The 55,869-nt window shown below is 67.8% G+C and carries 56 protein-coding genes and 1 tRNA gene (2 of these 57 running past the window's edge); 27 read left to right on the top strand and 30 right to left on the bottom strand.

The window, feature by feature from the left end; translation table 11 throughout:
• The 5 genes in view from MRBLMI13_RS05495 to tkt are tightly spaced (at most 22 nt apart) and all read right to left on the bottom strand, a layout consistent with a single transcriptional unit that may run on beyond the window.
• On the bottom strand, positions 1–811 hold the 5' portion of the coding sequence (locus MRBLMI13_RS05495) for a glucose-6-phosphate dehydrogenase assembly protein OpcA (RefSeq protein WP_079112947.1). 125 nt of this gene lie to the left of the window's left edge; only the first 811 of its 936 coding nucleotides appear in the window; the start codon lies at positions 809–811; the stop codon falls past the left edge of the window.
• Positions 808–2,358, bottom strand: coding sequence for a glucose-6-phosphate dehydrogenase (zwf, locus tag MRBLMI13_RS05490; protein WP_042537594.1), 1,551 nt, complete (start codon positions 2,356–2,358; stop codon positions 808–810). Before zwf ends, MRBLMI13_RS05495 begins: the two co-directional genes overlap by 4 nt.
• Positions 2,359–2,380: 22 nt before the next feature.
• Complete coding sequence (locus tag MRBLMI13_RS05485) at positions 2,381–3,988, bottom strand: glucose-6-phosphate isomerase (RefSeq protein ID WP_367819891.1); 1,608 nt, start codon at positions 3,986–3,988, stop codon at positions 2,381–2,383.
• The gene (gene tal, locus MRBLMI13_RS05480; RefSeq protein ID WP_367819893.1) at positions 3,985–5,097 is read right to left on the bottom strand and encodes a transaldolase; all 1,113 of its coding nucleotides are present in this window, start codon (positions 5,095–5,097) and stop codon (positions 3,985–3,987) included. The genes MRBLMI13_RS05485 and tal overlap by 4 nt, the downstream gene beginning before the upstream one ends.
• Complete coding sequence (gene tkt / locus MRBLMI13_RS05475) at positions 5,094–7,190, bottom strand: transketolase (protein WP_042537773.1); 2,097 nt, start codon at positions 7,188–7,190, stop codon at positions 5,094–5,096. Before tkt ends, tal begins: the two co-directional genes overlap by 4 nt.
• Before the next feature lie 360 nt (positions 7,191–7,550).
• On the opposite strand from tkt, the gene MRBLMI13_RS05470 reads away from it, so the two are divergent.
• On the top strand, positions 7,551–8,465 hold the full coding sequence (locus tag MRBLMI13_RS05470; protein ID WP_414685949.1) for a heme o synthase: 915 nt from the start codon (positions 7,551–7,553) through the stop codon (positions 8,463–8,465).
• Here the strand turns inward: MRBLMI13_RS05470 and MRBLMI13_RS05465 are convergent.
• Positions 8,411–8,851: a hypothetical protein gene (locus tag MRBLMI13_RS05465; RefSeq protein ID WP_367819896.1), complete on the bottom strand. Its 441-nt coding sequence runs from the start codon at positions 8,849–8,851 to the stop codon at positions 8,411–8,413. The genes MRBLMI13_RS05470 and MRBLMI13_RS05465 overlap by 55 nt on opposite strands.
• Before the next feature lie 100 nt (positions 8,852–8,951).
• Positions 8,952–10,055 (bottom strand): COX15/CtaA family protein, encoded by a 1,104-nt coding sequence (locus MRBLMI13_RS05460; protein ID WP_367819898.1) that lies wholly within the window; start codon positions 10,053–10,055, stop codon positions 8,952–8,954.
• 232 nt (positions 10,056–10,287) lie between these two features.
• Here MRBLMI13_RS05460 and sufB point away from each other — a divergent pair, with 232 nt between their 5' ends.
• Genes sufB through MRBLMI13_RS05425 form a run of 7 tightly spaced genes read left to right on the top strand, consistent with a single transcriptional unit; the run spans position 10,288 to position 16,873 of the window.
• The gene (gene sufB, locus MRBLMI13_RS05455) at positions 10,288–11,706 is read left to right on the top strand and encodes a Fe-S cluster assembly protein SufB (RefSeq protein WP_042537589.1); all 1,419 of its coding nucleotides are present in this window, start codon (positions 10,288–10,290) and stop codon (positions 11,704–11,706) included.
• Entirely contained in the window at positions 11,707–12,912 is a 1,206-nt protein-coding gene (gene sufD / locus MRBLMI13_RS05450) for a Fe-S cluster assembly protein SufD (protein WP_079112945.1), read from the top strand.
• The gene (locus MRBLMI13_RS05445) at positions 12,909–13,235 is read left to right on the top strand and encodes a non-heme iron oxygenase ferredoxin subunit (protein WP_042537584.1); all 327 of its coding nucleotides are present in this window, start codon (positions 12,909–12,911) and stop codon (positions 13,233–13,235) included. The genes sufD and MRBLMI13_RS05445 overlap by 4 nt, the downstream gene beginning before the upstream one ends.
• Positions 13,236–14,006, top strand: a complete 771-nt coding sequence (sufC, locus tag MRBLMI13_RS05440) for a Fe-S cluster assembly ATPase SufC (protein WP_042537582.1) — start codon at positions 13,236–13,238, stop codon at positions 14,004–14,006.
• A gap of 10 nt (positions 14,007–14,016) precedes the next feature.
• Positions 14,017–14,346, top strand: a complete 330-nt coding sequence (locus MRBLMI13_RS05435; protein WP_042537580.1) for a metal-sulfur cluster assembly factor — start codon at positions 14,017–14,019, stop codon at positions 14,344–14,346.
• A gap of 2 nt (positions 14,347–14,348) precedes the next feature.
• Positions 14,349–15,503 carry a MalY/PatB family protein gene (locus MRBLMI13_RS05430; protein WP_367819902.1) on the top strand — a complete coding sequence of 385 codons (1,155 nt, stop codon included), beginning with the start codon at positions 14,349–14,351 and terminating at the stop codon, positions 15,501–15,503.
• Positions 15,500–16,873 (top strand): MFS transporter, encoded by a 1,374-nt coding sequence (locus tag MRBLMI13_RS05425; protein WP_367819904.1) that lies wholly within the window; start codon positions 15,500–15,502, stop codon positions 16,871–16,873. The genes MRBLMI13_RS05430 and MRBLMI13_RS05425 overlap by 4 nt, the downstream gene beginning before the upstream one ends.
• Here the strand turns inward: MRBLMI13_RS05425 and MRBLMI13_RS05420 are convergent.
• Positions 16,836–17,435, bottom strand: a complete 600-nt coding sequence (locus MRBLMI13_RS05420) for a TetR family transcriptional regulator (RefSeq protein WP_367819906.1) — start codon at positions 17,433–17,435, stop codon at positions 16,836–16,838. The two genes, MRBLMI13_RS05425 and MRBLMI13_RS05420, sit on opposite strands and share 38 nt — an antisense overlap.
• 56 nt (positions 17,436–17,491) lie before the next feature.
• Between MRBLMI13_RS05420 and MRBLMI13_RS05415 the strand changes: the two genes are divergently transcribed.
• Genes MRBLMI13_RS05415 through MRBLMI13_RS05405 form a run of 3 tightly spaced genes read left to right on the top strand, consistent with a single transcriptional unit; the run spans position 17,492 to position 19,351 of the window.
• On the top strand, positions 17,492–18,079 hold the full coding sequence (locus tag MRBLMI13_RS05415; protein ID WP_367819908.1) for a biotin transporter BioY: 588 nt from the start codon (positions 17,492–17,494) through the stop codon (positions 18,077–18,079).
• A complete protein-coding gene (locus MRBLMI13_RS05410) occupies positions 18,069–18,761 on the top strand; it encodes an energy-coupling factor ABC transporter ATP-binding protein (RefSeq protein ID WP_311878704.1) in 693 nt (230 codons plus the stop codon). Before MRBLMI13_RS05415 ends, MRBLMI13_RS05410 begins: the two co-directional genes overlap by 11 nt.
• Positions 18,758–19,351 (top strand): energy-coupling factor transporter transmembrane component T family protein, encoded by a 594-nt coding sequence (locus tag MRBLMI13_RS05405; protein WP_367819911.1) that lies wholly within the window; start codon positions 18,758–18,760, stop codon positions 19,349–19,351. The genes MRBLMI13_RS05410 and MRBLMI13_RS05405 overlap by 4 nt, the downstream gene beginning before the upstream one ends.
• Here MRBLMI13_RS05405 and MRBLMI13_RS05400 read toward each other — a convergent pair.
• The 4 genes from MRBLMI13_RS05400 to MRBLMI13_RS05385 all read right to left on the bottom strand — a co-directional run bounded on the left by MRBLMI13_RS05400 (position 19,298) and on the right by MRBLMI13_RS05385 (position 23,274).
• A complete protein-coding gene (locus MRBLMI13_RS05400) occupies positions 19,298–20,614 on the bottom strand; it encodes an acyltransferase family protein (protein WP_367819913.1) in 1,317 nt (438 codons plus the stop codon). The two genes, MRBLMI13_RS05405 and MRBLMI13_RS05400, sit on opposite strands and share 54 nt — an antisense overlap.
• Positions 20,615–20,723: 109 nt before the next feature.
• Entirely contained in the window at positions 20,724–21,395 is a 672-nt protein-coding gene (locus tag MRBLMI13_RS05395) for a response regulator transcription factor (RefSeq protein ID WP_309689113.1), read from the bottom strand.
• The gene (locus MRBLMI13_RS05390) at positions 21,392–22,648 is read right to left on the bottom strand and encodes a sensor histidine kinase (RefSeq protein ID WP_367819915.1); all 1,257 of its coding nucleotides are present in this window, start codon (positions 22,646–22,648) and stop codon (positions 21,392–21,394) included. Before MRBLMI13_RS05390 ends, MRBLMI13_RS05395 begins: the two co-directional genes overlap by 4 nt.
• A 5-nt stretch (positions 22,649–22,653) precedes the next feature.
• Positions 22,654–23,274, bottom strand: a complete 621-nt coding sequence (locus tag MRBLMI13_RS05385; RefSeq protein ID WP_042537564.1) for a DedA family protein — start codon at positions 23,272–23,274, stop codon at positions 22,654–22,656.
• Positions 23,275–23,301: 27 nt separating this feature from the next.
• Here MRBLMI13_RS05385 and MRBLMI13_RS05380 point away from each other — a divergent pair, with 27 nt between their 5' ends.
• The 5 genes from MRBLMI13_RS05380 to MRBLMI13_RS05360 all read left to right on the top strand — a co-directional run bounded on the left by MRBLMI13_RS05380 (position 23,302) and on the right by MRBLMI13_RS05360 (position 27,212).
• Complete coding sequence (locus tag MRBLMI13_RS05380; protein ID WP_367819917.1) at positions 23,302–23,688, top strand: CHY zinc finger protein; 387 nt, start codon at positions 23,302–23,304, stop codon at positions 23,686–23,688.
• 75 nt (positions 23,689–23,763) lie between these two features.
• Positions 23,764–25,362, top strand: a complete 1,599-nt coding sequence (locus MRBLMI13_RS05375) for an ABC-F family ATP-binding cassette domain-containing protein (RefSeq protein WP_042537558.1) — start codon at positions 23,764–23,766, stop codon at positions 25,360–25,362.
• A gap of 30 nt (positions 25,363–25,392) precedes the next feature.
• Positions 25,393–26,010: a pyridoxamine 5'-phosphate oxidase family protein gene (locus MRBLMI13_RS05370; RefSeq protein ID WP_367819919.1), complete on the top strand. Its 618-nt coding sequence runs from the start codon at positions 25,393–25,395 to the stop codon at positions 26,008–26,010.
• On the top strand, positions 26,007–26,441 hold the full coding sequence (locus tag MRBLMI13_RS05365) for a cupin domain-containing protein (RefSeq protein ID WP_367819921.1): 435 nt from the start codon (positions 26,007–26,009) through the stop codon (positions 26,439–26,441). The genes MRBLMI13_RS05370 and MRBLMI13_RS05365 overlap by 4 nt, the downstream gene beginning before the upstream one ends.
• Positions 26,442–26,444: 3 nt before the next feature.
• The gene (locus tag MRBLMI13_RS05360) at positions 26,445–27,212 is read left to right on the top strand and encodes a hypothetical protein (protein ID WP_367819923.1); all 768 of its coding nucleotides are present in this window, start codon (positions 26,445–26,447) and stop codon (positions 27,210–27,212) included.
• Positions 27,213–27,218: 6 nt separating this feature from the next.
• Here MRBLMI13_RS05360 and MRBLMI13_RS05355 read toward each other — a convergent pair whose 3' ends face one another.
• Genes MRBLMI13_RS05355 through MRBLMI13_RS05340 form a run of 4 tightly spaced genes read right to left on the bottom strand, consistent with a single transcriptional unit; the run spans position 27,219 to position 29,279 of the window.
• The gene (locus MRBLMI13_RS05355; protein ID WP_367819925.1) at positions 27,219–28,019 is read right to left on the bottom strand and encodes an SURF1 family protein; all 801 of its coding nucleotides are present in this window, start codon (positions 28,017–28,019) and stop codon (positions 27,219–27,221) included.
• An 8-nt stretch (positions 28,020–28,027) separates the two neighbouring features.
• Positions 28,028–28,222 (bottom strand): hypothetical protein, encoded by a 195-nt coding sequence (locus MRBLMI13_RS05350; protein ID WP_042537550.1) that lies wholly within the window; start codon positions 28,220–28,222, stop codon positions 28,028–28,030.
• The gene (locus tag MRBLMI13_RS05345) at positions 28,219–28,575 is read right to left on the bottom strand and encodes a DUF3099 domain-containing protein (protein WP_367819927.1); all 357 of its coding nucleotides are present in this window, start codon (positions 28,573–28,575) and stop codon (positions 28,219–28,221) included. Before MRBLMI13_RS05345 ends, MRBLMI13_RS05350 begins: the two co-directional genes overlap by 4 nt.
• 50 nt (positions 28,576–28,625) lie before the next feature.
• The gene (locus MRBLMI13_RS05340; RefSeq protein WP_367819929.1) at positions 28,626–29,279 is read right to left on the bottom strand and encodes a DUF4190 domain-containing protein; all 654 of its coding nucleotides are present in this window, start codon (positions 29,277–29,279) and stop codon (positions 28,626–28,628) included.
• A gap of 103 nt (positions 29,280–29,382) precedes the next feature.
• Here MRBLMI13_RS05340 and MRBLMI13_RS05335 point away from each other — a divergent pair, with 103 nt between their 5' ends.
• On the top strand, positions 29,383–30,090 hold the full coding sequence (locus tag MRBLMI13_RS05335) for a beta-ketoacyl-ACP reductase (RefSeq protein WP_042537549.1): 708 nt from the start codon (positions 29,383–29,385) through the stop codon (positions 30,088–30,090).
• A 21-nt stretch (positions 30,091–30,111) separates the two neighbouring features.
• Here the strand turns inward: MRBLMI13_RS05335 and MRBLMI13_RS05330 are convergent, their stop codons facing one another.
• The 3 genes from MRBLMI13_RS05330 to glgC all read right to left on the bottom strand — a co-directional run bounded on the left by MRBLMI13_RS05330 (position 30,112) and on the right by glgC (position 32,782).
• Complete coding sequence (locus tag MRBLMI13_RS05330; protein ID WP_367819931.1) at positions 30,112–30,810, bottom strand: alpha/beta fold hydrolase; 699 nt, start codon at positions 30,808–30,810, stop codon at positions 30,112–30,114.
• A gap of 33 nt (positions 30,811–30,843) precedes the next feature.
• On the bottom strand, positions 30,844–31,479 hold the full coding sequence (serB, locus tag MRBLMI13_RS05325; protein WP_367819933.1) for a phosphoserine phosphatase SerB: 636 nt from the start codon (positions 31,477–31,479) through the stop codon (positions 30,844–30,846).
• Between the two features lie 61 nt (positions 31,480–31,540).
• Positions 31,541–32,782 carry a glucose-1-phosphate adenylyltransferase gene (gene glgC / locus MRBLMI13_RS05320; protein ID WP_042537543.1) on the bottom strand — a complete coding sequence of 414 codons (1,242 nt, stop codon included), beginning with the start codon at positions 32,780–32,782 and terminating at the stop codon, positions 31,541–31,543.
• A 69-nt stretch (positions 32,783–32,851) separates the two neighbouring features.
• Here glgC and glgA point away from each other — a divergent pair, with 69 nt between their 5' ends.
• The 3 genes from glgA (at position 32,852) to MRBLMI13_RS05305 (ending at position 35,188) form a co-directional block, all read left to right on the top strand.
• Complete coding sequence (gene glgA / locus MRBLMI13_RS05315) at positions 32,852–34,036, top strand: glycogen synthase (protein ID WP_042537541.1); 1,185 nt, start codon at positions 32,852–32,854, stop codon at positions 34,034–34,036.
• 17 nt (positions 34,037–34,053) lie between these two features.
• Positions 34,054–34,839 (top strand): ABC transporter ATP-binding protein, encoded by a 786-nt coding sequence (locus MRBLMI13_RS05310; RefSeq protein ID WP_367819936.1) that lies wholly within the window; start codon positions 34,054–34,056, stop codon positions 34,837–34,839.
• A 91-nt stretch (positions 34,840–34,930) separates the two neighbouring features.
• Complete coding sequence (locus MRBLMI13_RS05305; protein WP_042537536.1) at positions 34,931–35,188, top strand: type B 50S ribosomal protein L31; 258 nt, start codon at positions 34,931–34,933, stop codon at positions 35,186–35,188.
• A 75-nt stretch (positions 35,189–35,263) separates the two neighbouring features.
• Here MRBLMI13_RS05305 and MRBLMI13_RS05300 read toward each other — a convergent pair whose 3' ends face one another.
• From MRBLMI13_RS05300 to MRBLMI13_RS05290, 3 genes are all read right to left on the bottom strand, one after another.
• Positions 35,264–35,545, bottom strand: a complete 282-nt coding sequence (locus tag MRBLMI13_RS05300; RefSeq protein ID WP_042537534.1) for a hypothetical protein — start codon at positions 35,543–35,545, stop codon at positions 35,264–35,266.
• A gap of 65 nt (positions 35,546–35,610) precedes the next feature.
• Positions 35,611–36,858 (bottom strand): alpha/beta fold hydrolase, encoded by a 1,248-nt coding sequence (locus tag MRBLMI13_RS05295; RefSeq protein WP_367819939.1) that lies wholly within the window; start codon positions 36,856–36,858, stop codon positions 35,611–35,613.
• A gap of 1 nt (position 36,859) precedes the next feature.
• Complete coding sequence (locus MRBLMI13_RS05290; protein WP_367819941.1) at positions 36,860–38,863, bottom strand: DUF262 domain-containing protein; 2,004 nt, start codon at positions 38,861–38,863, stop codon at positions 36,860–36,862.
• Between the two features lie 176 nt (positions 38,864–39,039).
• Here MRBLMI13_RS05290 and MRBLMI13_RS05285 point away from each other — a divergent pair, with 176 nt between their 5' ends.
• Positions 39,040–39,813 (top strand): hypothetical protein, encoded by a 774-nt coding sequence (locus tag MRBLMI13_RS05285; protein ID WP_042537528.1) that lies wholly within the window; start codon positions 39,040–39,042, stop codon positions 39,811–39,813.
• Between the two features lie 190 nt (positions 39,814–40,003).
• Positions 40,004–40,507 (top strand): DUF3145 domain-containing protein, encoded by a 504-nt coding sequence (locus MRBLMI13_RS05280; RefSeq protein ID WP_367819943.1) that lies wholly within the window; start codon positions 40,004–40,006, stop codon positions 40,505–40,507.
• 136 nt (positions 40,508–40,643) lie between these two features.
• Here the strand turns inward: MRBLMI13_RS05280 and MRBLMI13_RS05275 are convergent, their stop codons facing one another.
• Positions 40,644–42,047, bottom strand: coding sequence for a PLP-dependent aminotransferase family protein (locus MRBLMI13_RS05275; protein ID WP_367819945.1), 1,404 nt, complete (start codon positions 42,045–42,047; stop codon positions 40,644–40,646).
• A gap of 95 nt (positions 42,048–42,142) precedes the next feature.
• On the opposite strand from MRBLMI13_RS05275, the gene MRBLMI13_RS05270 reads away from it, so the two are divergent.
• On the top strand, positions 42,143–42,808 hold the full coding sequence (locus MRBLMI13_RS05270) for a YczE/YyaS/YitT family protein (RefSeq protein ID WP_367819947.1): 666 nt from the start codon (positions 42,143–42,145) through the stop codon (positions 42,806–42,808).
• Between the two features lie 62 nt (positions 42,809–42,870).
• Here MRBLMI13_RS05270 and MRBLMI13_RS05265 read toward each other — a convergent pair whose 3' ends face one another.
• From MRBLMI13_RS05265 to aceE, 6 genes are all read right to left on the bottom strand, one after another.
• Entirely contained in the window at positions 42,871–44,109 is a 1,239-nt protein-coding gene (locus MRBLMI13_RS05265; protein ID WP_079112924.1) for a beta-ketoacyl-[acyl-carrier-protein] synthase family protein, read from the bottom strand.
• 90 nt (positions 44,110–44,199) lie between these two features.
• Positions 44,200–44,448, bottom strand: coding sequence for an acyl carrier protein (locus tag MRBLMI13_RS05260; protein ID WP_017202249.1), 249 nt, complete (start codon positions 44,446–44,448; stop codon positions 44,200–44,202).
• A gap of 69 nt (positions 44,449–44,517) precedes the next feature.
• A complete protein-coding gene (locus MRBLMI13_RS05255; RefSeq protein ID WP_042537516.1) occupies positions 44,518–45,519 on the bottom strand; it encodes a beta-ketoacyl-ACP synthase III in 1,002 nt (333 codons plus the stop codon).
• Positions 45,516–46,436, bottom strand: coding sequence for an ACP S-malonyltransferase (locus MRBLMI13_RS05250; RefSeq protein ID WP_042537514.1), 921 nt, complete (start codon positions 46,434–46,436; stop codon positions 45,516–45,518). The genes MRBLMI13_RS05255 and MRBLMI13_RS05250 overlap by 4 nt, the downstream gene beginning before the upstream one ends.
• Positions 46,437–46,540: 104 nt before the next feature.
• Positions 46,541–47,746 (bottom strand): PucR family transcriptional regulator, encoded by a 1,206-nt coding sequence (locus tag MRBLMI13_RS05245; protein WP_056377454.1) that lies wholly within the window; start codon positions 47,744–47,746, stop codon positions 46,541–46,543.
• Between the two features lie 31 nt (positions 47,747–47,777).
• Complete coding sequence (aceE, locus tag MRBLMI13_RS05240) at positions 47,778–50,504, bottom strand: pyruvate dehydrogenase (acetyl-transferring), homodimeric type (protein WP_309689029.1); 2,727 nt, start codon at positions 50,502–50,504, stop codon at positions 47,778–47,780.
• A gap of 153 nt (positions 50,505–50,657) precedes the next feature.
• Here aceE and MRBLMI13_RS05235 point away from each other — a divergent pair.
• Positions 50,658–50,730, top strand: a tRNA-Val gene (locus MRBLMI13_RS05235).
• 191 nt (positions 50,731–50,921) lie between these two features.
• Entirely contained in the window at positions 50,922–51,356 is a 435-nt protein-coding gene (locus MRBLMI13_RS05230) for a hypothetical protein (protein WP_367819952.1), read from the top strand.
• 57 nt (positions 51,357–51,413) lie between these two features.
• Here MRBLMI13_RS05230 and MRBLMI13_RS05225 read toward each other — a convergent pair whose 3' ends face one another.
• Positions 51,414–52,250 (bottom strand): alpha/beta fold hydrolase, encoded by an 837-nt coding sequence (locus tag MRBLMI13_RS05225; RefSeq protein ID WP_042537505.1) that lies wholly within the window; start codon positions 52,248–52,250, stop codon positions 51,414–51,416.
• 194 nt (positions 52,251–52,444) lie between these two features.
• On the opposite strand from MRBLMI13_RS05225, the gene MRBLMI13_RS05220 reads away from it, so the two are divergent.
• Together MRBLMI13_RS05220 and MRBLMI13_RS05215 are read left to right on the top strand one after the other, a co-directional pair.
• The gene (locus MRBLMI13_RS05220) at positions 52,445–53,698 is read left to right on the top strand and encodes an MFS transporter (protein WP_367819954.1); all 1,254 of its coding nucleotides are present in this window, start codon (positions 52,445–52,447) and stop codon (positions 53,696–53,698) included.
• Between the two features lie 62 nt (positions 53,699–53,760).
• On the top strand, positions 53,761–55,869 hold the 5' portion of the coding sequence (locus MRBLMI13_RS05215; protein WP_367819956.1) for a helix-turn-helix domain-containing protein. The gene runs 180 nt beyond the window's last position; the window shows 2,109 of its 2,289 coding nt (coding positions 1–2,109); it begins with the start codon at positions 53,761–53,763; its stop codon lies off the right edge, out of view.

The following is a 55,869-nucleotide window of genomic DNA, read 5'->3' as shown; positions in this document are numbered from 1 at the left end:
GGTGCAGATCGTGGTCGGGCTGATCAGGCTGCGTCAGCACCGCCACGCCGGGCGTCGGGCGCTCGAGCAGGATGTCTCCGGACGAGCGGTGCAGCCGCACCGACTTGATGCCCTCCTGCCAGTGCTCCGGGTCTTCGTACGACCACTTGACCGGCACGTCGAGGGCCATCTGCAGCCATGCTGCCAGCAGCGCGGTCGACGGCGAGGCGGATCCGCCACGCACCTCGACTGCGGTCACCTCTTGGAACGGTGGCTGATCGAGCACGGCTGCGAGCTGCTCGCGCCAGTGCGTCAGACGCGTCCAGGCGAGGTCGGTGTCTCCCGGAGCATGCGTCTCGCCGAGCTGCGCGAGGCGTTCGCGCACGTCGGGTGCCGTCGCGGCATCCGTGATGCGTCGCTGCGCGATCTTGCCGAGCGGCGACGCGGCGGGCGACGTCGGCGCCTCTTCGGGCCACCAGGCGACGACAGGGGCGTCGGGCAGGAGCAGTCCCGTGACGAGGCTCTCCTCGTTGCTCGCGGCGTCTCCGTAGGCATGGAGGACGACCACCTCGGATGCTCCGGCGTCGCCGCCGACGCGGATCTGCGCATCGAGTCGCGATTCGCCGTCGCCCGTGGTGAGCACGATGACGCGCATGGGGTGCTCGCGCGAGGCGTCGTTGGCCGCGTCGATCGCGGCTTCAGCCACGCCGTTGCGGGCCGAGATGATCAGCGTGAGCACACGGCCGAGCGCGACGGCGCCGCCTTCTTCGCGCACCTTGACGAGCTGCTTGGCGACCTGGCTGACGGTCGTGTCGGGAAGGTCGATGATCATGGGCGTCTCCAGACTCGTCCGTCACGGGCAAGGAGGTCGTCGGCGGATGCCGGACCCCATGAACCGGGTGCGTACTGGTCGACCGGGCCGCCCTCGGCTGCCCAGTACTCCTCCACGGGGTCGAGGATCTTCCAGGAGAGCTCGACCTCCTCGTGGCGCGGGAACAGCGGCGGATCGCCCAGGAGGACGTCGAGGATCAGCCGTTCGTATGCCTCGGGGCTCGCCTCGGTGAACGCGTGGCCGTAGCCGAAGTCCATCGTGACGTCGCGGACGTTGGTTCCGTTGCCCGGCACCTTCGAGCCGAAGCGGATCGTGACGCCCTCATCGGGCTGCACGCGGATCACGAGCGCGTTCTGGCCGAGCTCCGACGTGTTCGAGCGGCCGAACAGATGCTCCGGAGCCTTCTTGAACACGACGGCGACCTCGGTGACACGTCGACCGAGACGCTTGCCCGTCCGGAGGTAGAACGGGACACCGGACCAGCGACGGGTGTCGATCTCGAGCTTGATCGCGGCATATGTCTCGGTGGCGGATTCCGGGTTCATCCCGTCCTCGTCGAGGAAGCCCGTGACCTGCTCGCCACCCTGCCAGCCGCCCGCGTACTGACCGCGGGCCGTGGCGAGTGCGAGGTCCTCGGGAACGTGCACCGCGGCGAGCACCTTCTCCTTCTCAGCACGCAGGTGCTCGGCGGACAGACTGATCGGCTCTTCCATCGCGGTGAGCGCCAGCAGCTGCAGCAGGTGGTTCTGGATGACGTCGCGCGCGGCGCCGACTCCGTCGTAGTAGCCCGCACGGCCGCCGACACCGATGTCCTCGGCCATCGTGATCTGCACGTGGTCGACGTAGTTGCGGTTCCAGATCGGCTCGTAGAGCTCGTTCGCGAAGCGCAGCGCCAGGATGTTCTGGACCGTCTCCTTGCCGAGGTAGTGGTCGATGCGGAAGATCGAGTCGGCCGAGAACGCCACTTCGAGGGCGGCGTTGAGCTCGCGCGCCGACTCGAGGTCGTGGCCGAACGGCTTCTCGATCACCACACGGCGCCAGCGCTCGTCGTCATCGTCGTTCGCCCCGACGAGGCCCGAGTCCTTGAGCTGCTTCGCGACGAGAGGGAAGTCCTTCGGCGGGATCGACAGGTAGAACGCGTGGTTGCCCATCGTGCCGCGTTCGACGTCGAGCTGGTCGACGGTCTCACGGAGCTTGCGGAAGGACTCGGGGTTGTCGAACTCGCCCGAGACGAACCGGATGCCCTGGAGCAGCTGCGCCCACGTCTCCTCGCGGAACGGCGTGCGCGCGTGCTGCTTCACGGCGTCGTAGACGACCTGGGCGAAGTCCTGGTCCTCCCAGTCGCGTCGGGCGAAGCCGACGAGAGCGAACCCGGGTGGCAGGAGCCCGCGGTTGGCGAGGTCGTAGACGGCGGGCATGAGCTTCTTGCGTGACAGATCTCCGGTCACACCGAAGATCACGAGAGCGCTGGGCCCTGCGATCCGGTTGAGACGGCGATCATCGGGGTCACGCAGCGGGTTGTGCCCGCGCGAGATGGGAACAGACATCAGTGGGGGATTCTCCTGGCTGTTACTTCTGTGCGGCTTCGAAGAGGGTGAGGACGTCGGCCGACGAATCGGCGATCGTCAGGGAGACGACCGGACGGCCGTGCTCGGCCAGGACGCCGGCATCGCCGGCCGCCTGTGCCTCGATGAGCTGGCCGAACGTGAACGGTCGCTCGGGGATCTCGAGATCGACGTCGGTGCGCTCCAGGATCTGCAGGAACACGCCCTGCGCCGGTCCGCCCTTGTGATACTGGCCGGTGGAGTGCAGGAACCGGGGTCCCCAACCGAAAGTCGTCGGCCGACCGGAGTCCGCGGCGACGAGCTCGCGGAGCCCCTGCAGCTGCGGGACGTCGAGCCGGTTGATGTATGCCTGGATCGACACGTATCCGTCTTCCGGCAGTGCCGCCCACAGCGCGTCGAGCACGCCCTCGACGGTTCCGGACGCCGCGAGAGCGGGGTCGGATACGCGAACCTCGACGCCGTTCTCGACGAATGCGGGAGCGGTCGGCGCGGGACGGGCGTCGAGCAGCCCGCGAGCCGCCACCTTGGCGGACTCGACGTCGGGCTGGTCGAAGGGATTGATGCCGAGCAGGTAGCCCGCGATCGCCGTCGCGTACTCCCACACGACGAGCTGAGCGCCCAGCGATCCGCTGACCAGGATCTCGCCCTCGTGCCGTTCGCGGAGGTGGAACTCGTTCGCGTCGTCGACCAGACGCACGATCTGCAGGTCCGACGGCTTCGCGTCGAGCTCGGGCGACACAGGCAGGAGGACGACGGGCAGGATGCCGGTGCTGTCCTTGCCGGTGGATTCGGCGATGAGTTGCTCGATCCAGTCGGGCAGGCCGTTGATGTGCGTACCGTCGGTGATCAGACCCAGCTTGTCGCGGCGAGGCGACGTGGCGGAGATCGCGGCAGCGAGCCGCAGAGCCGGGTTGTCGGCGGAGTCGATCGCGACCTCGAGGAGCGAGGCGTCGGCCTCGTTCAGGAGCTCGTCGATGTCGGCCCCGGCGAGCCCGGACGGGACGAGACCGAAGGCGGTGAGCGCCGAGTAGCGTCCTCCGACGTTCGGGTCGGCGTTGAAGACGCGGTACCCCGCCTCGCGAGCCGAGACATCGAGCGGCGAGCCCGGGTCGGTGACCACGATGATGCGCTCGAGCGGATCGATGCCCACGTCGCGGAACGCGGCTTCGAACGTGCGACGCTGCGAGTCGGTCTCGACGGTCGAGCCCGACTTCGACGACACCACGAGTGCGGTGTTCTGCAGGCCCTCGTCGAGCGCGGCGAGCACCTGGCCGGGGGCGGTCGAGTCGAGGATCGTCAGCGGGACACCGGCGGTCTGGGCGATCACCTCGGGGGCGAGCGACGATCCGCCCATGCCCGCGAGCACGACGCGCGTCACACCTTTCGCCTGCAGGTCGGCGCGCAGGGCGGCGATCTCGGCGACCAGGGGCCGCGAGACGGACACCGCCTCGACCCACCCCAGGCGGATCGACGCCTCCGATTCGGCTGCCGGGCCCCACAGGGCCGCGTCGCCGCCGGTCACACGCGAGGCGACGAGGTCGTGGACGAGAGCGGGGACCGTCTCGTCGATCGCGACCCGAGCCGCGCCGGAGGCGTGGATCGCAAAGGTCATCGCTGCGCCTCGAGGCCCTCGGCCACCTGCGTCAGCAGGTCGTGCCACGAGTCGATGAACTTGGCGACGCCCTCGTCCTCGAGCACCTGGGTCACGTCGGTGAAGTCGATTCCCAGAGCCTCGAGGCCGGCGAACACCGCTCGCGCGTCCTCGTAGCCACCGGTGATGGTGTCACCGGTGACGACGCCGTGGTCGAAGGTCGCTTCGAGCGTCTTCTCGGGCATCGTGTTGACGACGTCCTTCGCGACGAGCTCGGTGACATACAGAGTGTCGGGCAGCGCCGGATCCTTGACACCGGTCGAGGCCCAGAGCGGACGCTGAGTGTTCGCGCCGAGCGTGATGAGGTCCTGCGCGCGCTTCTCGGCGAACTTCTGCTCGTAGAGCTCGTAGGCGAGACGCGCGTTCGCGAGTCCGGCCTTGCTCTTGAGCGCCTCGGCCTCGTCGGTGCCGATCGCCGAGAGGCGCTTGTCGGTCTCGGTGTCGACGCGCGAGACGAAGAACGAGGCGACGGAGTGGATGCTCGACAGATCGAAGTCGGCGCTGTGCGCGCGCTCGAGTCCGGTCAGGTAGGCGTCGATGACCTCGGCGTAGCGCTCGAGGCTGAAGATCAGGGTGACGTTGACGCTGATGCCCGCCGCGATCGCCTCGGTGATGGCGGGCAGGCCCGCCTTCGTCGCGGGGATCTTCACGAGCAGGTTCGGACGGTCGACCTTGGCCCAGAGCTTCTTGGCCTGCTCGACGGTGCCCTCGGTGTCATGTGCGAGGTCGGGGGAGACCTCGATCGAGACGCGGCCGTCGACGTGACCCGACTTCTCCCACACGGGGCGGAAGATGTCGAGAGCGGCGGCGACGTCCTGCGTCGTCGCGGCGAAGACGGCTTCTTCGGCCGTCGCGCCGGACGCAGCGAGCTCGGTGACCTGCGCATCGTACGAGGTGTTGTTCTTGTCGGTGATCGCATTGGCGAAGATCGTCGGGTTGGTCGTGACGCCGACGACGTTGCGGGTCTCGATCAGCTCGGCGAGGTTGCCGGAGGAGATGCGGGTGCGTGACAGGTCGTCGAGCCAGATGCTGACACCGGCTGCTGCGAGGTCTGCGGTGGGGGTGCTCATGCGTTCTCCTTGATGGTCTCGCGTGCGGCCGCGATGACGGCCTCGGTGGTGATGCCGAACTTCTGGAACAGGGTCTTGTAGTCGGCGGAGGCGCCGAAGTGGTCGATGCCGACCGAGCGGCCCCGGTCGCCCACGATGCCGCGCCAGCTGAGCACCGAACCCGCCTCGACCGAGACACGCGCCGTGACGGCCTTCGGCAGGACCGACTCGCGGTATGCCTCGTCCTGCTCCTCGAACCACTCCAGGGACGGAGCGGAGACGACGCGCACGTTGACGCCCTCCTCGGCGAGTGCAGCGCGGGCGTCGACGGCGAGCTGCACCTCGGAGCCCGTCGCGATGATGATCACGTCGGGGGTGCCGTTCGGAGCCTCGGCGAGCACGTAGGCACCCTTCGCGACACCGTCGGTCGATGCGAAGACATCGCCCTCCGCTGTGCCCTGTCCGCGCTCGAACACCGGGATGTTCTGTCGGGTCAGGGCGATGCCGGCCGGGCCCTCATGCCGACGGAGGATCTCGAGCCATGCGGCTGAGGTCTCGTTGGCATCGGCGGGGCGCACCAGGGTGAAGTTCGGGATGGCGCGCAGCGTCGCGATCTGCTCGATCGGCTGGTGCGTGGGCCCGTCTTCGCCGAGTGCGACGGAGTCGTGCGTCCAGACGAAGATGCTGGGGACGTTCATGAGGGCGGCCAGACGCACCGGCGGGCGCATGTAGTCGCTGAAGATCAGGAACGTGCCACCGAAGGCGCGAGTCGGGCCATGCAGCACGATGCCGTTGACGATCGCTCCCATGGCGTGCTCGCGGATGCCGAAGTGCAGCACACGGCCGTAGGGGTCGCCCGACCACTCGTGCGTCGACCACTCGGCCGGGATGAAGGACTTGGAGTCCTTGATCGTGGTGAGGTTCGATTCGGCGAGGTCGGCCGAGCCGCCCCAGAGCTCGGGAAGCTCGGCGGCGAGGGCGTTGATGACCTGACCTGACGCCGCGCGGGTCGAGACGTCCTTGCCGCTCTCGAACACGGGGAGCGCCGAGGCGATGTCGGCCGGCAGTTCCTTGGCCTCGAGGCGGTCGAGGAGGGCCTTGCGCTCCGGGTTGGCGGCGGCCCACGCATCGAACGACTGCTGCCATGCGGCGCGGCTCTCGGCGGCACGCTCTGCCAGGCCGCGTGTGCGGGCAAGGACGTCGTCGGCGATCGCGAAGTGCTCGTCGGCGTCGAATCCGAGGACCTTCTTGGTCGCGGCGAGCTCGTCGCCACCCAGTGCCGATCCGTGGATCTTGCCGGAGTTCTGCTTGCCCGGCGACGGCCAGCCGATGATCGTCTTCAGGATGATGAGCGACGGCTTGGAGGTCTCGCCCTTGGCGGCCTCGATGGCGGCATGGAGCTCGGCGACGTCTTCGACGTACTCGCCCGACTTCTTCCAATCGACGGTCTGTACCTGCCAGCCGTAGGCCTCGTAGCGCTTCGCGACGTCTTCAGTGAAGGCGACGTTCGTGTCGTCCTCGATCGAGATCTGGTTGGAGTCGTAGATCGCGATGAGGTTGCCGAGCTCCTGGTGGCCCGCGAGCGAGGACGCTTCGCTGGTGACGCCCTCCTGGAGGTCGCCGTCGCCGGCGATCACGTAGACGAAGTGGTCGAACGGGCTGGTGCCCGCGGCCGCCTCGGGGTCGAAGAGACCGCGCTCGTAGCGAGCGGCGTAGGCGAAGCCCACCGCGGAGGCGAGTCCCTGGCCGAGCGGGCCGGTGGTGATCTCGACGCCCTTGGTGTGGCCGTACTCGGGGTGCCCGGGGGTGAGCGAGCCCCAGGTGCGCAGCGCCTTGAGGTCGTCGAGCTCGAGGCCGAAGCCGCCCAGGTAGAGCTGCACGTACTGGGTGAGGGAGGAGTGTCCGACCGAGAGGATGAAGCGGTCGCGGCCGAGCCAGTCGGTGTCGGTCGGGTCGTGACGCAGCACCCGCTGGTAGAGGAGATACGCGGCCGGAGCCAGGCTCATCGCGGTGCCGGGGTGGCCGTTGCCGACCTTCTCCACCGCATCCGCAGCCAGAAGACGCGCGGTGTCCACCGCGCGTCGGTCGATCTCATCCCACTGCAATTCCGACACTGTGAAGCCCTTCTGCAACTGTTCGAGAGCGCCCGGATTGCACGATCGCAGTCCGCAACGCTACGGAAGGGTGTGTGATGTGCGCTGGGCGCGCGAGTCATTTCAGCATAGCGCCGAGGTCTGACCCATTACCCCCCTTTACAACGCTCCGCCCTTCCAGTAATTCCATGGATCTGTCGTGGCTTCTGCAGCACGGTGGGACTGGGGATCATCGTTCCTGGAACGCGATTCCGTGACGGCCGCGTGGGGCGGACGCAGAGCGTGAACCGGGGTTGACGCCCCGACGGCGGGCGAGCCCATCGTCCCGCGTGCTCTAGACTGGGAAACGCTGTCGTGACGCGTGTGGAGGAGGCGATCGAGATCTCGACGATGTCTGATCAGACCGTTGTGAAGAAGTCCATCGGTCGCACCGTGAAGGCGTACGTCGCCCTCACCAAGCCGCGCGTCCTCGAACTGCTGCTGGTGTCGACCGTCCCGGTGATGTTCCTCGCCCAGGGCGGACTGCCCGACATGTGGCTGGTCCTCGCCACCGTCATCGGCGGATCGTTGAGCGCGGGCTCCGCCGCGGCGTTCAACATGTACCTCGATCGCGACATCGACGCCCACATGCACCGCACCGAGAATCGTCCGCTCGTGACGGGAGAGATCACGCCTCGCGGCGCGCTCATCTTCTCGTGGACCCTGGCCGTGGTCTCGACCGTGTGGCTGTGGTACACCACGAACTGGCTGGCGGCCACGCTGTCGGCATCCGCCATCTTCTTCTACGTCGTGATCTACACGATCATCCTCAAGCGCCGCACCGAACAGAACATCATCTGGGGCGGTATCGCCGGATGCTTCCCGGTTCTCATCGGCTGGGCGGCTGTCACCGGTTCGCTCGACTGGCCGGCGCTCATCCTCTTCGCGCTCATCTTCCTCTGGACTCCGCCGCACTACTGGCCGCTCTCGATGAAGTACAAGGACGACTACGAAGACGTCGACGTGCCCATGCTCGGTGTGACCCGCAACGCCTCGCAGGTCGGTCTCCAGGTCATCCTGTACGCCTGGGCGACCATCGCCTGCTCGCTGCTGCTGATCCCGATCGCGAACATGGGCCTCGTCTACACCGTCTCCGCCCTCGTGTTCGGAGGGTGGTTCATCTATGAATCGCACCGTCTGTACAACCAGGCGGTGCGGGGGAACGAGGCGCGGCCGATGCGCGTCTTCCACGCCTCGATCACCTACTTGACGCTGATCTTCGTCGCCGTCGCCGTCGACCCGCTGCTGCCGTTCTGAGCTTCGTCGTACTCGGCGATCTGCTCGGCATCCGCGTGGGTCGAGCTGTTCTCGACCATCGTGGTCTCGTCGTCGGCGGCGTCTGATTCGGTGTCGCCGTCGATCGGCTCGACGACGACGGGAGCGGGGGAGGGCAGAAGCGCCTGCACGGCGCTCAGCGCCACCGCGACGAGGATTCCGATGACGCCCGCGCCCAGAAGTGCGGCGCCGACGACGACGAGCGACTGCCCGACGTAGACCTCGATGCCGGTGGCCGTGCCGTCGAGCAGAGTGCTCGTCATGGTGCCGATCTGACCGGCGATGAGCCATCCGCCCACGCCAGCCGAGGCGAGCGAGAGCACGAGGAGGAGCCAGAAGCCGATGCTGCGTGTCAGTGACTTTTTCATGTCGGCCACGATGCACGACCAACTGATGAGCCTCTGATGCCTCAGCTGTGCATCCACTGTGCCGAGGGCTCGGAGCGCGCCGACCTCACGGCCGGGTGCGTCATTCCCTGGGCGCGACGGGCTTCTTCAGATGCAGCACCACGACCGTGTACGTCGCCGCCGAGAGCGACGCGAGCACCATGTGGATGCCGACGAGCAGGGGAGGGAGGCCCTCACGCGCCTGCCAGATGCCGACACCGACCTGCACGAGGATCGCGAGCACGAGCACGAGCAACCACTTGCGGGGTTCGAGCCGCAGCACCCATGCGGAGATCGTGAGCGTGGCGACGAGCGCGGCGAGGATGTATCCGGGCCAGGCGTGGACGTGCGCCAGCACGGTGGCGTCGAACCCGTGACGGAGCACGTCGGCATCACCAGAATGCGGGCCCGAACCGGTGGTGAGCACACCGAAGACGATCGTGACGGCGAGAGCCAGGCCCGTGACGTGGCTCAGGGTCGCGAACCACTTCGGGACCGCGCGCTCCCTCGGACCCGGCTGCCCGTACAGGCGCACCAGGAACGCCGCGGTGACGCACACCAGCAGCAGGGAGGAGACGTAGTGGAACCCGACGATGAAGGGGTTCAGGCCGGTGAGCACGGTGATGCCGCCGACGAGCGCCTGTGCGACGACTCCGAGCAGGACGATCCAGGCGAGGACGACGAGATCACGACGGTCCGTCGTCAGGCGGAAGGATCGCACCATCGCCGCGATCACGGCGATCAGCAGAGCGCCCATGGCGAACGGAGTCGCGGGAAGCGAGAACAGCGACACGATCACGAAGGTGATGACGGCCGCGAGAATGCCGGCGCCCGCGAAACGCAGGGCGGAGAAGACCAGCAGTCGGCCGCCGACACGCGCGAGCACGAGCAGCAGGACGGCGAGGGCGATGATGCCGACGACGCCCGTCATGACGCGGTTGCCGAATTCGATGATGCCGTGGATGCCCTGATCGGCATATATCGGCACGAGCGACTCGGGGGTGCAGAGCGGCCATTCCGAGCACCCGAGGCCGGAGCCCGTGAGGCGCACTGCGCCGCCGGTGCCGATGATGATCGTCTGAGCCAGGAAGGACAGCCAGGCGAACACGCGGAGAGCTCGTCCCCAGAGGATCGCATGAGCCGAGGCCGGTGCGTTCACGGGGGAGGAGATCGAGGGCTGGGGCATAAGTCTTCTCCGAACCGCCCGGACACGGCGGGCGGCCCTGTCTTCAGGCGGAACCTGTAGAATCGGATTGTTGTGATGAGCGCTTACCGCGCTGAAGCATCACTAACAGTTTAGGCGCGATGGATGCGCCGGTGATGAGGGCCCACCAACGGCACCCGCTCCCGCAGACTCGACGGGGATCAGGTGTGTCGGGGCGGATGACACCGTTTGGGACCTGTGAGGAGAGTGTGTGATGTCGGATGTGCTGATCGACCGCCCGGAGCTTGACGGCCTGGGGGTGTACGAATTCGGATGGCATGACGAAGATGCCGCCGGAGCCATCGCCAAGCGTGGAATCTCCGAAGAGGTGGTTCGCGGGATCTCGGCGCTCAAGCACGAGCCCGAATGGATGCTGAAGACCCGTCTCAAGGGTTATCAGCTCTTCGGACGCAAGCCGATGCCGACGTGGGGTGCAGACCTCAGCGAGATCGACTTCGACAACATCAAGTACTTCGTGCGCTCCACGGAGAAGCAGGCGCAGTCCTGGGAGGACCTCCCCGCGGAGATCCGCGAGACCTACGAGCGCCTCGGCATCCCCGAGGCCGAGCGCCAGCGCCTCGTCGCGGGCGTCGCCGCTCAGTACGAGTCCGAGGTCGTCTACCACCAGATCCGCGAGGACCTGGAGGAGCAGGGCGTCATCTTCATGGACACCGACACCGCTCTGCGCGAGCACCCCGAGTTCTTCGAGGAGTACTTCGGCTCGGTGATCCCGGCCGGTGACAACAAGTTCGCCGCCCTGAACACCGCCGTGTGGTCCGGAGGCTCGTTCGTCTACGTCCCCAAGGGCGTGCACGTCGAGATCCCGCTCCAGGCCTACTTCCGCATCAACACCGAGAACATGGGTCAGTTCGAGCGGACGCTGATCATCGCCGACGAAGACAGCTACGTCCACTACATCGAGGGCTGCACGGCTCCGATCTACAAGTCGGACTCGCTGCACTCGGCCGTGGTCGAGATCATCGTGAAGAAGAACGCCCGCGTTCGGTACACGACGATCCAGAACTGGTCGAACAACGTCTACAACCTCGTCACCAAGCGTGCGGTCGCGCACGAAGGCGCGACGATGGAATGGGTCGACGGCAACATCGGCTCCAAGGTGACGATGAAGTACCCGTCGATCTACCTGATGGGCGAGCACGCCAAGGGCGAGACGCTCTCGGTCGCCTTCGCAGGCCCGGGGCAGCACCAGGACGCCGGCGCGAAGATGATCCACATGGCGCCGTACACCCAGTCGTCGATCGTGTCGAAGTCGATCGCCCGTGGTGGCGGTCGTGCGGGATACCGCGGCGAGGTCCGAGTGGACGCCAACGCGCACCACTCCGCGAACACCGTGCGCTGCGACGCTCTGCTGGTCGACACCAAATCGCGCTCCGACACATATCCCGCGATCGACATCCGTGTGGACGACGTGCAGCTCGGCCACGAGGCGACAGTCTCGAAGGTCAGTGAAGAGCAGCTCTTCTACCTGCAGTCTCGCGGCATGCCCGAGGACGAGGCGATGGCGATGATCGTGCGCGGCTTCATCGAGCCGATCGCACGGGAACTGCCCATGGAGTACGCGATGGAACTGAACAAGCTCATCGAAATGGGCATGGAAGGATCGGTCGGCTAAATGGCGGCCTCGACGACAGCGCCCAGCGAGGCGCAGCACACGAACGCGCACATCGACCCCGCAGCACAGGTCTCCTCCGCCGGATTCGTCCCGGTGCAGACCCGCTCGGAGCGCCCCCACTCCTTCGACCCCGATGACTTCGGTGCTCCCACCGGTCGCGAGGTCAACTGGAAGCACACCCCGGTCGCCAAGCTCTCGCCTCTCTTCGAGGTCGCGGGAGCGGGCGACGGCGTGAGCTACTCCTTCGGCTCGGGAGAGCAGTACGTGTCGGCGCCGCTGGCCGCCGGCGACGCACCGCGCGGGGAGGTCTTCCTCGCGGAGGACATCACCGCCGCGATCGCGTGGCAGGGCGCAACCGAAGCGCTCCACATCCGCATCCCGCGTGAAGAAGAGGTCGCTGAGCCGGTCTTCCTCGCGATCGACGGACTCGGTGCAGACCGACGGGCCGACGCCCACATCGTGATCGAGGCGCTCGAGCACAGCTCCGCGACCGTCGTGCTCCAGCACACGGGCGCTGCGCAGTACTCGCAGAACGTCGAGATCATCGTGCGTGACGGAGCGAAGCTCACCGTCATCAGCCTGCAGCAGTGGCAGGACGAGGCCGTGCACACGTCCGCTCACCAGGCTCGCGTCGACGCGGATGCCACGCTCAAGCACTTCGTCATCAGCTTCGGCGGCGGCGTCGTCCGTGTGAACCCGAGCGTCGAGCTCGCGGGGGCGGGCTCGGAGGGATACCTCTACGGCCTCTCCTACGCCGACGCAGGCCAGCACCTCGAGAGCCAGGTCTTCCTGCACCACAAGGGGCCGCATACCAAGGGCGACGTCCTCTACAAGGGTGCGCTCCAGGGCCAGGGCGCGCACAGCGTCTGGATCGGCGACGTGCTGATCGGCGCCGACGCGAACGGCACCGACTCGTACGAGGCGAACCGCAACCTGGTGCTCACCGAGGGCGCCCGCGCCGACTCGATCCCGAACCTGGAGATCGAGACCGGAGACATCCTCGGCGCGGGCCACGCCAGCGCCACCGGTCGTTTCGACGACGAGCAGCTGTTCTACCTGCAGGCCCGAGGGATCAGCGAAGAGGAAGCGCGCCGCCTCGTCGTGCTCGGCTTCCTCACCGACATCGTCCAGCGTCTGGGGATCCCCGCGCTGGAGGCCGAGCTTCTCGCCGCGATCGAGACGGAGCTCGCCGAGGTGAACGCATGACCGCAGAGCGCGTCTGCGGCGTCGCCGAGCTCGAGCAGGACATGCCGCTGCGTGTCGAGCCGAACGGCGTGCCGATCACCGTCATCAAGGACTCCGAAGGCGTCATCCACGCCATCGGAGACACCTGCACCCACGGTGACATCTCACTCTCCGAGGGCTTCGTCGAAGGAGAGACAGTGGAATGCTGGGCCCACGGCTCCGCATTCTCGCTGCTCACCGGCAAGCCCCAGAATCTCCCTGCTTATGAGCCCGTTCCGGTCTACGTCGTCGAGATCGACGGCGACGACGTGCTCATTGACCCGACTGTGACGAAGGAAGTCTGAATGTCTGTTCTCGAAATCCGCGACCTCTACGTGACGGTCGAGACCGAGGCGGGAATCACCCCGATCCTCAACGGAATCACCCTCACGATGAACACGGGTGAGACGCACGCGATCATGGGCCCCAACGGCTCAGGCAAGTCGACGCTCGCTTACACGATCGCCGGTCACCCGAAGTACACGGTGGCGTCCGGCTCGATCACGTTCGACGGCCAGGACGTCCTCGCGATGAGCGTCGACGAGCGAGCTCGTGCGGGCCTCTTCCTCGCGATGCAGTACCCGGTCGAGATCCCCGGCGTGACGGTGACGAACTTCCTCCGCACTGCCAAGACCGCGATCGACGGCGAGGCGCCGGCGATCCGCGGGTGGACGAAGGACGTCAAGACGGCCATGTCCAACCTCCGTATGGACCCGAAGTTCGCCCAGCGCAACGTCAACGAGGGCTTCTCCGGCGGCGAGAAGAAGCGTCACGAGATCCTTCAGCTCGAGGTGCTCAAGCCCAAGTTCGCCGTCCTCGACGAGACCGACTCCGGCCTCGACGTCGACGCGCTGAAGATCGTCTCCGAGGGCGTCAACCGCGCCAAGGAGGCCACGGGTCTCGGCGTGCTGCTGATCACGCACTACACCCGCATCCTCCGCTACATCCGCCCTGACTTCGTGCACGTGATCGTTGCGGGCAAGATCGTCGAAGAGGGCGGCCCGGAGCTCGCCGACCGGCTCGAGGACGAGGGATACGACCGTTTCCTCGACCCCGCAGCCCCGATCGAGGCGTAGGCTGATTGGCATGACAGCCACCCTCACCGACGAGAAGTACGACGAGGTCACCGAGGCTCTCAAAGACGTCATGGACCCGGAACTCGGGATCAACGTCGTCGACCTCGGCCTCATCTACGATCTTGCGTGGGATGACGAGAACGATGCTCTCGTCATCCACATGACGCTCACCAGCGCAGGCTGCCCGTTGACCGACGTGCTCGAGGACCAGACCGCTCAGGCTCTGGACAGCGTCGTCGATCGCTTCCGCATCAACTGGGTGTGGATGCCGCCGTGGGGCCCCGAGAAGATCACGGACGACGGGCGCGACATGATGCGCGCTCTCGGCTTCGCCATCTGAGGATGCTCGAGGTCAAGGCCCTGCCTCTGGCAGAGCTTCGCGAGCGCAGCAGCGAGAAGTGGCGGGAGTATCCCGCCGATGTCCTGCCGCTCTTCGTCGCGGAGACCGACTTCCCGTTGGCGCCGGCGATCTCCTCGGCTCTTCGACGCGCTGTCGACAACGGCGACACCGGGTACATCGCATCGCGGACGCCTCTTCCCGAGACCTATGCCGCCTTCGCGATGCGTCGCTACGGCTGGCATGCGGATCCGTCGCGGATGCGCACGACCGCCGATGTGAGCATGGGGATCGTCGAGATCCTGCGCCGCGTCACGCAGCCGGGGGAGCGCGTGGTCGTCACCACACCGGTGTACCCACCGTTCTTCGACCTGGTCTCCGAGGCCGGGGCAGAGGTCGTGCGGGTGCCGCTGCTCGACACCGGCACGGCGTGGGAACTCGATCTCGACGGTATCCGCGCGGCTTTCGAAGACGGCGCCACGGCCATGCTGCTCTGCAATCCGCACAACCCGACCGGCACGGTGCACAGCCGCGACTCGCTGACCGCTCTCGCCGAGATCGCTGATGAGTTCGGTGCTGCGGTGATCTCGGATGAGATCCATGCACCGCTCGCGCAGCCGGGCACCGGGTTCACGCCCTTCCTCGACACGGGCGAAGCTGCGGAGCGCGTGGGCTACGCCGTCGTGAGTGCGAGCAAGGCCTTCAATCTCGCGGGTCTCAAGTGCGCGCTCATGGTGAGCGCATCTGATCGCACCAGCGCCATCGTGCGCGGGCTTCCTATCGAGGTCGAGTGGCGCACCGGGCAGTTCGGCCTCCTCGCGGCTGTGGCCGCATTCTCGGAGGAGAGCGACGAGTGGCTCGATGGGCTGCTCAGAACGCTCGACGAGAATCGCGTGCTGCTCGAGGATCTGCTGGCGTCGAAGATCCCTGCCGCGCGCTATCGGATCCCCGATGCCGGATACCTGGCCTGGATCGACCTCTCGGGACTGGAATGGGGAGACAACCCCGCGCGACGGATCCTGAAGGAGGCCGGAGTCGCCCTGCACTTCGGCCCCGCCTTCGGCGAGCCGGGCAGGGGTTTCGTCCGACTGAACTTCGGCACGAGCCCGGAGATCATCACCGAGGCCATCGAGCGCATCGCGACGCTCGTGGGCCGATGACGACCGAGCAGCGGCCGACCGCCTCGATCTGGGACCGAGAACGCCTCTGGGTCACTGCCGGAGCGGTCGCGCTGATCTTCCTCGCCGCGATCGAGGCGCTGGCTGTCACGACCGTCATGCCGATCGTCAGTGAGGCGCTCGACGGACGCGATCTGTACGCCGTAGCCTTCGCCGGCACGCTCGCGACGAGTGTGATCGGCATGGTCGCCGCGGGTGCCTGGTCGGATGCTCGAGGGCCCCGTGGCGCCCTGTACGCCGCGGTGTCGCTGTTCATCGCCGGTCTGTTGCTGTCGGGCTTCGCTGTGACGATGGACCAGTTCCTCATCGGGCGCCTGGTGCAGGGGCTCGGCGCGGGGGGACAGACCGTGGCGCTGTACGTCGTGGTCGCTCGGCTGTATCCACCGCAACTTCACGGCAGAGTGTTCGCGGCGTTCGCCGCCGCATGGGTGGTGCCGTCGATGATCGGTCCCTTCCTCGCCGGGGCGGTCGCCGAGTACCTCGATTGGCGCTGGGCCTTCCTCGGCGTCGCCGTGCTGACGGGCGTCGCCTTCGTGATCGTCGTGGCTCGGCTGCGAGGCGTCGACCTCGGACGCGGCGAGCCGCAGAATCGCCGGGCGCTCGTCATCCGCCTTGTTCTCGCGGTGGTCGTCGCTGTCTTCGCCGTGCTGATCGGCTTCACGGCGGAGATGACCGTGCGCCTCGCATGGCCGGTGGCGATCGGATCCGTCATCGTGATCGGTGTCGCACTGCTGCCGCTGATTCCCCGGCGCACCCTCCGTGCCGGGCGCGGTCTGCCGAGCGTCGTCCTCATGCGCGGCATCGCCGCAGGCGCGTTCTTCGCGGCCGAGGCATACGTCCCCTATCTGCTGATGGAGCGCTTCGACTTCACGGCGACCTGGGCGGGGATCGCGCTCATGCTCGCCGCCTTCGCGTGGGCCGGAGCTTCGCAGCTGCAGGGGGCCTTCGGAGAACGACTGGGCAACACCCGCATTACCGTGATCAGCCTGTCGCTCCTCCTCGTGGCGCTCGTGCTCGTGCTCGCTGCGGCGCAGTGGGGAGTGTCGCCGGTATTCGTCGTCGTGGGGTGGGGCTTCGCCGGCGGTGGCATGGGGCTGCTGTATCCGCGCCTCACAGTGCTCACCCTCGCCTATTCGAACGAGGGCAATCAGGGCTTCAACTCGTCGGCGCTGTCGATCTCCGACGCCGCGGGCTCAGCTGTGGCGATCGCGCTGGCCGGATTGCTCGTCGCGACGCTGGGCGGCGAGGCCGCATCGTTCGGGGTGGTGTTCGCGTTCTGCCTCGGTCTGGTGCTGCTGGCGTCGGTGCCGGGGCTCAGACTGGGCCATGCCGCGGAGTCGTCCGAGGACTGACCACTGCACCGAGCGAGTCCCCTGCGAGTGCGGTGACGCCCAGGTCGAAGACCCGATCGAGGCCGGCGGTGACATCGTCCGTGCCGTCGGTGAGAGCGGCCCCGTGGCTGTCGGCGTGCATGCGCTGCTGAACGAGTGTCGCGTGCCCGAGCACGAAGTGCAGCATCGCCGCTGCCCGATCGGCGGCTTCTGCGTGCCCGTGGCGCGCGAGCGCGGCCTCGAGCGCGGTCTGGGCATATGACGAGCCGAGCCGCAGGGCGTAGGCGCTGAGCACGAGCTCCGCACCGTCGCGGTAGGTGAACAGGGCGTCGCGGATGCCGCGCGCGGTGGTCAGCACGTCGGCATCGTCGCGGGGGATCCCCGCGGTGATCCGGTCGGCGAGCTCTGCCAGCAGTTCCTGCTTGCTCGAGAAGTGCCAGTAGAGAGCGCTCGGCTGAACATCGAGCCTGCCCGCGATCCGGCGCATCGACAGGTCGGCGAGGCCGACCTCGTCGAGGAGGGCCAGCGCCACGCGTGCGACGCCATCGCGGTCGTGCCGGGCGGAGTTGTGCTCTGGGCTCATGTGATCACTATAGTGAACACCGTTCAGGTGAACAGTGTTCAGGAAGGTGTCGGATCATGACCCAGCAACGCGATGACCTCGGTCGCGAACTAGCAAGAGTGGCGATCTTCGCCGCGCTCATCATCGTTCTCGGCATGGTGACGGTGCCGATTCCCGGCGGTGTGCCGATCACCGCGCAGACATTGGGGGTCATGCTCGCCGGTGCGGTGCTCGGACCCCGACTGGCTCCGCTCTCGATTCTTCTGGTGATCGCTCTCGCGGCGATCGGACTGCCCGTCCTCGCCGGTGGGCGCGGCGGCCTCGGTGTCTTCGTCGGCCCGACCGCCGGATATCTGCTCGGGTGGGTGGCAGGTGTCATCGTGATCGGTCTCATCGTGGGCCGCGGTCGGCTCAGCTGGTGGCGAATCGCCCTCGGCGTCGTCGTCGGAGGCATCCTGGTGGTGTATCTCTGTGGGATCCCCGTGACAGCGCTCGTTCTCGGGCTCGAACTCGGCCCGACCGCGCTCGCGAGTCTGGTGTTCCTCCCCGGCGATCTACTCAAGGCGGCCGCGGCGACGGCGCTCGTTCTGGCGCTGCGACGCGCGTACCCCCGGGCGTTCGCCGCGCGTTCGATCGCAGCGCCCTCATCCGTCCGTGCGATCTGAGACCGCGGTCGGATCGATCTCGCTCGACGGTGTCGCCGTCGAGAGGGAAGGGCGGGCGATCCTGCGCGACGTGAGTGTCGAGCTCACGGCGCAGAGGATCGCGGTGATCGGCGCGAACGGGTCGGGCAAGTCCACCTTCGCGCGTCTGCTGAATGGCCTCGTGCTGCCGGATGCAGGGCGAGTCACGGTTCACGATCTCGATTCGCGGCGGGACACGAAGGCTCTTCGACGTAGGGTCGGTTTCGTCTTCACCGACCCTCAGTCGCAGATCCTGATGCCGACGCCCGCTGAGGATCTCGCGCTCTCGCTGCGCGGTTCGCCCCGCACGGAGATCGCCAGCCGGGTGGCCGGGGCACTCGCCGAGCACGGGCTGACCGACAGGGCGGACGTGCCCGCGTCCGACCTGTCCGGCGGTCAGAAGCAGCTGCTGGCTCTCGCGTCGGTTCTGATCACCGAGCCGCGCCTGATCGTGGCCGATGAGCCGACCACGCTGCTGGATCTGCGCAACTCCCGAAGGGTCTCCGACCTGCTGCTGGCACTGCCGTCGCAGGTCGTCATCGTCACCCACGACCTCGACCTCGCGGCGAGATGCGACCATGCGGTGCTCTTCGACGCGGGTTCGCTCCTCGCAGCGGGCACCCCGGACGACGTGATCGCCGAGTACCGCGGGCGGTGCGGATGATCCAGTCGTACCGGCCAGGAGCCAGCATCGTCCACCGGATGTCGGCGGGGCCTAAACTCGCGCTCTTCGCGGTACTCGCGCTCGTGTCGTCCGCGTACCCGCATGACGGGTGGAGCGTCACCGTCTCGCTCGTCGTCGTGTGCACGCTCTATCTCCTCGCCGGGCTTCCGGTGAGGGTCCTGATCGCCGAGATGTGGCGGCTGCGCTGGCTCGTGCTGGTTCTCGCGACGGCGCTGTGGATCTTCGTGTCGCCGCTGACCGCGTGGATCAGCACGAGCAGGGTCGCGTCGCTGCTCCTGCTGGCTGCGCTTCTCACGATCACCACCCGGATGGGTGATCTGCTCGCCGTTCTGCATCGGATGCTGCGGCCGCTGCGTCGGCTGGGTGTCGATGCCGATGCGGTCGCCATGACGATCTCGCTGACGCTCACGATGATTCCGGTGGTCGCCGGATTCGCCCATGCTGTGCGGGAGGCGCAGCGTGCTCGCGGAGTTCGTCTGGGCCTTCGAACCACCGTGCCGCTGATGGTCAGGACGCTACGCCACGCGGACGAGGTCGGCGACGCTCTCGCCGCCCGCGGTCTGGTGTGATCGGCGTGCGAGGCGTTGGGAGAGCAGCATTCCGCCGACGGCGAGTGCGGCCGTCAGAACCGTCGTCCCTGCGACGAGAAGCAGCACGACCGAGGCGACGCCGAGTGCGGCTGCGATCGCGATCCGGCGAGTCGAGTCAGCGGCTGGTGGGGACGGCTGCATCTCGACGCGCGTGAACGCCACCGCGATCGCCGCGGTGAGAGTCAGCGCGGCAGCGAGCCAGAGCGGGCGAGACACCCACCACGCGAGGGTGCTCGGCTCCGGCAGCGCGATGCCGCTGCTGAGCGAGGCCATGGCGCAGATCCCGGCCATGGCGAGCAGCGTCGGCATGTGCCACAGGTAGATCGTCATGGTGCGTCTGTTGACGAACGCGGCGAGTGCGGCCGGGGCTGGGCGGCGGCTGAACGCATCGATGCGATCGCGGAGAAGCGAGACGGCGCTCAGGTGCACGACTCCGACGAGAAGCAGGGCACCTGTGGGCGGGTTGATGTTGGCGATGAGGTCAGGGGAGTAGACGCCGGTGGTGAAGGCACCGACGAGTGTGATCGACGCGGAAGCTCCCGCGATCGCGCGTGCTCGTCGGCTCAGTCCGTCGATCGTGCCATCGGCGAGGAAGAAGCCGATCTGCTGCAGCGCGAGCCAGACGAATGCGAGATTCAGGAAGCCCACCCACTCGAATCCGGTGATCGCCCGGAGCGCGTCGACGGCGAGCGCAGCCGCGACCAGCGAGGCCACCGTGATCAGCGGCTTCCGGGCGTGAGCCTTCGCGAGTGCAGGAAGAAGCGCCTGGCACCCCAGGAAGACGGCGAGGAACCACAGCGGCTGGCTGTAACGGAAGCCGGCGACGGCGATGATGTCGGCCGGGACGCCGGCGATGCTCAGCGCCGCGAGCGCCGCGCCCACGATCCCGATGGCGAACAGGGCCGGCCGCAGCAGCCGGTCCACCCGGGCGGCGATGAAGGAGGCCGCGGCGCCGCCGCGCGCCTGCGTGCGCCGGAAGGAGATGTAGCCGGCGAACCCGCCGATGATGAAGAAGAGCGGCATCACCTGGAGCACCCAGCTGACGGGCACGATCCACCACGATCCATCGCTGGCGTTCGCGAACACCGGGCTGCCGTCGACGACGGTGACTCCGACCATGATGGCGTGGAGGAGCACGACTCCCGCGACGCAGACCGCACGCAGGAAGTCGATCGCGGTGTCGCGACCTGCCGGCAGCGGGTCTCGAAGTGCGGTGAGGGATGGTGCCTCGACGATGGCCATGAAGTCCTCCTCGGATGGGGTGTCCGAGGAGCGTATGAACGCGGTGCCGTGCGGGGGATCACCCCCAGGGCTGGTTCGCACCCCTACCGGGGTGTGATCCTGGCGAGGCTCAGGATGCGGGTTCGACCAGGCCGGCGTCGTACGCGAGGATCACGGCGTGCACACGGTCGCGGAGTCGGAGCTTCGCCAGCACCTTGCCGACGTGTGTCTTCACGGTCTGCTCGGCGATGAACAGATCGGCGGCGATCTCGCTGTTCGATCTGCCACGCCCGATGAGCACGAGCACCTCTCGCTCTCGGTCGGTGAGCTCGGCCAGCGAGGTTGCGGCTCGCGGTGTCCGCGGCCGCCGCCCTGCGAACTGCTCGATCATGCGCCTCGTCACGCTGGGGGCGAGCAACGCGTCGCCGCCGGCGACCACGCGCACGGCGTGGACGAGTTCTTCGGGAAGAGCGTCTTTCAGTAGGAACCCGCTCGCCCCGGCCTCGAGCGCGTCGTACACGTAGTCGTCGATGTCGAAGGTCGTGAGCATGAGGATCCGCGGCACATGGGCTGCGGGGTAGCCGGGACCGAGGATGCGACGGGTCGCCTCGATGCCGTCGACCTCCGGCATCCGCACGTCCATCAGGATGACGTCCGGATCGAGCCGCGCGGCGAGAGCGACGGCCTCGGCGCCGTTGGCCGCCTGCCCGGCGACACGGATGCCGTCGTGAGCGTCGAGGAGCGCGGCGAATCCGGCGCGCACCATGGCCTGGTCATCGGCGATGAGGACGCTGATCGTCACGGGGTCTCCTCGGGGTGCTCTGGGGTGTTGTCCCGCGGGGGTGCGTCTCTGAGCGGCAGCGAGGCGATGACTTCCCAGCCGCCGCCCGTCGTGGGGCCCGCGTCGAACGAGCCGCCCAACAGCTCGACGCGCTCGCGCATGCCGCGCAGCCCGTATCCGCCGCCGGGAGACGCGGGTGAGCCCGGGGCGCGGTCGTTGCGGACGCGGATTCCGACGGCGTCGGGGTCGGCCTGCACGCGCACCGTGACGGCGGCACCCGATGCGTGTCGCACCGCGTTGCTCAACGCCTCCTGAGCGATCCGGAAGGCCGCGATCTGGACGGCCTGCGGCGCATCCGTCACGGAACCCGTGATCTCCAGGCCGACGGTCACTCCGGCTCGACGGATGGTGTCGACGAGGGCCGGGATGTCGTCGATGCCCTGCTGCGGTGCGAGCTCGGCCGTCTGGTCTTCGGTGCGGAGAACCCCGAGCATCCGTCGCATCTCGGTCAGCGAGGTGCGCGCCGTGGCCGCGATGCTGTCGAACTCCACGGACGCGGCATCTCCGATCTCGGGCAACCGGTAGCGTGCGGTCGACGCCTGCACCTGGATCACGGACATGCTGTGCGCGATCACGTCATGCAGCTCGCGAGCGATGCGGGTGCGCTCCTCGACGAGAGCTCGTCGTGATTCCTCGAGGGCGGAGTGCTCGCGCTCGCGGGTGAGCTCGGCAGACACCCGAACGCGTCCGGCGACGAGGACCGCCACCAGGAACATCGCCGCGGCCAGGGAGGTCGTGACGATGAGGTCGGCGGTGACGCTGCCGGCCGTCTCGGGAGTGGCGACGACTTCGGGGCGCAGCAGAGGCGCCGTGAGGGAGAGCAGAGCTCCGATGGACAGGGGGAAGACGCCCGCTCTGGCCCCGTGCACGAAGGTCACGACGCCGACCAGGATCACGAACGTCAGCAGCGCGGGCACAGACCACGGCCAGGGGGCCTCCGTCGCGAGAGCCGGGACGACGAGAAGCGGAAGCGTGAACGCCGCAGCGCAGAACAGCGCGATCGCCCAGCGCGGGTGACGCAGCGACATCAGTGGTGCGGCGCACAGAGCGGCACCGAGGATGAACGAGAGCGGCAGCGAGGTGCCGTACAGCACGGTCTGCACCGGCACGAGCACCGAGAACAGCACGAGGCTCGCAGCGCCGAGCGCCGTGAGCGCGGCGGTGCGACGGCTGATGCGGGGAGCGCGCTCGGTGCGCGGCCGACGACGTGCCATGTCTGTCATCCTGCCAGTTGCAGAACACGGGTGCGTCGCCGACGGGATGCCGTGACGCGGTCGATCACCAGCCCGATGACGAGAGCCACGGCGATGCCGATGCCGGCGCTCACGAGTGGCTGGTCCTTGATCCAGGAGCCCGCGAGAAGTCCGATGGCGAGGCTCAGGGCGCTCCAGCTGATGCCTCCCACGATGCTCAACGGGAGGAACCTCCGCCAGGGAAAGCGCAGGGCACCGGCTGACATGTTGACGGCGACGCGGCCGACCGGGATGTACCGGGCGCCCAGAATGAGCGCCGCACTGCGGTGCGCGAGTGCTCTCTCTGCATGAGCGAATGCGGAGGCGACTCGCGGACGGCGCATCCATGCCCACCGGGTCGTGCCCAGCCTGCGGCCGAGGGCGAACGCGATGTTGTCGCCGATAGTCGCCCCCACAGCGGCGATGAGGCCGAGGGGCAGCAGCGTCCAGAACTCACCGGTCGACGCGAGTACCGCGGCGGCTGCCACGAGGACTGTCTCGCTCGGCACCGGCGGGAAGAAGCCGTCGATGATCGTCACCGCGAGCAGCACGGCGTACAGCCAGGGAGAGGCGACGGTCTGCAGGATCAGCTCGTTGATAACATCCACCTCAGAAGGCTAGGAAGCAGGTGGCTGGTGGGGCATCACCCTGAGGTATCGACCGCGTCCCTCTGGAGAGGTAGATCCGACGATCGCCCGACCGAGGTCTGGGCGACCACCGTGCACGGCCTGCTGGTCGACGACCAGACCCGGTGCGAGCACTATCAGGGTCCGCTCGACGTCATCGCCCTCAAGTTCGCGTGCTGCCGCGACTGGTACCCGTGCCACCTGTGTCACGCGGAGCTCGCCCGGCACGATGCGCGCCGGTGGTCGACGGACGAGCGTTCGACGCAGGCGGTGCTCTGCGGCGTCTGCGGTTCGCTGCTGAGCATCGACGCCTACCTCGAGACATCGGAGTGCCCGACGTGCTCGGCGGTCTTCAATCCGGGCTGCCGGCTGCATCACGATCTGTACTTCGACTGAACACACAGCCGGGCGATCTATACTGGGAGTTTGGCCCCTCGGCCTGAATCCCCTTGAACGAACGGACATCCCGCTGTGCTTGCCGTGCACGAACTCGAGATCCGCGTGGGCGCACGCCTCCTGATGGAGAACGTGTCGTTCCGCGTGAGCGACGGAGACAAGATCGGTCTCGTCGGCCGCAACGGTGCAGGCAAGACCACGCTCACCAAGGTGCTCGCCGGTGACGTTCTGCCGTCGGGCGGAAGCGTGACCCGCTCGGGCCAGCTCGGCTACCTGCCGCAGGATCCGCGATCGGGCAACCCCGAAGACCTCGCCCGCACGCGCATCCTCGACGCCCGCGGACTCGGCCAGCTCAACCTCGGGATGAGCGAAGCCGCACTCGCGATGGGGTCGGACGACCCCGCGGTCGCCGACAAGGCGATGAAGCGCTACGCGCGTCTCACCGAGGAGTTCGAAGGTCAGGGCGGGTACGCGGCCGAGGCTGAGGCAGCCTCCATCGCGAACAACCTGTCGCTGCCCGACCGCATCCTCGACCAGCCGCTCTCGACGCTGTCCGGTGGTCAGCGCCGTCGTATCGAGCTGGCCCGCATCCTCTTCTCCGATGCGGAGACGATGATCCTCGATGAGCCGACCAACCACCTCGACGCCGACAGCGTCGTGTGGCTGCGCGAGTTCCTCAAGAACTACAAGGGCGGGCTGATCGTGATCAGTCACGACGTCGAGCTCGTCGGCGAGACCGTCAACCGGGTGTTCTACCTCGACGCGAACCGCCAGATCATCGACACCTACAACATGAACTGGAAGAACTACCTGCGTCAGCGGGTGGCCGACGAGGAGCGCCGCAAGAAGGAGCGCGCCAACGCCGAGAAGAAGGCCACGACCCTGCAGCTGCAGGCGGCCCGCTTCGGGGCGAAGGCGTCGAAGGCCGCCGCCGCTCATCAGATGATCGCGCGTGCCGACAAGCTGCTCGCCGGACTCGATGACGTCCGCCAGGAAGAACGCGTCGCCAAGCTGCGCTTCCCGAAGCCCGCACCGTGCGGCAAGACCCCGATGATGGCGACCGGACTCTCGAAGTCCTATGGGTCACTCGAGATCTTCACCGACGTCGACCTCGCGATCGACCGCGGATCCAAGGTCGTCGTGCTCGGACTCAACGGTGCAGGAAAGACGACGCTGCTGCGCATGCTCGCGGGCGTCGACCAGCCTGACACCGGTCAGCTCGAGCCCGGACACGGTCTCAAGGTCGGGTACTACGCGCAGGAGCACGAGAACCTCGATGTGAATCGTTCGGTGCTCGAGAACATGGTCTCGGCTGCTCCGCACATCACCGAGATGGAAGCGCGCAGAGTGCTCGGCTCGTTCCTGTTCACCGGGGATGATGTGCTCAAGCCCGCCGGGGTGCTCTCCGGCGGTGAGAAGACGCGTCTCTCGCTGGCGACGCTCGTGGTCTCGTCCGCGAACCTGCTGCTGCTCGACGAGCCCACCAACAACCTCGACCCCGCATCGCGCGAGGAGATCCTCGGCGCGCTCGCGCACTACGAGGGAGCAGTCGTGCTCGTCTCGCACGACCCGGGTGCGGTGCAGTCGCTCAACCCCGAGCGCGTTCTGATCCTCCCCGACGGCGTCGAAGACCTCTGGAGCCAGGAGTACCAGGACCTCATCGAGCTCGCCTGATCCTTCGCCCCTCGTGGCATAGTCGAGAGCGTGACGTACGACGAACATGACTTCGACACCGCCCAGCTCAACGAGTGGCTGAAGGGTCGGCACGCTCTCACCGGGCGAGCCCCCGACTGGGATCTCAGCGCGCTTTCTGACGACCCGAGCGCGCTGTTCGCCACGTGGCTACGCGCAGCGGCTGAGGCCGGAGTGGCTGAGCCGCACACGGTGACCCTCGCGACCGTGGATGCCGACGGACTGCCCGACGCTCGCACCCTCATCCTGAAGCGGATCGATGAGCGAGGCTGGGCGTTCGCCAGCACGAGGTCGTCCCGCAAGGGCGCGCAGCTGGCTGCCTCGCCGGGCGCGGCCCTGAACTTCTGGTGGCAGCCGCAGGTGCGCGCGGTGCGGGTGCGCGGCCGTGTGGAAGAAGCGACTGCCGAGGAGAGCGCCGCTGATCTCGCGGCGCGCTCCCCGGCCGCGCGGGCGGAGGTCGCCGACGGCGACTGGGTGCTGTGGCGGATCGTCCCCACTCGGGTCGAGTTCTGGCAGGGATCGAGAGACCGCCGTCACACGCGGGTGGTCTTCGACGCTGTCGACGACGGATGGAGCCGCTCGATCATGGGCGGCCCGGCAGATCAGAGGTCGGAAGGGCGAAGGGCATGAGCGGATACCAGGTGATCGAGATCGGTGCTCTCGACGAGTGGCGCGCACATCATGGCGGGTTCGACCAGGCGCGCTCGCGCGACGGCCGTCGAGTCGTCGATCATGAGCTGACGATGCAGTACATCGGCCTCACCGCGAACGCCCTCGAACCGGGGGAGGAAGCCGGCTACTGGCATGTCCATTCGCAGGTCGAGGAGCTCTACGTGTTTCTCGACGGGCGCGGGCAGATGGGACTCGACGACGAGGTCGTGGAGGTGGGCCCGGGAACGGTGATCCGCGTGGGACAGGGCGTCGCGCGTACCTGGCGCGCTCGGTCCGACAGTCCGGGAGAGCTGCGTTGGCTCTGCATTCGAGCCGGAGGAGAACAACTTCCGCATCTCCCCGACGACAGTTCTCGCCTCTCCGAGAAGCCGATGCCCTGGCGGGATTGATCCGTGGCCGAGCTCCTGCCGCCGCGTCCGTCATCACCGCCGGCTTTCTCGGATGACTTCACTCGGGGGCTCGATGCGGAGAAGTGGGTTCCGCACTACCTGCCGCACTGGACTGTGCCCGAGCGCTCCGCAGCGCGATTCGCTTTCGTCGAGGGCGGACTGCAACTCCGGATCGAGCACGATCAGCTCGACTGGCGCCCGGACGACGCGCCGCTGCGGGTCTCGAATCTGCAGACGGCGACGTACTCCGGTCCGGTCGGATCGACCGCCGGCACGCATCGCCACCGCGACGACGGACTCGTGGTCGAGACGCATACGCCGCCTCGACTGCTCTTCACACCCTGTCGCGGGCGGATCGACCTCACGGTTGCCGCGGGCACCGACGAAGGATGCATGCTCGCGGCGTGGCTGGTCGGTACCGAACACCTCTCCGAGACGGACGCCGGCGAGATCTGCATCTTCGAGATCGACGCCTCAGCTGTCGGGAGCACGACGCGGGTACGAACGGGCATCAAGTCGCACCACGACACGAGGTTGACGACCGACATGGTCGAGGTGACCCTCCCGTTCGATGCCCGGAGGCCGCATACCTGGACCGTGATCTGGGGCGATGGCGAGACGATCATCGGATGTGAGGGGCGGGTGGTGCGCCGCTTCGCTCAGGCACCGGACTATCCCATGGTCCTGATGATCGACCTCTTCGAGATCGGCGGGCCCGCAGGCGCGTACCCCAAGACCGCCGTCATCGGCGAGGTGACGGCCTGGGACTGACGCGACTCAGCGGGCGTCGAGCAGCTCGTCCTCGACGTCGGCGTCCTTGTCGCGCCGCCGAGTCGTCTTCACCGGTGCGGGCATTCCCTCGACCTCTTCACGGTGCTTCACGATCTCGGTCCGGATGATGTACCCGATGAAGACGAAGCCCATCAGCGCGAACAGGATCCATTGGATCGCGTAGGACAGGTGCGGTCCCGGGTCGTCGGTGGGTGAGTCGAAGCCGCCGAGGGTCCCGTCGCCGGGTGGAGTCTCGCTGACGATCTGCCCGTACGCGCTCGTGATGACGTCTCCGTCGACCAGCTCGGCGATCGAGGGGAGGTTGATCGTCGGCACCTGCCCGTCGGGAGCACCTCGCCCCGAGGCCGGGAGCTGCTCACCCGGGCGCAGGCGCACGATGACCTCGACCTCTCCGGGCGGAGGAGCCGGAACGAAATCCGGGGAGTCGCCGTCGCCCGGCGGCACCCATCCGCGATCGACGATGAACACACGGCCGTCGACGTCGCGGAAGGGCACCAGGACCTCGAACGCGCTCGTGCCGCCGTGCGGGCGGTTGCGCACCAGCAGCTGATCATCGGCGATGTACTCGCCGTTCAGCACCACGGGATGCCACACGTCACCGGGATCGAGCACTCCGTCGTCGCCGATGAGATCGGCGAGAGGGACGGGATCGGCGTCGTAGTTCTTCTCCACGAGCTCGATCTGCTCAGATCGCGTCTCATTGCGCTCGAACTGCCAGTTCGACAGGAACGCGCAGGCGATCGCGAATCCGATCGCGATCAGCACGTATACGGTCCATCTACCCATCCGGGCACTCACGAGGGCACACCATCTCTCACTGTCACGGGGAAGTCCCTGGCCGCCAGGTAGTCACGGAGGAAGCCGACGTGCTCATCGCACGCGAGCCAGATCTTCTCACGGTCGGCCGCGTGGATACGCGGATTGCGCCACACCACCTGCATGGTCGCCGCGTTCCGGCATCCGGCGCGCGAGCACTCCAATCCACTCACTCGCGATCCTGGCGGCTCTCGTGGATGGTGATGATGCCAGGAGCTGGGGTCTCGTCGACCGGGAACGTCGGAGTCGCGGCCGGAGCCTCCAACTGCTGCACCGGGGACTCTGCCGTGGTCTCCGTGCTGTCGCTGCCCGCGTTCGCGAAGACGACGGCGATGTAGGGGAGCACCGCGGCGGCCAGCGCGAACACCCAGGTGTACCAGCCGTAGGGCTGCACGAACATCATCAGGGCGAAGCAGACGATGCGGATGGTCATCGTGAGCGCGTATCGGCGCACGCGGTGGTCAGCCTCGTCTTTCGGCGACTGCGGAAGCGAGGTGACAGCAGGGACCAGGGGCTTGCTCTTCACGATGAGTCCAGCCTACGCCGCCGCGGGCTCCGCGGCTCGCCCGTCTGCCGCTAGGCGGAGAAGAGGAACGGCAGCGTGAAGGCGCCGAAGAAGAGGAAGCCGATCACCGTCATGACGATGCCGACGACCAGGACCGCGACCATGATGTACCCCATGATGAGGCCAGCGAAGGCCATGCCGCGGCCGCCGATCGCCGGGTTCTCCTTCGTCTGTCGCAGCGCCATGTGGCCGGTGATGACGGCCACGATCGACGCGAGCAGCGGCACCACCGCCCAGAAGAGGACGACGCCCGCGATTCCGCAGATCAGCGAGGTGATCGCGAGTCCGCTGGCGGGGCGAGGAGCGGCGTAGGGCACCGCGCCGTAGTTCGGATATCCGGCGCCAGGCTGACCCGGTGCGGACGCCGCCCCGTAGTACGGCGGCTGGGCGGCGGCGGCGTACGGCTGAGCCACCGCAGAGCCGTAGGGCTGCTGCGGGGCATACTGCGGCGGTTGTGGCGACGGGGTCGCGTACCCCTGCGAAGGAGCGACCGACGGCGCCGCACCGGGATACGCCTGGTACGGCTGCGCCGAGGGCGCCGCGGGAGCCGGCGGAGCCGGTGCGAGAGGCGGCGCCGGGGGAGTCGGCTGCTGTCCGTCCGCCGAGGTCGGGATGCTGTTGTCGCTCACGGTGATGCCTTTCGTCGGGTTCAGCGTTCCAGCCACGCGGCTGTTCTGTCAAACGTCGGCCCGAACGAGTCACAGCATCATCGGTAGGATCGATGACGACCCGGCCGCCGTACCCGCACCGGCCAGATCAGGAGTGGAAATGAGTTCTCGCGTCGTCCTCGTCACCGGTGGAAACCGCGGCATCGGCCGCGCGATCGCCGAACGATTCGTCAGGGACGGCTACCGCGTCGCCGTCACGGCTCGCAGCGGCGAAGGCCCCGAAGGCACTCTCACGGTGCGTGCAGACGTCACGGATGCCGCTGCGCTCGACGCGGCCTTCACCGAGGTCGAGCAGCAGCTCGGACCCGTCGAAGTCGTCGTGGCGAATGCCGGCATCACGAAGGACACCCTGCTGCTGCGGATGAGTGAGGACGACTTCGACAGCGTGGTCGCGACGAACCTCGGCGGCACCTTCCGCGTCGTGAAGCGGGCATCGAAAGGCATGCTGCGGGCTCGATTCGGCCGAGTCATCCTCATCTCCAGCGTCGTGGGCCTCTATGGCTCGGCCGGGCAGGTGAACTATTCGGCCTCGAAGAGCGCGCTCGTCGGCTTCGCACGTTCTCTCACGCGGGAGCTCGGCGGACGCGGTATCACCGCGAACGTCGTCGCCCCCGGATTCATCGAGACCGACATGACCGCTGAGCTTCCCGAGGAGACTCAGAAGCAGTACAAGGCGAACATCCCGGCCGGACGATTCGCGACGCCCGATGAGGTGGCAGGCGTCGTGACATGGCTTGCAGGCGATGACGCCGGGTACATCTCGGGTGCTGTCATCCCCGTCGACGGCGGTCTCGGCATGGGGCACTGACACTCCACCGTCGACGTACCGTCATCGGCGGGTGATCGCCGCATCGAGCAGCGCGGCGAGTCTGTTCGGTACCGAGAACTGAGGCCAGTGACCTGAGCCGATGCGCACGACCTCGGCATCGTCGATCGCACGGAACTCTTCGGCATACGGCCCCCACTGCTCGAGCTCGGACTCGAGAGTCTCCTCGTCGAGACCTCCCATGAGCAGCGTCACCGGCACCCGGTGCCGCGCACCGGGGCCGAGCTCGATCTCATCGGTGGGCACGCGCGCTGGCACGCTGTGCGTGAGCGGTGCGGTGCGCGCACGGGTCGCCTCGTCGAGGTCGTCGACGTCTTCCGCCGGGAAGAACTCCCATCCGGGGAACGGGACGACGCCGTCGACGATCTCGAACTCGCTGATGCCGAATCCGGACGGCGGCGGCACGGTGTCGACGAATATCACCCGCGAGACGCGGTCGGGCCGCGCATCGGCCACGCCCCAGGCGACGTTGCCGCCGCCGCTGTGACCGACGACGACCACGGGCGCGGCGACGGCGTCCACGGCGGCGACAGCGGCGTCGACCCAGTCGGCGATGCCGATGTCAGCGGACTCGGCGGCCGGGAGGTCCACGCCCGGCATGGTCAGCGGATGCACGGTGTGCCCTGCGCGTTCGAGATCGGTGGTCACTTCGCTCCAGCTGGACGCATCGAGCCAGAGACCGGGGATGAGGATGATGTCCATGCGCCCGAGGGTAGACGGGGCATCGGACATCCGCTAGGGCAGCAGCGAGATGACCTCGGAGAGATCCTGCGGTCCGATGACGAGGCTCGCAGTCTCGCGCACGGCGGGCTTCGCGTTGAACGCCAGTCCGAGTCCCGCGACCGCCATCATCTGCAGGTCATTGGCTCCGTCGCCGATGGCGATCGTGGCGTGGCGGGGAACTCCGAGCTCGTCCGCCCACTCCAGCAGCGAGGCGGCCTTCACGGCGGCATCGACGATCTCGCCGTCGACCCGACCCGCCAGAGCACCGTCGACCACCTCGAGTCGATTGGCGCGCCAACGGTCGACACCGAGCCCCGGTGCGACATCGTCGAGGATCTCGTGGAATCCGCCTGACACGACCCCGACGACACCCCCGCGCTGATGCACGGCGGCAGTGAGCTCACGCACGCCCGGAGTCGGCTCGATCCGGGCGAGCACTCGAGCGAAACCCGAGACAGGAACGCCTTCGAGAGCTGCGACGCGTGAGCGCAGGCTCGTGGCGAAGTCGATCTCGCCGCGCATCGCGGCCTCGGTGGCTGCCTGCACCTCGGCGCCGCGTCCCACCTCGTCGGCGATCAGTTCGATCACCTCATTGCGGATGAGGGTGGAATCGGCATCGAGGACGACGAGGAATCGAGCGGCGGTCACGCCTCTGAGCCTATCGACCGCAAGGCGCGGGTCGGTGCACGGCGGTCTTCGGCCGACATCCTCAGCGATCGATGAAGAGCCCCTTGCCCACCACAGTGATGCCGGATTCGGTCACGGTGAAGCCTCGCGCGAGATCGCGTTCGCGGTCGACGCCGACGGTCGCGCCGTCGGCGAGCACGACGTTCTTGTCGAGGATGGCTCGATGCACCCGGGAACCGGCGCCGACTCTCACTCCGTCGAAGACGACCGAATCGGTGATGGTCGAGCCGCCGCCGGCGAGAGTCCACGGGCCGACGACGCTGCGCTCGAGATGGGTGCCCGAGAGCACGGATCCGAGGGACACGATCGAGTCGATCGCGTTGCCGATACGCCCGACGGAGTCTCGCACGAACTTCGCGGGCGGCGAGTTCACGGCCTGTGAGTGGATGGGCCACTCCATGTTGTAGAGGTTGAAGATGGGCAGCGTGGAGATCAGGTCCATGTGCGCGTCGAAGAAGGAGTCGATGGTGCCCACGTCACGCCAGTAGGAGCGGTCGCGCGGGGAGGACCCCGGGACGTCGTTGCGCTTCATGTCGTAGTAGCCGGCCTCGCCTCGATCGACGAAGTACGGCACGATGTCGCCGCCCATGTCATGACCGGAGGTGGGGGACTCGCCGTCTGCCTCGACCGCGGCGATCAGCGCGTCGGCATCGAAGATGTAGTTGCCCATCGAGGCGAGCACCTCGTGAGGGGAGTCCTCGAGCCCTGCGATGTCGGTCGGCTTCTCGAGGAACTGCTTGATGCGGCCCGACTCGGTGTCGGCGTCGATCACACCGAACTGAGACGCCATCGCGAGCGGCTGGCGGATGCCGGCGACGGTGGCCTTCGCGCCCGACTCGATGTGCGCGTCGAGCATCTGCCGGAAGTCCATGCGATAGACGTGGTCGGCACCGATCACCACGACGATGTCGGGCTTCTCGTCGTTGATGAGGTTGAGGCTCTGCAGGATCGCGTCGGCCGAGCCGGAGAACCAGCGCTTTCCGAGACGCTGCTGCGCGGGCACGGAGGTGACGTACGAGTCGAGCAGCGCCGACATGCGCCAGGTCTGCGAGATGTGACGGTCGAGGCTGTGCGACTTGTACTGCGTGAGGACGACGATCTGTCGCAGACCCGAGTTGATGAGGTTCGATATCGCGAAATCGATCAAGCGATACTGTCCGCCGAAAGGCACTGCAGGTTTTGCTCGGTCGCCCGTGAGGGGCATGAGACGCTTTCCCTCGCCGCCGGCGAGGATGATGCCGAAGATCTTCTTTGGTGCGGACATGCACCCACAATAGATGTGATTCGGCTCGGCTAACTAGCATCTGGACAAGTGAGTCACTACCGTCTAGACATGCGCGTCGAGATGATCACGAAGGAATACCCGCCGGAGATTTACGGAGGTGCCGGTGTGCACGTCGCAGAGCTCGTCACGGCCCTGCGGCAGAATATCGATGTACAGGTTCGTGCCTTCGGTTCTCCCCGAGATGAGGCGGGTACTTTCTCCTATCAGGCCCCGTCGGAGTTGGCCTCGGCCAATGCCGCTCTGCAGACGCTCGGGACCGATCTCGAGATCGTGGCGGCCATCTCCGACGCCGACCTCGTGCACAGCCACACCTGGTACGCGAACTTCGCCGGACACCTCGCCTCGCAGCTGCACGGCATCCCTCACGTGCTCACCGCCCACAGTCTCGAGCCGCTGCGCCCGTGGAAGGCCGAGCAGCTCGGCGGAGGGTACGCGGTGTCGAGCGGCATCGAGAAGCTCGCCTACGAGAACGCTGCGGCGGTGATCGCGGTCAGCGCCGGCATGCGCGAAGACATCCTGCGCAGCTATCCCTCCGTCGACCCCGCCCGGGTGCGTGTGATCCACAACGGCATCGACGTCGAGCGGTGGCGTCCGGTGCAGAACCCCGCGTTCCTCGAGTCGGTGGGTATGGACCCGACTCGACCGTCTGTCGTCTTCGTCGGTCGGATCACCCGTCAGAAGGGTCTGCCGTACCTCCTGCAGGCCGCTCGTCTGCTGCCGCCGGAGGTTCAGTTGATCCTCTGCGCCGGCGCACCGGACACCCCCGAGATCATGGCGGAGGTGCAGGAGGGCGTGCGGCTTCTCCAGCAGACCCGTGAGGGGGTCATCTGGATCGATCGGATGCTGCCGCGCGACGAGCTCTCGGCGATCCTCACAGCGGCCACGACCTTCGTATGCCCGTCGGTGTATGAACCGCTGGGCATCGTGAACCTCGAGGCCATGGCGTGCGGTGCTGCTGTCGTGGGCACGGCCACCGGGGGCATCCCCGAGGTCGTCGACGACGGTGTGACAGGGCGTCTCGTGCCGATCGAGCAGCTGCAGGACGGCACAGGGACGCCGGTCGACCCCGAGCGCTATGTCGCCGACCTCGCGAGCGTGCTCACCGAGGTGACGTCCGATCCGGAGCAGGCTCGCGCCTACGGCGCGGCCGGTCGGGAGCGCGCGCGCGACGAGTTCAGCTGGGATGCGATCGCCGACACCACGCGCGCGCTCTACGCGGAGCTGACCGCCTGAGCCGATAGGCTGGAGGCATGTCGATCGCCTTGGAATTCACCGACGTCGTCGTGCGCCGCGAGGGGCGCGACATCATCGATCACGTGACCTGGCAGGTCGACGATGATCAGCGGTGGGTGATCCTCGGACCCAACGGCGCCGGCAAGACCACTCTGCTCCAGCTGGCGGACACGCTGATGCATCCGACCTCCGGAGCGGTCACCGTGCTGGGGGAGACCCTCGGTCGAACCGACGTGTTCGAACTGCGGCCCCGCATCGGCTTCGCCTCGTCGGCGATGGCGAAGCGCGTGCCGCGCGACGAGACCGTTCTGAACACGGTGCTCACGGCGGCGTACTCCGTTCTGGGGCGCTGGAACGAGAACTACGAGGACATCGACGAGCGCCGCGCGCTGCGTGTGCTCGGCGACTGGCGTCTCGACCACCTGGCTGATCGCACGTTCGGAACCCTGAGCGACGGCGAGCAGAAGCGCGTCCAGATCGCCCGGGCCGTGATGACCGACCCCGAGCTGCTGCTGCTCGACGAGCCGACGGCCTCGCTCGACCTCGGTTCGCGCGAGGAGCTGCTCGCGCTCCTGAGCGGCTATGCCTCGTCGCCGACGACACCCGCGATGCTGATGGTCACGCATCACGTCGAGGAGATCCCGGTCGGTTTCACGCACGTGCTGCTCATGCGCGAGGGGCGCATCGTGGCAGCCGGACCTATCGCCGATACCCTGACCGCCGATACGTTGACCGAGACGTTCGGAATGCCGATCGTTCTGAGCCGCGACGAGGGCCGCTACGCGGCCCGCGCGGCATCCTGACGCGGATCTGATAGAATCGATCCTTGGTGCTCTCTGCACCGCAGACTTCCCTCGTCCCTGGCACAATCCAGGGCAGCAACTAAGGAATCCCATGAAGACTGACATTCACCCCGTGTACAAGGCAGTCGTGTTCCGCGACCTCGGCTCGGGCGAGACGTTCCTCACCCGTTCGACTGTCTCCAGCGACAAGACGATCGAGCTCGACGGCGTCGAGTACCCCGTCATCGACGTCGAGATCTCGTCGGCATCGCACCCGTTCTACACGGGCAAGCAGCGCATCATGGACTCGGCCGGCCGCGTCGAGAAGTTCAACCAGCGCTTCAAGGGCTTCGGCGGATCGAGCAAGTAACGATCACCGCGTTCGAAGGCCCCGTGTTCCTCGGAACACGGGGCCTTCGTCGTCTCATCCCGGTGGATCGCGGGGTCAGATGTCGATGATGATGCGTTCCCCGTCGATCCTGCCGGGCGGGTCGCCGGGAGCGGGCGCCGGTGCGGTGCGCTTCGTCTGGCGATCGCGCTCCATCCCGGCCTCGTGTGCCGACGGCATCCAGATCGCGTCGAACGAACCGCCCAGTCCGCCGCCTGCGCTCTCGTACTTCTTCTCGAGCGGCGCCTTCGCGTAGACCGCGACGATCACCACGACGATCGCGATCACCACGACGAGGAGGATCGCGATCGTGAGCAGCATCCCGAGTGCGTCGGCCATGAGACCAGGCTATTCGGCCGTCGCCGCCTCGGCATCCGTCTGCAGGAGTATTCCGGCGGAGATGCTCAGCGGATGCGTCGTCCGTGCGCGAGGTCGATGAGGTGCGTCAGCACAGGGCCGGAGCGCACGCCGTTGTGCTCGTGCTCACTGGTCACCCAGAGCTCGACGCCGGGCAGCAGGCGTGCGGTCTCGAGTGAGAACTCCATCGGGACATAGACGTCGTTCACATAGACGGCGGCCGCGCCCGTCGCACCGGAGGCGGCGATGGCGACCTCGTTGTAGATCCGGGGCCACTCGAAGTCCGCCAGCGCGAGCGTGACGTCTCGCCACGGCTGGAAGGCGGGCACGGTCTCGGTCCATTCGCGGCGGACGTGCTCGCCCGTGAACAGTGTGACGTCGTCGCGGAAGTCCTGCGGCTCTGTGCGTTCCGCCGACCAGCGTGTGGCGTGCCCGCTCGCGTAGCTCGATTCGTGGAACGCGAAGTAGAGCGGGTTGCGGCCGCCGTACGGCATGGCGTGCATCAGATCATGGCGGAACGCGTTCGACGCGGGATCGCGCTCGAGCAGCGACCATACGGTCTGCCAGCCGTCATTCGTGCCGAGCGCCGAGCCCACGGAGCGCAGGCGTGACGGCGAGACCACTTCGCCGTCGGGAAGCACGATCTCGCCTGCCGCGGCCCGGTCGACCAGGCGGCGCATGACGTCGCGGTGCTCGGGGAACCGGCGGTAATACCGCTCGGAGGCGGCGCGCATCTTGTCGTAGCAGAGCGCGTAGACCTCGTCGGGGTGCCGGTCGACGGTGCTGAGTCCGCCGGTGATGAAGACATCGGCGAGCGAGTCCGAATCGGTGGACAGGTAGGCCAGGGTCGTGAATCCCCCGAAGGACTGGCCGAGCACGCTCCACGTCTCCGCGCTGAGGTGCTCGCGCATCGCCTCGCAGTCGCGGACGATCGCATCGGCGCGCAGATGCGTGAGGTACTCGGCGACCGCAGCGGAGCCGCGCTCGAGATCGGCATCGCCGACCGGCGTCGAGAGTCCGGTGCCTCGCTGGTCGAGCATCACGACCCGATAGTGCGCGAGGGCCTCGTCGAGCCAGGCGGGGGACGTCGACGAGTGGAACGGCCGAGGGGCCTCGTGGCCCGGCCCGCCCTGCAGGAAGACCAGAAAGGGGAGGCGTTCGCCTCCTTCTCGTGTGACGACCCGCGCGAAGATGTCGATCGTGCGGGTGTCTGTCGGATCTCCCCACACGAGCGGGACGGTCAGTGTGTGCTCTTTGACTGTCAGGTCGAGGAGGCGGCGGATGGTTGTCGTCATGTCACATCACATTCCCGATGTAGGAGTACTTGACGAAGACCTCCGAGGCGATGTCCGCCTCGTCGAGCACGCCCTGCACTGCGTTCATCATGTAGTTCGAATCCCAGCCCATGTAGAGGTGGTGGGTGTCGTCCAGCTGATCCCACTGCCCCTTCCAGGCCATCGAGTCGTAGATCGGGCCGCCGTGGGTGGCGCAGTACGACACGGCGGCATCGCGGGTGTCCGTCCACGCGCGACGGAAGACGCGGTTGAAGAGGTGTTTGACGTCGAAGACCTCCCAGCGCTCTCCGCGGTACTCGACATACTCGAACTCGCGCTCCCACCCGGCCGGCCACCCGCGCCGACGCACCGCATCGAGGATGGGAGTGAGCCCGTCGTCGTCGATCTCGGGCAGTGCGGGGCGGGCCCAGATCCTCAGCAGATCGGCGGTGAGCCGGATCGTGCGCTGAGAGATGGCCGCCGTTCCCCACGTCTCCGTGGCAGCGAGTGCACTGGTCTCGGGGACGGAGCTGCGAGCATACGCCGCGTCCCGTTTCACGGAGTACGACTCTCCGAAGACCCGCTCTGCGAGGGACTGCTCGAGCAGAGTGAGATTGCCGAGTGTCGGGGCCAGCGCGCGATGCGCGTTGCGCTCGTCGTCCGAGTAGTCGATCCACGGACGCTGGCCGTCGCCCGACCAGCTGTCGCTGGGGACTGTGGGCACGATGTGCTCCACATCGAACTCGTCAGGGTCGTCGACTCCCTCGAGCCGCCCGAGGACATAGGCCGGATGTGGCAGCTCGCTGTACTTCAGCACGGCGCTGACGCGCTCGTCCGACGGCGTGATCCGGGCGAACGCTCGAGCCAGTGCCTCTCTTCCGTTCGCGCGCGCTCGGCAGAGGCGGGCCACGAGTCGCTCGTTGGGCAGGTTCACGAGCGTGCGCCGCAGATACATCGCCTGGATCCACTCGAGCGTCTCGACGAGCTCGTCGCGGCCGATGAGCCCGCGGCTGTGATCGCTGTAGACGCTGAGGGCCAGCGGATAGGCTGCGCGGCCGAAGGTGTTCACGTATCGCAGCTGCCGAGCGATCTCGGGGTCGCGCTCGAGAGACGGGTCGAGCAGTATGCCGTAGATCTCGGCGTAGTGGCGCCAGACCTCGGCATCCGCCTGCAGGTGATCGAGGTCGACGCGGGGGAAGGACTGTCGGAACGCGCTGTAGACACCGTGCTCGCCGTTGGCCGCCACCTCGCGCCCCGTCGTCATCACGAGGTAGTGCCGCCAGAACGCGCCGATGGTCTCACCGGTGTGCTGCTCGATCGGGAGCCAGAACCGCGCCTCGACGTCGAGCTGCTCGGCGTGGGTCAACCCCATCAGCATGTAGTTGTGGATGAGCTCGTGATCGCGCAGCGGCTCGCCGGTGGAGTTCAGGCTCTCGAAGATCTGCTGCGCGTTCGCGTCGGCACCGAGGGTGATCGAGACGTGCTCGAGCTTCTTCAGACCCGCCCAGATCTGCGGCGCCTCGTCGGCGTGCACCTGGCTGCGGAAGAACGCGTAATTGTCATCGAAGCGCGATTCGCGCTCTGCCTGGACATCGCGCTCCAGCACCACGGACTCGTACAGCTCGGCCCACGCGTCGTGAGGGCGCAGCTTGGTGCGATCGGGGTCGTCCGGGCGCACGAGCACCCGGTCGAGGTCGGCGGCGAGCAGGGGATCGGAGTCCTGAACCGCATGTCGGAGCGCTGCGACCAGCAGCATCAGCGTCGTGATGCGCTGCTGGCCGTCGATCAGCACGAGGTCGGTGTCGGCCTCGCTGTCGTCGGCGGCCGAGAGGATCGACCCGATGAAGTGACGGTGCGACGAGTCTTCGCGGGCGACGGCCCGGACGTCGGAGAGCAGCTGCTCGCAGCCGCCGATGTCCCACCGGTACTGACGCTGGTACACCGGCACGACGATGGTCGTGGAGTCCTCTGCGAGCCACTCGATCGTGTTGACAGCTGTCGCCTCGACGTTGGTCGCAGTGCTCATGCTGGTGTCTCGTCCTCCCGTAACGCCGTGCGCCGAGGAGTCGCCAGGCGCCCGATTCAGTCTATTCGCTTATTCACGGCGGCCCTCGGCGGCGCTCCAGAAGTGCCCTGTTAGGCTTGCCTTATCAGGGCCTGTTAAAACGTGCTGGCCCCCGATGAAAGGATCTGGTTCAGATCATGGGATACATCAAGTCCGCTGCCCTCGAAGACAAGGGCTTCGTCGTTCTCGACAGCTACAACCAGGAGCTCGACCCCAAGGAGTGGCTCGACATCGAGTACAACGACTGGAAGTCGTCGGGTGACACCCGCTTCGCCCCTCTCGCCAGCGCCAAGGGCGAGATCGAGTGCAACGGCTTCTGGAACCACAAGCCGCCGCGCACCGACAAGGACGGCGTCTGGATCGACTCGCAGACCGCCAAGGCCCCCAACCTCACGCGTCGCGCGCAGGAGCCCGGTGCCAACGTCGGTCGCTGCCGCGTCATCGAGCTGCAGCCGACCCCGTACGGCGAGTGCCTCTACAACCTCCACCAGGACGACAACAACCGTCTGAACCCCGACGGCACCGGCTGGGTCGTCCGCGGGTTCTTCAACCTCAGTGACGACAAGGACAGCTTCTTCGTCCTGCGCGAGAACCGCACCGACCCGAGCATCGAGTACCGCATCGCTCTGCCGGCGGGCGCTCAGCTCATCGTCGACACGCAGCGTCTGTGGCACGCCGCGACCCACGTGGGCACGGAGCCGCGCTACTGCCTCATCACGTCGTGGACGTCCGGCCCCGAGCTCGACGCCTACATCGAGAAGTACCACGGCACGCAGGACGTGCCGAACGTCGAGGTCCCGCAGGAGGTTCTCGAGGCCGGATACGCCGAGCAGGCCCGCCGTGACGCCGCCCGCGCCGCGTACTACGCCGCAAAGGGACAGCAGGTCAAGCAGGCCATGAGCGAGGCGTGATCCTCGTCTGATCAACGGCCGTTCGCGGTCTGAAGGCCCCGGTCCCGCGTGACCGGGGCCTTCGTCGTGTGAATCACATGCTTGTGATTTCGCCTGGTCTGGGCGAGAATAGCCCCACAACCGCATATTCACGCCAGTTCTCGTTGTTTCAGGTCGTTGGGGAAGACGCACCTGATGAAACGGAGAGATCATGGCGACGGCTTACGCACGCGGAGTGGTGTTCATCCACTCTGCACCTCGCGCGCTCTGCCCGCACCTGGAATGGGCGGTCGGTCGCGCTATCGGTCGCGCAGTGAACTTCGACTGGAGCGACCAGCCGGTGCTCGACGGCGCTCGTCGCGCCGAGTTCTACTGGGACGGCCCGGTCGGCACGGGTGCCGCTCTTGCAACCGCGATCCGCGGGTGGGAGCATCTCCGTTTCGAGGTCACCGAGGATCCCACACCCCGCAGCGACGGCGGACGCTGGCTGCACACGCCCGACCTCGGCATCCACTATGCGCAGACGGATGCCGCGGGAAACATCGTCGTGGGCGAGGACCGCATCCGCTATGCGATGGAGATCGCCGCAGGCAGCGCGACCGAGCTGCAGCGTGAGCTCGACATCGCGCTCGGCTCCGCCTGGGACGACGAGCTGGAGCCGTTCCGTCACGCGAGCGACGACGCCCGCGTGGTGTGGCTGCACAAGGTCGGCTAGGCGGACCCACAGACCTGGAACGGGAAGGCGCGAGTATCGGATGCCGGTGAGCGATCCCGGACGCTGAGAAGGCGAATCCCCGTTCCACAGATGACGAAGACCCCGTCCCGAACATCCGGGACGGGGTCTTCGTCTGTCAGATCACGGCCGAGCGGGGCATCTCGGCCCCGGCCGCGCGGCCCCCCGTCATGACGTCCTCCCACGCGAGTCTCAGTCGCCCCATCGCCTCGGCGGTGCGCTCAGGCGGCAGGGTGATCGGAATCCGCAGGCGCCTCTCGAGCACGCCGCCCGTAGAGAACCGCGGCCCCGGCGGAAGGATCAGTCCGTGAGCACGCGCGGCCAGCGACAGGGCGGTCGACACGGGGGCGCCGAGGTCGAGCCAGGCGGAGAGTCCGCCTCTCGTGGGTGGCATGGAGATGGTCTCGAAGGAGCCGAGTCCTGCCGCCACGGCTTCGCGGCCGGCATACAGGCGTGTCGCGACATGCGCGGTGAGCGCCGGCATCTCCTGCAGCAGCTCGACGGCGATGCACTGTTCGAGCAGCGCGGTGCCGAGCTCGAACGAGGGACGGGTGGCGAGCAGACGGGTCATGACCGAGCGGTCCGCCCGGATCCAGCCTATGCGCATGCCTCCCCAGGCGATCTTCGACATCGAGCCGACGGTGATCACATGCGGGCTGAAGGCGGAGAAGGGAAGCGGGGTCCAGTCGCGATCGATGTCGAGCTCGGCGGTCGTCTCATCGACGATCAGGTGTGTGCCGACGCTCCGTGCCGTGGCCGCGATGCGCGTCCGCTCGGCGTCGGAGAGCGTGGCCCCCGTGGGATTGTGGAAGTCGGGGATCAGATACGCGAGGTGGGGGCGTCCGCGCAGCAGGGTGTCGGTGAGATGGCCCTCGTCCCATCCCGTGACATCGACCGGCGTCGGCAGCAGCCGGTACCCGTGGCGGTGGAGCGCCTCGAGCGCATGCGGGAAGGTGGGCTGCTCGACGAGCGCGCGCTCGCCCCGCCGGCCGATCGAGGCGAGCACCAGATTGAACGCGTTGAGCGCGCCGGACGTGATCATGATCTCGTCCGCATCGGTCGGCACTCCGCGCTCGATGAAGCGCTGCGCGACAGCCTCCCGCAACTCGTGGAGCCCTTGCAGTGAATAGCCGCTGGTGCCGCGCATGGCGGCGAGCCGAGGGAGTGACCGCACTGTCGCGTCGTACAGCCCAGGCGTCGAATCCATCGACGCGATCGACAGGTCGATGGCCGACTCGTCTGCTGCGCCGCCGGCCGGGGCCGCGGTGTGCGGCAGAGTGACTCGGGTGCCGCCCCCGTGCAGACGAGAGACGTAGCCGTCGCGCTCGAGGAGGTCGTAGACACGGGTCGTGGTGGAACGCGACCGCCGCAGCTCGATCGCGAGCGATCGCTCGCTCGGCAGCCGCTCGCCCACGGTGAGTCGACCGTCGAGGATCAATGCGCGAATGTGCTCCGCGAGGGCCTTGGCTGTGGCGCCGGCGACGTTGTGGGCACCGAGCTGCTGGACGAGCCGTGAGGTCATGACTCCATGATGCCGCAAAGTGGACTGAAGAAAGCAGGCCACTTCTCGCCGAGTGGTCTCGTGAACCAGACGGATGGGTGGGCCAGCATGGAGAGATGCAGCTTCGTTCCGTTCTCCTCCCGATCAGCGCCACCAGTCGACGCGACGTCGTCGAGCGCATCGTGCAGCTGCTCGTGGGGTTGTTCCTCTACGGCGTCGCCCTCGGTCTGATGGTGCGCGGAGGCATCGGCGTCGCCCCGTGGGACGTCCTCGCTCTCGGCGTCTCGGGGCAGACGGGGATCGGATACGGCGTCGTCACCGTGCTGGTCTCGGTGCTCGTGCTGCTCCTGTGGATCCCCCTGCGGCAGCGCGTCGGGCTGGGCACCCTGCTCAATGCCCTGCTCGTCGGGCCCAGCGCGGATCTGGCTCTCGCCGTCATCCCCGCACCGCCATCGATCTGGGTCGGGGCACCGATGTTCGTGGCGGGACTGTTGCTGCTCGCCTTCGCCACCGGGCTCTACATCGCGGCGGACTTCGGTCCCGGCCCGCGGGACGGCCTGATGACGGGGCTCGTGGGTCGCACCGGGTGGCCGGTGTGGCTCGTGCGCACCCTGATCGAGGGCGGCGTGCTGCTGATCGGCTTCCTGCTCGGTGGTCCGGTCGGCGTGGGCACGGTGCTCTTCGCCTTCGGCGTGGGACCGCTCATCGGCTGGTTCCTTCCGTGGACCACTCGCATCCGTGCGGCGAGATCCCGTCAGCTCGCGCGGGCGACCGCCCACTAGACCTGCAGACACGAGAGCGGCCCCCGGGATACCCGGGGGCCGCTCTTCGTCATCGCTGCAGGTCAGTCGGCGCTCGCGAAGACGGCGACGGCGTTGTGGCCACCGAAGCCGAACGAGTTGCTGATCGCGAAGAGCTGGCCGTCGCCGAGAGGCTGCGCCTCGCCCGAGAGCTTGAACGGCACAGCCGGATCGGGTTCGGTCATGTTGATGGTCGGCGGGGCGACGCGGTCGCGGAGCGCGAGCAGCGCGAAGATCGCCTCGAGGGCTCCCGTGCCGCCGAGCAGGTGCCCGGTCGACGCCTTGGTGGCCGAGACGGGGATCTCATCGATCCGCTCGCCGAAGACCTTCTTGAGCGCGACGTACTCGTTGGGGTCGCCCACGGGGGTGGACGTCGCGTGCGCGTTGATGTGCGCGACCTGGTCGGCGGTGATGCCGGCCTCGTCGAGCGCCTGCGTGACGGCTCGTGCGGCGCCGGTGCCCTCGGGGTCGTTGCCCGTGATGTGGTACGCATCAGCGGTGACGCCACCCCCGAGAACGTAGCCGTAGATCTTGGCGCCGCGTGCCTTGGCGTGCTCCTCGGTCTCGAGGATGAGCGCGGCTGCGCCCTCGCCCATCACGAAGCCGTCGCGGTCGATCGCGCCGGGACGCGAGGCCGTGGCCGGGTCGTCATTGCGGCGGGACAGAGCCTGCGCGGACGCGAACGACGCCATCGTGATCGGGTGGATGGCCGATTCGGTGCCACCGGCGATCACGACGTCGGCGAGACCGTCCTGCAGGTGGTGGAAGGCGTGGATGATCGACTCGGTGCTCGAGGCGCAGGCGCTCACGACGGTCTGCGCGTAGGCACGAGCCTGGAACTGCAGCGACAGGTTGCCGGCCGCCGCGTTCGGCATGAGCATCGGAACGGTCAGCGGCATCACGCGGCGGGGGCCCTTCTCGCGCAGGGTGTCCCACGCGTCGAGCAGGGTCCAGAGGCCGCCGATGCCGGTGGCGAAGTCGACTCCGAGACGCTCGGGCGCGACCTCGGGAGAACCGGCATCCGCCCAGGCCTCGCGTGCCGCGATGAGCGCGAACTGCGAGGAGGGGTCGAGCCGCTTCGCCTCGTGGCGGGGCAGGACCTCTTCGGGGCGGACGATCGCCTCGGCGGCGAAGGTGACCGGAAGGTCGTACTGCTGCACCCAGTCGTGCTCGAGGGTGCGGGTGCCGGACTGGCCTGCGAGCAGGTTCGTCCAGTTCTCGGGTGCTGTCCCGCCGATGGCGGACGTGGCGCCGATGCCGGTGACGACGATGCGCTTGGTCATGTGTGGTTCCTTGTCAGGCGGGTCGAGCAGAGAGCGGGCAAGGCGGAGGATGCCACGCCCCGACAGCGCGGGGGTGGCATCCTTCGAGGATTACTCCTGGCCTGCGACGATGAAGTTGACAGCGTCGCCGACGGTCTTGAGGTTCTTGACCTCGTCGTCGGGGATGGTGACGCCGAACTTCTCCTCGGCGTTGACGACGATCGTCATCATCGAGATCGAGTCGATGTCGAGGTCGTCGGTGAACGACTTCTCGAGGGCGACCTCGGATGCGTTGATGCCGGTCTCGTCGGTGATGAGCTCTGCGAGGCCTGCGAGGACCTCATCGTTGGTGAAAGCCATGTGGTCTTCCTCTTTCTTACGGGTTTGTATTCGGAACCGTGGAACAGTCTAGGGAAAGTCGGCGCGTTCTCAGGGGAGGACGACGACCTGGGCGGCGAACACGAGTCCGGCGCCGAAGCCGATCTGCAGCGCGAGCCCACCCGAGAGCTCGGGATGCTCGGCCATCAGCCGGTGGCTGGCGAGGGGGATCGAGGCTGCCGACGTGTTGCCGGTGGTCTCGATGTCGCGCGCGATCACGGTCGACTCCGGCAGCTTCAGCTGCTTGGCGAACTCGTCGATGATGCGCATGTTCGCCTGGTGCGGGATGAACGCGGCGATGTCGGTCGGCTCGACGCCGGCCTTGTCGAGTGCCTCGCGGGCGACCTTCGCCATCTCCCACACGGCCCAGCGGAAGACCGTCTGGCCCTCCTGGCGCAGGGTCGGCCACGGCACCTCGCCGTCACGGAACTCGGTCAGGGTCGCGTTCATGCCGACCGCATCGGCCTTGGAGCCGTCCGAACCCCACACTGCGGGGGCGATGCCCGGCGTGTCGCTCGGACCGATGAGTGCAGCGCCCGCGCCGTCGCCGAGCAGGAACGAGATGCTCCGGTCGGCAGGGTCGACGACGTCGGAGAGCTTCTCCGTGCCGATCACGAGCGCGTAGCGTGCGGCGCCCGACTTGATGAGCGCGTCGGCCTGAGTGATCGCGTAGGCGTAGCCGGCGCAGGCCGCGTTGACGTCGTAGGCGGCAGCCGGGTTCGCACCCACGCGGTCGGCCACGATCGCCGAGACCGACGGCGACTGCTTCGGGTTGCTGATGGTGGCGACGATCACGAGGTCGATCTGGTCGGCGGGAACGCCGGACTTCTCGATGGCCTCCGCGCCGGCGATCGCGGCGAGGTCGATCGCATCCGTGCCCTTGTCGGCGCGCACGCGGGTCACGATGCCGGTGCGCTGGCGGATCCACTCGTCGCTCGAGTCGATGGGGCCGATCAGGTCGTCGTTCGGCACGGCGTTCTCGCCACGGGCAGCACCGAAGGAGTAGATCCGCGTGAAGGCGGGACCGGTGACCTGGTTCAGGATGGGGCTCATGCGGCTTCTCCGTTCAGCAGCGCGACGGCCGCATCGAGATCATCGGGGGTCTTCACGGCCACGGAGGGGACTCCGCGCAGACCGCGCTTGGCGAGACCGGTCAGCGCGCCGGCGGGCGCGAGCTCGATCAGGCCGGTGATGCCGTGATCGGCGAACGACGCCATGCAGAGGTCCCAACGCACCGGTGACGACACCTGGTCGACGAGGTGGCTCAGGGCCTGTGCGCCATCGGCGACGACGGATCCATCACGGTTCGACCAGAGGGTGATCTGCGGGTCGGCCGGGGTGACCGTCGCGACCGCATCGCGCAGAGCGGCGACGGCTGAGGCCATGTATGACGTGTGGAATGCGCCAGCCACCTGCAGCGGGATGACGCGGGTCCCCTTGACGGGCTCGGAGGCGAGGGCGTCGAGTCCTGCGAGCTCGCCGGCGACCACGAGCTGTCCGCCGCCGTTGTAATTGGCGGGGGAGAGCCCCAGCTCGGTGAGACGCGTGAGGATCGCCTCTTCATCGCCGCCCAGCACGGCGCTCATGCCGGTGGGGGTCTGTGCCGCCGCGTCAGCCATGGCGCGGCCGCGGATGCCCACCAGGCGCATGCCGGTCTGGGCGTCGATCACACCGCTGCCCACGAGCGCGGCGATCTCGCCGACCGAGTGCCCGGCGACACCGTCGGCGGGGCGACCGCCACGCGCCGTGAGCGCGTTCGCCGCGATCAGGGATGCGGCGACGATCAGAGGCTGGGCGATGCGCGTGTCGCGGATCGTGTCGGCATCCGACACCGTGCCGTGCTGCTGGAGATCGACCTCCGCCGCCTCGGAGTACGCGGCGAGGCTGTCTGCCACACCGTCGAGCTCGAGCCAGGGGGAGAGGAAACCGGGGGTCTGCGAGCCCTGTCCAGGGCATACGACGACAATCACAACCCCAGTCTGCCAACGATCCGCCATCAGTGGTGGATGATCCATCACAAGATTCGAGAAAACCCTTGTGTGTGGCGTACAGCTGATGGGGCTCAGATCGCCGATCAGCGCGACGGACGACGCAGGGGAGCCCTGCGCCGGACCTGCTCTGCGGCGCCGATCGAACCGAGGATGAGCGCGGTCTGCAGGATCAGAGCCTCGCGCGGACCCGTGGCGTCCCAGCCGATGACCTCGCTGACGCGCTTCAGGCGGTAGCGCACCGTGTTCGGGTGCACGAACAGCTCTCGGGCGGTCGCTTCGAGCGAGCGGCCGTTGTCGAGGTAACTCCAGAGCGTCGTCACGAGATCGGTGGAGTGCGCCTGCAGAGGACGATAGATGCGCTCGATCAGCGTCTGCTTGGCGAGGGGATCACCCGCGAGCGCCCGCTCGGGAAGGAGGTCGTCTGCGTCGACCGGACGGGGAGCGCTGCGCCATGCGCGCGCAACGGCGAACCCGGCGAGGGCCGCACGTGCACTCTGACTCGCGTCGACGAGCGCGGCGACCGCAGGCCCGAGCACGACGTAGCCGGGGCCGAACGAGGGCTCGAGTCGCGTCGCGATCTCTTCGAAGCCGAGTTCTTCCTCTTCGCCTTCGGCAGGCTCCTGGCCGGCGATGCGAGCGCGGCCGATCACGAGCACGAGTCGGGATCCCTGCACTCCGATGAGCACGTCGACAGCGAGCTTTCGCGCTGTGCGACGCACGAGGTCGACGTCGAACTGCGGCGGAGTCGTGCCGACCAGCACCGCGACCTCTCCGTGACCGTGCCAGCCCAAGGCAGCGATCCGACTCGGCAGCTCTTCGTCCGCTTCACCGGTGAGGATGGAGTCGACGACGAGGGCCTCGAGTCTGGCATCCCACAGACCGCGGGCCTCGGCGGCTCTGGCGTAGACGTCGGCCGCGGCGAAGGCCACGTCGCGGGAGTAGAGCAGGATCGCCTCTCGGAGATCTGCGCCTCTTCCGGCGACGCGCTCTTCGGTCACCTCGACGGTGACTCGGATGAGCTGCAGAGTCTGCTGCAGGCTGACGCTGCGCAGCAGCTCTCTGGGTGCGGCCGCGAAGATGTCAGCGGCGATCCATGGCGTCGACGTCGGATCCTCGTACCACTGGATGAACGACGTGATGCCCGCCTGAGCCACCAGCCCGACCGCAGAGCGGCGGGCTGGTGGCATGTCGGCGTACCACGGGAGGGTGTCCTCGAGGCGCTTGATCGTCACCGAGGCGATGTCGCCGGAGATCCGGCGCAGCCAGGTGAGCGTGGCCGACTTGTCCATGCCGCGCGAAGAGGAACCCGTCACCGACGACTCAGCTTTCGCCGCCCGCGTTGCCGCTGGTGCCGGCGTTCACGTCGTGCAGGCTGTACTTCTGGATCGCCTGCGCGGCGAGAGAACGGTCGACGACCCCGTCTTCGGCGAGAGACTGCAGCGTGCGGACGACGATCGACGGACCGTCGATCTTGAAGAAGCGACGAGCGGCTGCGCGCGTGTCGGAGAAGCCGAAGCCGTCGGCGCCCAGCGTCGCGAAACGCTGCGGGACCCACGGACGGATCTGGTCCTGCACGGCGTGCATGAAGTCGCTCACGGCGACGACGGGACCCTCGGCACCCTGCAGCTTCTGCGTGAGGTACGCCGTGCGGGGCTCTTCTTCGGGGTGCAGGAAGTTGTGCTCGTCCGCGGCCAGGCCGTCGCGGCGCAGTTCGGTCCACGAGGTGACCGACCAGACATCCGCGATCACGCCCCAGTCGTTCTTGAGCAGCGCCTGCGCCTCGAGGGCCCAGGGGAGTCCGACGCCCGATGCGAAGAGCTGAGCGCGGGGGCCTTCGCCCTCGCCGACCGACACGCGGTGGATGCCGCGCACGATGCCGTCGACGTCCACGTTCTCCGGCTCGGCGGGCATGACCATCGGCTCGTTGTAGAGCGTGATGTAGTACATGACGTTCGGGTCTTCGTGCTCTCCGCCGTACATGCGCTCGAGACCGGAGCGCATGATGTGCGCGATCTCGTAGCCGTAGGCGGGGTCGTACGAGACCGTCGCCGGGTTGGTGGCGGCGAGCAGGTGCGAGTGGCCGTCGGCGTGCTGCAGGCCCTCACCCGTGAGGGTGGTGCGGCCGGCCGTGGCGCCCATGATGAACCCGCGGGCCATCTGGTCGCCGGCGGCCCACTGCGCGTCACCCGTGCGCTGGAATCCGAACATCGAATAGAAGAGGTAGATCGGGATCAGCGGCTCGCCGTGCGTGGCGTACGAGGTGCCGGCCGCGGTGAACGCCGCGAGTGCGCCGGCCTCGTTGATGCCGACGTGCACGATCTGACCCTGCGGGCTCTCCTTGTAGGCGAGGAGGAGCTCACGGTCGACCGAGGTGTAGTGCTGGCCGTTCGGGTTGTAGATCTTCGCCGACGGGAAGTAGGCGTCCATTCCGAAGGTGCGGGCCTCATCGGGGATGATCGGCACGATGCGGTGGCCGAAGTCCTTCGAGCGCAGCAGGTCTTTCAGCAGTCGGACGAACGCCATGGTGGTGGCGATCTCCTGCGTGCCGGAGCCCTTCTTCGGCAGGGCGTACGCCGTGTCGTCGGGGAGCGCCAGGCCGACGTGCGTCGAGCGACGCTCGGGCAGGAAGCCGCCGAGCGCGTTGCGACGCTCGAGCATGTACTGGATTGTCTCGTCCTGGGGGCCCGGGTTGTAGTACGGGGGCAGGTACGGGTTCTCCTCGAGCTGCGCGTCCGTGATCGGGATGTGCATCGCGTCGCGGAACGTCTTGAGGTTATCCAGCGTCATCTTCTTCATCTGGTGGGTCGCGTTGCGGCCCTCGAAGTGCGGACCCAGGCCGTAGCCCTTGACGGTCTTGGCGAGGATGACGGTGGGCTTGCCCTTGTGCTCGGTCGCGGCCTTGAAGGCGGCGTAGACCTTGCGGTAGTCGTGGCCACCGCGCTTGAGGTTCCAGATCTGGTCGTCGGAGTAGTCCTTGACCAGAGCGGCGGCACGCTCGTCACGGCCGAAGAAGTGCTCGCGGACGTACGCGCCGGACTCGGCCTTGTAGGTCTGGTAGTCACCGTCGGGGGTGACGTTCATCAGGTTGAGCAGCGCGCCCTCGGTGTCGCGGGCGAGCAGGTCGTCCCACTCGCGGCCCCAGACGACCTTGATGACGTTCCAGCCGGCGCCGCGGAAGAACGACTCGAGCTCCTGCACGATCTTTCCGTTGCCGCGCACAGGGCCGTCGAGACGCTGCAGGTTGCAGTTGACGACGAAGGTGAGGTTGTCGAGGCCCTCGTTGGCTGCGACCTGCAGCTGACCGCGGCTCTCGACCTCGTCCATCTCTCCGTCGCCGAGGAAGGCCCAGACGTGAGACTCGGAGGTGTCCTTGATGCCGCGGTTCTCGAGGTACTTGTTCGACATCGCCTGGTAGATGGCGTTGATCGGACCGAGACCCATCGAGACGGTCGGGAACTGCCAGTACTCCGGCATCAGCCGCGGGTGCGGGTACGAGGGGATGCCGTACGGCGCGTGCGACTTCTCCTGGCGGAAACCGTCGAGCTGGTCTTCGCTCAGGCGGCCTTCGAGGAACGAGCGGGCGTACGTGCCGGGGGAGGCGTGACCCTGGACGAAGATCTGGTCTCCGCCGCCGGGGTTGTCGAGACCCTTGAAGAAGTGGTTGAAACCCACCTCGTAGAGAGCCGCCGACGACGCGTAGGTCGAGATGTGACCGCCCACGCCGATGCCGGGGCGCTGTGCGCGGTGCACCGTGATGGCCGCGTTCCAGCGGATCCACGCGCGGTAGCGACGCTCGACCTCTTCGTCGCCCGGGAACTCGGGCTCGTTCTCAGGAGCGATCGTGTTGATGTAGTCCGTGGTCGGGACCATCGGCACGCCCAGGTGCAGCTCCTTCGAGCGCTTGAGCAGGCTGAGCATGATCTCGCGGCCACGGCCATGGCCCTTCGCGTCGACGAGCTCGTCGAGCGACTGCTGCCACTCGCCCGTCTCCTCCGGATCGCTGTCGAGGGGGCCCTGGGAATACGGATCCTGGTCGTGCACAGTCACGGGGGAGCCTTTCGTCAAGCTGGCAGGTCATGCCATTGAAACGGGAAGCGACGCGGGCAACCTTGTCGGTTGTACACAACGCGTGCCGCCCTCAGCCTATCCCCCTTCCACGACATCGGTGCGCATCGGGTCATCTGTAGACTGGACGCACCAGGGCCTTTAGCTCAGCTGGTAGAGCGCCACGTTTACACCGTGGATGTCGTCGGTTCGATCCCGGCAGGGCCCACCTCATCGATCGCCTGCTGACGGTGGACGATCCTCCACCTCGGGTCTCCGACGGGCGCGGAACTCTACTCTGCAGTGTCGAGAATGGCCAGGCCCGGGGGATTTCTTCGTGCATCGTCGCGCCGCTCGTAGAGTTCTTCGTGGACTCTGAGCGGCTTGCGGACGTCGAGGCGATGCCGGGAAGGAGGCCGTGTGAAGAGCTGTCGAGAGTGTCCGTTCGTCCTGGCCGATCCGGTGGGCAGGCTCACCGTGTCGCGTGTCGGACTGTTCTCCGACGCCCGGTTCCCCGGCCGGAGCATCCTGAGCCTCCGCGATCACTACGACGACATCGCCGACGCGCCGGCGGAGATCGCCGAGCTCTTCCTGATCGACATCCAGTTCGCCTCCCGCATCATCCGCCGAGCGACCGGAGCCGATCGCATCGACGTCGCACTCTCCGCGGCCGCAGGGCTGCATGTGCATGCGCACCTCGTCCCCCGGCGCCGAGACCGCGATCCTCGTCCCGATCACGGTCCCGACGAGGACCCGAGGGCGCACCGGCCGCTCGAGCCGCTGCCCGAGGCGATGGCCATCGGACTGCTCGCTGCGGCCTTCGACGTCGTCGGGGCCGGGATCTCCGGCTCATAGCGACGGGCGCACCCGGGCACTGAGCCCGGATGCGCCCGCCGCATGGCGCTGAGACTGCTACTGCTGGATGAAGGCGAGGATGTCGGGGTTGATCACATCGGCGTGCGTGGTCAGCATGCCGTGCGGGAAGCCCTCGTAGATCTTCAGAGTCGAGTCGCTCAGAAGCTCGGCCTGCTTCACCGATGCATCCTTGTACGGCACGACCTGGTCGTCATCGCCCTGGATGACCAGCACCGGCACCGTGATGGCCTTGAGGTCGTCGGTCTGGTCGGTCTCGGAGAAGGCCTTGATCCCCTCGTAGTGAGCCAGGGCGCTGCCCGTCATCCCCTGGCGCCACCAGTTCGCGACCACGGGCTCGGAGAGTTCCACGCCCTCGCGGTTGAATCCGTAGAAGGGGCCGGAGGCGACCGCCTGGAAGAACTCCGCACGGTTCGCCGCCAGCGCCTCGCGGAAGCCGTCGAAGACCGAGATCGGCGTGCCCTCGGGGTTGGCGTCGGTCTGCACCATCAGCGGGGGCACGGATGACACGAGCACAGCCTTGGCGACTCGGCCCTGGGGCTGACCGTACTGTGCGACGTAGCGTGCGACCTGGCCGCCACCCGTCGAGTGGCCGATGTGAATCGCATTGCGGAGGTCGAGGTGCTCGACGACTGCCGAGGCATCGCTCGCGTAGTGATCCATGTCGTGCCCGGTGCCGATCTGCGACGACCGTCCGTGCCCGCGGCGGTCGCTGGCGATGACACGGTAGCCCTTGCCGAGGAAGTACAGCATCTGGGCGTCCCAGTCATCCGACGAGAGCGGCCAGCCGTGGTGGAACATGATGGGCTGAGCCTCGGGGCTGCCCCAGTCCTTGTAGTAGATCTCTGCGCCATCATCCGTGGTCACGAACGCCATGATCAGCCTCCAGGTTTCCGTCGTCCCGAACGATGCCGGACGACTGTCGGTCGCCCCACGTCTGCTTCGTGGGAGCGCGACCACGCTAACCCGCGCGCCGTCATCGACCGCTCGACATCTGTCCAGGATCCGCCCCGTGCGCTTTCGACATCCGTCCGGTGCCGACCGGGCAGGGCGTCGATAGTGTCTCCACCATGACGAACTCCCGCCTCTCACACGGTGCGGGATTCTGGGTGGTCGCGTCAGCCTTCCTGCTCGTGATGGCGTACGCGACGGTGCCGACACCGCTGTACCCGCTCTACCAGGAGGCCGACGGGTTCCCCGTCTCCGTCATCACGCTGATCTTCGCGGCCTTCGCCGTCGGCGTCGTGCTCAGCCTGTTCCTGCTCGGGCACGTCAGCGACTGGATGGGTCGGCGCCGGATGCTGGTCATAGCGATCCTCATCGCGGTGCTCAGCGCCGTGCTGTTCCTGCTGTGGCACGAGGTGCCCGGTCTCCTCGCCGCGCGACTGGTGAACGGTGCGAGCGTGGGCATCCTCACTGCCACGGCCACCGCGCATCTCGGCGAGCTGCGCGCGCACGCCCGACCGAGCGAGAACGTCATCGTCGCCGCATCGGTGGCCGGTGCCGCGAACCTCGGCGGGTTGGCGCTGGGACCGCTGATCGGCGGTCTGTTCGCCGAGTTCCTGCCCGCACCGCTCGTGCTGCCGCACGCGGTGTTCCTCGTCGTGCTCATCGTCGCCGCGATCGCCGTCGCCTGCGTTCCCGAGACCGTGACGCCGCCGCACGAGCCGCGGCGGTATCGACCGCAGCGGATCGCCGCGCCCTCGCGATCGAGGACGGCGTTCGTCGCCGCGGGTTTCGGCGCGTTCGCGGGGTTCGCTCTCTTCGGGCTGTTCACCTCTCTTGCACCGACCATCCTCATCAGCACGTTCGGCGAGCACGACCATCTTCTCGCCGGCGTGACGGCGTGCTCGGTGTTCGCCGCTGCGGCATCCGGGCAGGTGGCGCTCGCCCGCGTGCCGATGCGCATCCAGCTCGCGGTCGCGGCCGTCTGCTGCGCAGTGGGCCTCGTCGCGGTCGCAGCAGGAACTCTGCTGCCGTCGCTCCCGGTGTTCCTCGGAGGAGGCATCGTGGCGGGCGTCGGAGTGGGGCTGCTGTTCAGATCGGCGGTCGCCACGGCATCCGCTCTCGCGGAGTCCGGTCGACGCGGTGAGACGCTGGCGCTGATCTTCCTGATCGCGTACTGCGGCCTCGCCCTGCCGGTCCTCGCGATCGGTGTGATCCTCACCTTCGCATCGCAGACCGCTGTGCTGCTCGTGTTCATCTCGATCGTCCTGATCGCGACGGTCTCGGCAGCGGTGGTCATGCGTCGCGCGTTCGTCGGGCCCGCGTCGCGCGCGCAGCATGGAGCTGTCGTCCCGATCGATGACGAAACGGCCTCGTAACCGTCCCGCCATCGTTCCGCGGAGAAGACCTGCCAAGCTGATCTCAGCGAAAGGCGGACGTCGTGACCGAACCCTCACCCTTCGGGCTGCTGCTGCGGTCGCTGCGAGTGGGCCAGAACCTGACCCTCGAAGCGCTCGCCTCGCGATCGGGTGTCAGCGTTCGCACGATCGGCGACCTCGAGAGAGGCGCAAGCGTCTCTCCCCAACGCCGCACCGTCGACGCGCTGGCCGACGGACTGGGCCTCGATGCGGCCGATCAGCATGCGTTCCTCCGCGCTGCGCGCGCCCGACCGCGTGCCGCCCTCGCGAGCGACGGCCCTGGGGCGATCTCCCCGCACCGGGTGTTCGACTTCTCGGGCCGCGACGCCGAGATCGATGAGGCGCTCGCGATCCTCTACGGTCCGCCGGCTCCGGATCCGCAGCGCCCCGCACTGATCATCAGCGGGGCCCCGGGAATCGGCAAGACGACCGTGGCGATCGAGATCCTCGAACGGGGAGGGCGGACGAGCGGCCACCACAACGTCTTCCTCGGGCTGGACGGCTTCAGCTCGTCGCCCCTGACTCCGCTGCAGGTGATGACCGCGATGCTGCGCCAGCTCCCCGGAGCGGAGCAGAAACCGCCCGCGGATCTCGGCGAGGCGAGAGCGCGATGGCGGGCAGCCGTCGACATCGCCCCGGTCACGGTGCTGCTCGACAATGTCGCGAACGAGGCGCAGATCCGTCCCATCCTGTCGATCTGCGCCGGCGATGTCGTCGTCGTGACCTCTCGCCGCAGCCTCGCAGGCCTCGAAGGCGTGCGGCGGCTGCGTCTCGGACCACTTCGACGACAGGAGAGCATCTCCTTCCTCCGTCGGCTGATCCCGCAGGCCGTGACCGACGACGATGCTCTGGGTGAGGTGGCGGGCCTCTGCGACGACATCCCTCTGGCGCTGCGCGTGGTCGGCAATCGCATCGCCAGCCGGCCCGCATGGACGGTCGATGACCTGCTCGGCCGGATGCGCACGTCGGAGGATCGGCTGCGTCTTCTCGTCGCCGGCGATCTGGCCGTGGAAACCGCCATCTCGCTCTCCTACGACGAGCTCGACCCCCGCACCGCCGCCCTGTTCCGCTGGATCTCCCTCATCGACGGGAGGACGTTCGGCGCTCACCTCGCCGCCGCGGCGGTGCGTTCAGCCGATCTCGCCGAGGTCGAGTCTCGCCTGGACGATCTCACCGATCTGGGGATGCTCGAAGCGCGCGGCGGAGATCGCTACCGCCTGCACGACCTGATGCGACTCTTCGGCCGGAGCAAGCTGCGCATGACGGTCGGACCGGACGAGATAGCGCGGCGCCGCGACCACGTTCGATCCTGGCTGCTCGGAAGCCTGGAGCGCGCGGGCGCCTGGTACGAGCCGATGCGGGAGCCCACTGCCCTCGGCCGCACCGGGAGAGGGTTCGTCAGTGCGGAGGCCGCCGCGGCCTGGATCCGCGCAGAGGTCGAGCACTGGTGGCCGGCGTATACGGAAGCCGCAGAGCTCGGCGACGATGCGGTGGTCTGCGATGTCGCCGATGCGCTGCACTGGTATTCCGACATCTGGATGACGTGGGGCAACTGGCACCGGTTCTACTCGCTCGCGGCGAGCGCGGCGCAGCGCTTGGGGGATCCGGCGAAGGAAGCGGCGCAGCTCGGATATGTCGCGTGGGCTGAGATCGTCGAGGTCGGCGATCGCGAGAAGGCGGTGATCACCGGACGGTCGGCGCTGGCTGCTGCACGGCGCGCCGGGGATTCGGCCCAGGAGGGCTGGGCGCAGTACTACATCGGATGGGCGAGCTGGACCCTGGATCGTCTCGTCGACGCTGATGGGGCTGCCCTCGCTGCCATCGACGCGTTCACCGCTGCGCACGAGACCACGGGGCTGGAGAACGCCCAGGTGCTGTCATCCATGATCAAGGGCAAGCGCGGTCAGTTCCTCGAGTCCATCGCGGCGACGGAGGCGACCCTCGCGAGGGTGCGATCCACCGAGACCTCGGACAGCCTCACCAGCATCGTCACCCAGTACGCGGCGTGCCTCGACCTGATCGACGCCTACGTCGCCGTCGGACGATTCGAGGATGCGATGCGGATCGGCGAGGCGGGCATCGCCATCGCTCGCTCGCTGAACGACGACACCCGCGTGCTGCTCATGATGCGC

Source organism: Microbacterium sp. LMI13-1-1.1 (assembly GCF_040815625.1).
Lineage (GTDB): Bacteria > Actinomycetota > Actinomycetes > Actinomycetales > Microbacteriaceae > Microbacterium > Microbacterium forte.
Note: the sequence above shows the minus strand (reverse complement) of the source record. Positions and strands in the feature narration are given on the sequence as shown.

Coding starts and splice junctions, on each gene's coding strand:
- MRBLMI13_RS05285 (WP_042537528.1), top strand. CDS start 39,040: ATGGGATACATCAAGTCCGCTGCCCTCGAAGACAAGGGCTTCGTCGTT.
- sufD (WP_079112945.1), top strand. CDS start 11,707: ATGGCGGCCTCGACGACAGCGCCCAGCGAGGCGCAGCACACGAACGCG.
- MRBLMI13_RS05365 (WP_367819921.1), top strand. CDS start 26,007: ATGAGCGGATACCAGGTGATCGAGATCGGTGCTCTCGACGAGTGGCGC.
- MRBLMI13_RS05415 (WP_367819908.1), top strand. CDS start 17,492: ATGACCCAGCAACGCGATGACCTCGGTCGCGAACTAGCAAGAGTGGCG.
- MRBLMI13_RS05275 (WP_367819945.1), bottom strand. CDS start 42,047: ATGACCTCACGGCTCGTCCAGCAGCTCGGTGCCCACAACGTCGCCGGC.
- MRBLMI13_RS05310 (WP_367819936.1), top strand. CDS start 34,054: ATGTCGATCGCCTTGGAATTCACCGACGTCGTCGTGCGCCGCGAGGGG.
- MRBLMI13_RS05225 (WP_042537505.1), bottom strand. CDS start 52,250: ATGGCGTTCGTGACCACGGATGATGGCGCAGAGATCTACTACAAGGAC.
- sufB (WP_042537589.1), top strand. CDS start 10,288: ATGTCGGATGTGCTGATCGACCGCCCGGAGCTTGACGGCCTGGGGGTG.
- MRBLMI13_RS05270 (WP_367819947.1), top strand. CDS start 42,143: ATGCAGCTTCGTTCCGTTCTCCTCCCGATCAGCGCCACCAGTCGACGC.
- MRBLMI13_RS05265 (WP_079112924.1), bottom strand. CDS start 44,109: ATGACCAAGCGCATCGTCGTCACCGGCATCGGCGCCACGTCCGCCATC.
- tal (WP_367819893.1), bottom strand. CDS start 5,097: ATGAGCACCCCCACCGCAGACCTCGCAGCAGCCGGTGTCAGCATCTGG.
- MRBLMI13_RS05220 (WP_367819954.1), top strand. CDS start 52,445: ATGACGAACTCCCGCCTCTCACACGGTGCGGGATTCTGGGTGGTCGCG.
- MRBLMI13_RS05255 (WP_042537516.1), bottom strand. CDS start 45,519: ATGAGCCCCATCCTGAACCAGGTCACCGGTCCCGCCTTCACGCGGATC.
- MRBLMI13_RS05355 (WP_367819925.1), bottom strand. CDS start 28,019: ATGGGTAGATGGACCGTATACGTGCTGATCGCGATCGGATTCGCGATC.
- MRBLMI13_RS05290 (WP_367819941.1), bottom strand. CDS start 38,863: ATGAGCACTGCGACCAACGTCGAGGCGACAGCTGTCAACACGATCGAG.
- MRBLMI13_RS05445 (WP_042537584.1), top strand. CDS start 12,909: ATGACCGCAGAGCGCGTCTGCGGCGTCGCCGAGCTCGAGCAGGACATG.
- MRBLMI13_RS05485 (WP_367819891.1), bottom strand. CDS start 3,988: ATGACCTTTGCGATCCACGCCTCCGGCGCGGCTCGGGTCGCGATCGAC.
- MRBLMI13_RS05330 (WP_367819931.1), bottom strand. CDS start 30,810: ATGGACATCATCCTCATCCCCGGTCTCTGGCTCGATGCGTCCAGCTGG.
- MRBLMI13_RS05300 (WP_042537534.1), bottom strand. CDS start 35,545: ATGGCCGACGCACTCGGGATGCTGCTCACGATCGCGATCCTCCTCGTC.
- sufC (WP_042537582.1), top strand. CDS start 13,236: ATGTCTGTTCTCGAAATCCGCGACCTCTACGTGACGGTCGAGACCGAG.
- MRBLMI13_RS05430 (WP_367819902.1), top strand. CDS start 14,349: ATGCTCGAGGTCAAGGCCCTGCCTCTGGCAGAGCTTCGCGAGCGCAGC.
- MRBLMI13_RS05390 (WP_367819915.1), bottom strand. CDS start 22,648: ATGGCACGTCGTCGGCCGCGCACCGAGCGCGCTCCCCGCATCAGCCGT.
- MRBLMI13_RS05305 (WP_042537536.1), top strand. CDS start 34,931: ATGAAGACTGACATTCACCCCGTGTACAAGGCAGTCGTGTTCCGCGAC.
- MRBLMI13_RS05465 (WP_367819896.1), bottom strand. CDS start 8,851: ATGAAAAAGTCACTGACACGCAGCATCGGCTTCTGGCTCCTCCTCGTG.
- MRBLMI13_RS05405 (WP_367819911.1), top strand. CDS start 18,758: ATGATCCAGTCGTACCGGCCAGGAGCCAGCATCGTCCACCGGATGTCG.
- MRBLMI13_RS05400 (WP_367819913.1), bottom strand. CDS start 20,614: ATGGCCATCGTCGAGGCACCATCCCTCACCGCACTTCGAGACCCGCTG.
- MRBLMI13_RS05260 (WP_017202249.1), bottom strand. CDS start 44,448: ATGGCTTTCACCAACGATGAGGTCCTCGCAGGCCTCGCAGAGCTCATC.
- MRBLMI13_RS05460 (WP_367819898.1), bottom strand. CDS start 10,055: ATGCCCCAGCCCTCGATCTCCTCCCCCGTGAACGCACCGGCCTCGGCT.
- MRBLMI13_RS05435 (WP_042537580.1), top strand. CDS start 14,017: ATGACAGCCACCCTCACCGACGAGAAGTACGACGAGGTCACCGAGGCT.
- MRBLMI13_RS05420 (WP_367819906.1), bottom strand. CDS start 17,435: ATGAGCCCAGAGCACAACTCCGCCCGGCACGACCGCGATGGCGTCGCA.
- MRBLMI13_RS05335 (WP_042537549.1), top strand. CDS start 29,383: ATGAGTTCTCGCGTCGTCCTCGTCACCGGTGGAAACCGCGGCATCGGC.
- MRBLMI13_RS05280 (WP_367819943.1), top strand. CDS start 40,004: ATGGCGACGGCTTACGCACGCGGAGTGGTGTTCATCCACTCTGCACCT.
- zwf (WP_042537594.1), bottom strand. CDS start 2,358: ATGTCTGTTCCCATCTCGCGCGGGCACAACCCGCTGCGTGACCCCGAT.
- glgA (WP_042537541.1), top strand. CDS start 32,852: ATGCGCGTCGAGATGATCACGAAGGAATACCCGCCGGAGATTTACGGA.
- MRBLMI13_RS05245 (WP_056377454.1), bottom strand. CDS start 47,746: ATGGACAAGTCGGCCACGCTCACCTGGCTGCGCCGGATCTCCGGCGAC.
- glgC (WP_042537543.1), bottom strand. CDS start 32,782: ATGTCCGCACCAAAGAAGATCTTCGGCATCATCCTCGCCGGCGGCGAG.
- MRBLMI13_RS05295 (WP_367819939.1), bottom strand. CDS start 36,858: ATGACGACAACCATCCGCCGCCTCCTCGACCTGACAGTCAAAGAGCAC.
- MRBLMI13_RS05425 (WP_367819904.1), top strand. CDS start 15,500: ATGACGACCGAGCAGCGGCCGACCGCCTCGATCTGGGACCGAGAACGC.